General features: G+C 36.3%; 45 protein-coding genes, 1 rRNA gene and 2 pseudogenes. 24 read left to right on the forward strand and 24 right to left on the reverse strand.

Annotated features, from left to right (window positions below):
* A partial coding sequence (locus tag CCE82_RS10205; RefSeq protein WP_159454535.1) for an IS3 family transposase occupies positions 1 to 340 on the forward strand: 340 nt, incomplete at its 5' end.
* Positions 341 to 462: 122 nt separating this feature from the next.
* Here the strand turns inward: CCE82_RS10205 and pmtD are convergent.
* The 4 genes from pmtD to CCE82_RS13395 form a co-directional block, all read right to left on the reverse strand.
* Positions 463 to 1191: a phenol-soluble modulin export ABC transporter permease subunit PmtD gene (pmtD, locus tag CCE82_RS10210; protein WP_086429285.1), complete on the reverse strand. Its 729-nt coding sequence runs from the start codon at positions 1189 to 1191 to the stop codon at positions 463 to 465.
* Positions 1188 to 2063 (reverse strand): phenol-soluble modulin export ABC transporter ATP-binding protein PmtC, encoded by an 876-nt coding sequence (pmtC, locus tag CCE82_RS10215; protein WP_086429286.1) that lies wholly within the window; start codon positions 2061 to 2063, stop codon positions 1188 to 1190. The genes pmtD and pmtC overlap by 4 nt, the downstream gene beginning before the upstream one ends.
* Before the next feature lie 443 nt (positions 2064 to 2506).
* The gene (locus tag CCE82_RS13085; RefSeq protein ID WP_086429287.1) at positions 2507 to 2680 is read right to left on the reverse strand and encodes an SE1626 family protein; all 174 of its coding nucleotides are present in this window, start codon (positions 2678 to 2680) and stop codon (positions 2507 to 2509) included.
* Positions 2681 to 3467: 787 nt separating this feature from the next.
* The gene (locus CCE82_RS13395) at positions 3468 to 3599 is read right to left on the reverse strand and encodes a Trp-rich small protein (RefSeq protein WP_420822115.1); all 132 of its coding nucleotides are present in this window, start codon (positions 3597 to 3599) and stop codon (positions 3468 to 3470) included.
* Positions 3600 to 3812: 213 nt separating this feature from the next.
* On the opposite strand from CCE82_RS13395, the gene CCE82_RS10225 reads away from it, so the two are divergent.
* The 4 genes and pseudogenes from CCE82_RS10225 (at position 3813) to CCE82_RS10240 (ending at position 7737) form a co-directional block, all read left to right on the forward strand.
* Positions 3813 to 5102 carry an aminotransferase class I/II-fold pyridoxal phosphate-dependent enzyme gene (locus CCE82_RS10225; RefSeq protein WP_086429288.1) on the forward strand — a complete coding sequence of 430 codons (1290 nt, stop codon included), beginning with the start codon at positions 3813 to 3815 and terminating at the stop codon, positions 5100 to 5102.
* Between the two features lie 60 nt (positions 5103 to 5162).
* Positions 5163 to 5981 (forward strand): annotated as a pseudogene (locus CCE82_RS10230) (SPL family radical SAM protein).
* Between the two features lie 21 nt (positions 5982 to 6002).
* On the forward strand, positions 6003 to 6524 hold the full coding sequence (locus CCE82_RS10235; protein ID WP_086429289.1) for a methylated-DNA--[protein]-cysteine S-methyltransferase: 522 nt from the start codon (positions 6003 to 6005) through the stop codon (positions 6522 to 6524).
* Positions 6505 to 7737 carry an acetylornithine deacetylase gene (locus CCE82_RS10240; RefSeq protein WP_086429290.1) on the forward strand — a complete coding sequence of 411 codons (1233 nt, stop codon included), beginning with the start codon at positions 6505 to 6507 and terminating at the stop codon, positions 7735 to 7737. Before CCE82_RS10235 ends, CCE82_RS10240 begins: the two co-directional genes overlap by 20 nt.
* A gap of 89 nt (positions 7738 to 7826) precedes the next feature.
* On the opposite strand, the gene CCE82_RS10245 is transcribed toward CCE82_RS10240, so the two are convergent.
* The 3 genes from CCE82_RS10245 to groES all read right to left on the reverse strand — a co-directional run bounded on the left by CCE82_RS10245 (position 7827) and on the right by groES (position 11083).
* Positions 7827 to 8441 (reverse strand): hypothetical protein, encoded by a 615-nt coding sequence (locus tag CCE82_RS10245; RefSeq protein ID WP_086429291.1) that lies wholly within the window; start codon positions 8439 to 8441, stop codon positions 7827 to 7829.
* Between the two features lie 686 nt (positions 8442 to 9127).
* The gene (gene groL / locus CCE82_RS10255) at positions 9128 to 10747 is read right to left on the reverse strand and encodes a chaperonin GroEL (RefSeq protein WP_019167564.1); all 1620 of its coding nucleotides are present in this window, start codon (positions 10745 to 10747) and stop codon (positions 9128 to 9130) included.
* A 48-nt stretch (positions 10748 to 10795) separates the two neighbouring features.
* On the reverse strand, positions 10796 to 11083 hold the full coding sequence (gene groES / locus CCE82_RS10260) for a co-chaperone GroES (RefSeq protein WP_086429292.1): 288 nt from the start codon (positions 11081 to 11083) through the stop codon (positions 10796 to 10798).
* Positions 11084 to 11252: 169 nt separating this feature from the next.
* Here groES and mroQ point away from each other — a divergent pair, with 169 nt between their 5' ends.
* Positions 11253 to 12020 carry an intramembrane glutamic endopeptidase MroQ gene (gene mroQ, locus CCE82_RS10265; protein ID WP_086429293.1) on the forward strand — a complete coding sequence of 256 codons (768 nt, stop codon included), beginning with the start codon at positions 11253 to 11255 and terminating at the stop codon, positions 12018 to 12020.
* A 111-nt stretch (positions 12021 to 12131) separates the two neighbouring features.
* Here the strand turns inward: mroQ and CCE82_RS10270 are convergent, their stop codons facing one another.
* A complete protein-coding gene (locus tag CCE82_RS10270) occupies positions 12132 to 13499 on the reverse strand; it encodes an SdrH family protein (protein ID WP_086429294.1) in 1368 nt (455 codons plus the stop codon).
* Between the two features lie 164 nt (positions 13500 to 13663).
* Here CCE82_RS10270 and CCE82_RS10275 point away from each other — a divergent pair, with 164 nt between their 5' ends.
* Positions 13664 to 14467, forward strand: coding sequence for a carbon-nitrogen family hydrolase (locus CCE82_RS10275; protein WP_086429295.1), 804 nt, complete (start codon positions 13664 to 13666; stop codon positions 14465 to 14467).
* Positions 14468 to 14842: 375 nt separating this feature from the next.
* Here CCE82_RS10275 and CCE82_RS13400 read toward each other — a convergent pair whose 3' ends face one another.
* Positions 14843 to 14920, reverse strand: coding sequence for a delta-lysin family phenol-soluble modulin (locus CCE82_RS13400; protein WP_159454536.1), 78 nt, complete (start codon positions 14918 to 14920; stop codon positions 14843 to 14845).
* 392 nt (positions 14921 to 15312) lie between these two features.
* Between CCE82_RS13400 and CCE82_RS10280 the strand changes: the two genes are divergently transcribed.
* From CCE82_RS10280 to agrA, 4 genes are read left to right on the forward strand one after another with little or no spacing between them, the layout of a single operon-like run.
* Positions 15313 to 15879 carry an accessory gene regulator AgrB gene (locus CCE82_RS10280; protein WP_086429296.1) on the forward strand — a complete coding sequence of 189 codons (567 nt, stop codon included), beginning with the start codon at positions 15313 to 15315 and terminating at the stop codon, positions 15877 to 15879.
* 1 nt (position 15880) lies between these two features.
* Positions 15881 to 16018: a cyclic lactone autoinducer peptide AgrD gene (gene agrD / locus CCE82_RS10285; protein WP_019167558.1), complete on the forward strand. Its 138-nt coding sequence runs from the start codon at positions 15881 to 15883 to the stop codon at positions 16016 to 16018.
* 25 nt (positions 16019 to 16043) lie between these two features.
* Positions 16044 to 17330 (forward strand): quorum-sensing sensor histidine kinase AgrC, encoded by a 1287-nt coding sequence (agrC, locus tag CCE82_RS13405; protein ID WP_086429297.1) that lies wholly within the window; start codon positions 16044 to 16046, stop codon positions 17328 to 17330.
* Positions 17331 to 17349: 19 nt separating this feature from the next.
* Entirely contained in the window at positions 17350 to 18066 is a 717-nt protein-coding gene (gene agrA, locus CCE82_RS10295) for a quorum-sensing response regulator AgrA (protein WP_086429298.1), read from the forward strand.
* A gap of 61 nt (positions 18067 to 18127) precedes the next feature.
* On the opposite strand, the gene CCE82_RS10300 is transcribed toward agrA, so the two are convergent.
* The 3 genes from CCE82_RS10300 to CCE82_RS10310 are packed head-to-tail and all read right to left on the reverse strand — an operon-like array spanning position 18128 to position 21562.
* On the reverse strand, positions 18128 to 19072 hold the full coding sequence (locus CCE82_RS10300; RefSeq protein WP_086429299.1) for a carbohydrate kinase family protein: 945 nt from the start codon (positions 19070 to 19072) through the stop codon (positions 18128 to 18130).
* A gap of 3 nt (positions 19073 to 19075) precedes the next feature.
* Positions 19076 to 20560 carry a sucrose-6-phosphate hydrolase gene (locus tag CCE82_RS10305; RefSeq protein WP_086429300.1) on the reverse strand — a complete coding sequence of 495 codons (1485 nt, stop codon included), beginning with the start codon at positions 20558 to 20560 and terminating at the stop codon, positions 19076 to 19078.
* 48 nt (positions 20561 to 20608) lie between these two features.
* Positions 20609 to 21562: a LacI family DNA-binding transcriptional regulator gene (locus CCE82_RS10310; RefSeq protein ID WP_086429301.1), complete on the reverse strand. Its 954-nt coding sequence runs from the start codon at positions 21560 to 21562 to the stop codon at positions 20609 to 20611.
* A 441-nt stretch (positions 21563 to 22003) separates the two neighbouring features.
* On the opposite strand from CCE82_RS10310, the gene rbsU reads away from it, so the two are divergent.
* Positions 22004 to 22885 (forward strand): ribose/proton symporter RbsU, encoded by an 882-nt coding sequence (gene rbsU / locus CCE82_RS10315; protein WP_086429302.1) that lies wholly within the window; start codon positions 22004 to 22006, stop codon positions 22883 to 22885.
* A 171-nt stretch (positions 22886 to 23056) separates the two neighbouring features.
* Here the strand turns inward: rbsU and CCE82_RS10320 are convergent, their stop codons facing one another.
* From CCE82_RS10320 to CCE82_RS10340, 5 genes are read right to left on the reverse strand one after another with little or no spacing between them, the layout of a single operon-like run.
* Complete coding sequence (locus CCE82_RS10320; protein WP_086429303.1) at positions 23057 to 24790, reverse strand: ABC transporter ATP-binding protein; 1734 nt, start codon at positions 24788 to 24790, stop codon at positions 23057 to 23059.
* A 34-nt stretch (positions 24791 to 24824) separates the two neighbouring features.
* Positions 24825 to 26579 (reverse strand): ABC transporter ATP-binding protein, encoded by a 1755-nt coding sequence (locus CCE82_RS10325; RefSeq protein ID WP_086429304.1) that lies wholly within the window; start codon positions 26577 to 26579, stop codon positions 24825 to 24827.
* Between the two features lie 28 nt (positions 26580 to 26607).
* Complete coding sequence (locus CCE82_RS10330; RefSeq protein WP_086429305.1) at positions 26608 to 28062, reverse strand: ABC transporter ATP-binding protein; 1455 nt, start codon at positions 28060 to 28062, stop codon at positions 26608 to 26610.
* A complete protein-coding gene (locus CCE82_RS10335; RefSeq protein ID WP_086429306.1) occupies positions 28055 to 28786 on the reverse strand; it encodes an energy-coupling factor transporter transmembrane component T in 732 nt (243 codons plus the stop codon). Before CCE82_RS10335 ends, CCE82_RS10330 begins: the two co-directional genes overlap by 8 nt.
* Entirely contained in the window at positions 28783 to 29361 is a 579-nt protein-coding gene (locus tag CCE82_RS10340; protein ID WP_086429307.1) for an MptD family putative ECF transporter S component, read from the reverse strand. Before CCE82_RS10340 ends, CCE82_RS10335 begins: the two co-directional genes overlap by 4 nt.
* Before the next feature lie 693 nt (positions 29362 to 30054).
* On the opposite strand from CCE82_RS10340, the pseudogene CCE82_RS10345 reads away from it, so the two are divergent.
* Positions 30055 to 30521: pseudogene (locus CCE82_RS10345) on the forward strand (MarR family transcriptional regulator).
* Between the two features lie 195 nt (positions 30522 to 30716).
* Here the strand turns inward: CCE82_RS10345 and CCE82_RS10350 are convergent.
* Positions 30717 to 31364 carry a redox-sensing transcriptional repressor Rex gene (locus tag CCE82_RS10350; RefSeq protein WP_086429308.1) on the reverse strand — a complete coding sequence of 216 codons (648 nt, stop codon included), beginning with the start codon at positions 31362 to 31364 and terminating at the stop codon, positions 30717 to 30719.
* Positions 31365 to 31517: 153 nt separating this feature from the next.
* Here CCE82_RS10350 and CCE82_RS10355 point away from each other — a divergent pair, with 153 nt between their 5' ends.
* Positions 31518 to 33470 (forward strand): ABC-F family ATP-binding cassette domain-containing protein, encoded by a 1953-nt coding sequence (locus tag CCE82_RS10355; protein ID WP_086429309.1) that lies wholly within the window; start codon positions 31518 to 31520, stop codon positions 33468 to 33470.
* A gap of 363 nt (positions 33471 to 33833) precedes the next feature.
* Complete coding sequence (locus tag CCE82_RS10360; RefSeq protein WP_086429310.1) at positions 33834 to 35432, forward strand: MutS-related protein; 1599 nt, start codon at positions 33834 to 33836, stop codon at positions 35430 to 35432.
* 675 nt (positions 35433 to 36107) lie between these two features.
* Here CCE82_RS10360 and tsaD read toward each other — a convergent pair.
* From tsaD to tsaE, 4 genes are read right to left on the reverse strand one after another with little or no spacing between them, the layout of a single operon-like run.
* Positions 36108 to 37130, reverse strand: coding sequence for a tRNA (adenosine(37)-N6)-threonylcarbamoyltransferase complex transferase subunit TsaD (gene tsaD, locus CCE82_RS10365; protein WP_086429311.1), 1023 nt, complete (start codon positions 37128 to 37130; stop codon positions 36108 to 36110).
* On the reverse strand, positions 37123 to 37593 hold the full coding sequence (rimI, locus tag CCE82_RS10370; protein ID WP_086429312.1) for a ribosomal protein S18-alanine N-acetyltransferase: 471 nt from the start codon (positions 37591 to 37593) through the stop codon (positions 37123 to 37125). The genes tsaD and rimI overlap by 8 nt, the downstream gene beginning before the upstream one ends.
* Positions 37572 to 38228 (reverse strand): tRNA (adenosine(37)-N6)-threonylcarbamoyltransferase complex dimerization subunit type 1 TsaB, encoded by a 657-nt coding sequence (gene tsaB / locus CCE82_RS10375; RefSeq protein WP_086429313.1) that lies wholly within the window; start codon positions 38226 to 38228, stop codon positions 37572 to 37574. The genes rimI and tsaB overlap by 22 nt, the downstream gene beginning before the upstream one ends.
* Positions 38209 to 38667, reverse strand: coding sequence for a tRNA (adenosine(37)-N6)-threonylcarbamoyltransferase complex ATPase subunit type 1 TsaE (gene tsaE / locus CCE82_RS10380; RefSeq protein WP_086429314.1), 459 nt, complete (start codon positions 38665 to 38667; stop codon positions 38209 to 38211). Before tsaE ends, tsaB begins: the two co-directional genes overlap by 20 nt.
* A 542-nt stretch (positions 38668 to 39209) precedes the next feature.
* Here tsaE and ilvD point away from each other — a divergent pair.
* The 9 genes from ilvD to ilvA are packed head-to-tail and all read left to right on the forward strand — an operon-like array spanning position 39210 to position 50012.
* Positions 39210 to 40898 carry a dihydroxy-acid dehydratase gene (ilvD, locus tag CCE82_RS10385; RefSeq protein WP_086429315.1) on the forward strand — a complete coding sequence of 563 codons (1689 nt, stop codon included), beginning with the start codon at positions 39210 to 39212 and terminating at the stop codon, positions 40896 to 40898.
* Positions 40899 to 40918: 20 nt separating this feature from the next.
* Positions 40919 to 42673, forward strand: a complete 1755-nt coding sequence (ilvB, locus tag CCE82_RS10390; RefSeq protein WP_086429316.1) for a biosynthetic-type acetolactate synthase large subunit — start codon at positions 40919 to 40921, stop codon at positions 42671 to 42673.
* The gene (gene ilvN, locus CCE82_RS10395; RefSeq protein WP_086429317.1) at positions 42670 to 43143 is read left to right on the forward strand and encodes an acetolactate synthase small subunit; all 474 of its coding nucleotides are present in this window, start codon (positions 42670 to 42672) and stop codon (positions 43141 to 43143) included. The genes ilvB and ilvN overlap by 4 nt, the downstream gene beginning before the upstream one ends.
* A 35-nt stretch (positions 43144 to 43178) precedes the next feature.
* Positions 43179 to 44183 (forward strand): ketol-acid reductoisomerase, encoded by a 1005-nt coding sequence (ilvC, locus tag CCE82_RS10400; RefSeq protein ID WP_086429318.1) that lies wholly within the window; start codon positions 43179 to 43181, stop codon positions 44181 to 44183.
* Positions 44184 to 44203: 20 nt separating this feature from the next.
* The gene (locus tag CCE82_RS10405) at positions 44204 to 45736 is read left to right on the forward strand and encodes a 2-isopropylmalate synthase (RefSeq protein WP_086429319.1); all 1533 of its coding nucleotides are present in this window, start codon (positions 44204 to 44206) and stop codon (positions 45734 to 45736) included.
* On the forward strand, positions 45733 to 46782 hold the full coding sequence (leuB, locus tag CCE82_RS10410) for a 3-isopropylmalate dehydrogenase (RefSeq protein WP_086429320.1): 1050 nt from the start codon (positions 45733 to 45735) through the stop codon (positions 46780 to 46782). The genes CCE82_RS10405 and leuB overlap by 4 nt, the downstream gene beginning before the upstream one ends.
* 3 nt (positions 46783 to 46785) lie before the next feature.
* Positions 46786 to 48159 (forward strand): 3-isopropylmalate dehydratase large subunit, encoded by a 1374-nt coding sequence (leuC, locus tag CCE82_RS10415; protein ID WP_086429321.1) that lies wholly within the window; start codon positions 46786 to 46788, stop codon positions 48157 to 48159.
* Positions 48159 to 48731 (forward strand): 3-isopropylmalate dehydratase small subunit, encoded by a 573-nt coding sequence (gene leuD, locus CCE82_RS10420; protein WP_086429322.1) that lies wholly within the window; start codon positions 48159 to 48161, stop codon positions 48729 to 48731. The genes leuC and leuD overlap by 1 nt, the downstream gene beginning before the upstream one ends.
* A 12-nt stretch (positions 48732 to 48743) precedes the next feature.
* Positions 48744 to 50012, forward strand: coding sequence for a threonine ammonia-lyase IlvA (ilvA, locus tag CCE82_RS10425; RefSeq protein WP_086429323.1), 1269 nt, complete (start codon positions 48744 to 48746; stop codon positions 50010 to 50012).
* A 69-nt stretch (positions 50013 to 50081) separates the two neighbouring features.
* Here ilvA and CCE82_RS10430 read toward each other — a convergent pair whose 3' ends face one another.
* Together CCE82_RS10430 and rrf are read right to left on the reverse strand one after the other, a co-directional pair.
* Positions 50082 to 51266: an MFS transporter gene (locus CCE82_RS10430; protein ID WP_086429324.1), complete on the reverse strand. Its 1185-nt coding sequence runs from the start codon at positions 51264 to 51266 to the stop codon at positions 50082 to 50084.
* 347 nt (positions 51267 to 51613) lie between these two features.
* Positions 51614 to 51728: ribosomal RNA gene (rrf, locus tag CCE82_RS10435) — 5S ribosomal RNA — on the reverse strand.
* Between the last annotated feature and the right edge of the window lie 8 nt (positions 51729 to 51736).

The raw sequence follows: 51736 nt of genomic DNA on the forward strand, positions 1-51736 counted from the left end.
TTTAGTTATTAATACATTTAATAAAGCTGTTAAAGGCATGTCGCCAAAAGAAACAAAAGGACTGCTTTTCCACAGTGACAGAGGGATACAGTACACTTCGCATACATTTAACACATTGATAAACAAACATCATATGATTCATAGTATGTCGCGTGTTAAAATGTGCATTGATAATGGCCCGATGGAAGGTGTATGGGGTCTAATGAAAAGCGAGCTACTTCTAGGTGATAAAAAACGAAGATTACCAAATTACGAAGAAGCTGAAAAAATGATTAGAGATTATATAACATTTTTTAATAACGATCGAGTTTCATTGAAAATGTCTAGCTTAGCAGGATAAGCTAAACTAGACACCGGTTTTTGATATTTAAGTGTAAACTGCAGGGGTTCCTGTTCAGCGCCTAGGAACGCGAGTCCCCCGGGGCAATCGTTAGGTTGCTATATCAAAAATTGGAATGATTTTTAAATATCTTTTTTCGCAATTAAACCTAAATTCGCCAACCACAATATGATGATTGAAGCGACATTAATAAACCACTGCCAATTGGTAAAAGTCACACCATTACCCAACGTCTTATCACTTAAATAACTAAACGGAATATACTCCAATGAATCTTGAATGTTATCCCCAATCTCAGGAATAAGTGGAATAAACGGTTTAACAACAGGTAATAATAGTAACAATAAAATACCCAGTGTATACACTAATGCTGGTTTTTGCACGATTAAGTTGATTAAAAACAATAACAGCCCATACACAAAGAATAAAATTAAATAAAATACGAGCAATTTCCAAGATTGATCATTATCTAAATCTGTGCCATCCGTCGTCCATTGAATCAAATAAGTAACAATAACGACAACTGCAGTCGTGAAAATACTAATAAAAATGATAGATAACGTTTTTGCGATGAAATAACCGATACGACTCTGTGTGTGATTTAAAAAGAGTTGAATTGTCCCTTGAGCCGTATCACGTGTAATGGTTTTAATCACAAAGAGTAAACCAATAAGCGAAAAGAACCATTTCCCCACACTGAACATCGTATTCGCGTTGACTGGATTATCATTAGTCACTTGAATAATCACCGTGATCATCAATGGTGCAATACCGAGAAGAATCGCCAAATATGTAAGTGGACTTTTTAAAATACTTACGATATCGAATTTGAACAGTTGCATGATATTCATGATTGATCACCTCGTTGATTAATATTGAAGTAAGTGTCTCGTAATGAAACTTTACGTGTTTCAATATATTGCGGATAAATCTCTTTTTGGGCTAAACCTTGAAGGAATTTACGATAGTCGCGTTGCCCATTTAAGATAATTTCTCCTGATTCTTTGTGTGATTGCACAACTTTAAAATGATCAGTTAAGAAATACAATGCTTGTTCAAAGTCATCGGGATCAACTTGAATAATGGTTTGGTCTGTAGATTGTCCTTCAGCCATGTTCACGTCTTGTACAAAGTGTCCATCTCTTAAAAATACGGCACGATCACAAATGAGCTCAATATCTTCTAATTTGTGACTAGAAATGAGAATTTTCATATCTAATTGTTGTACAAGTTGCTCAATCGTTTTTAAGACATCGATTGAACCGTCTGGATCCATACCATTTGTCGGCTCATCTAAAATTAAATATTTCGGTTTATTCATAAGTGAAACTGCAATGGCGAGTTTTTGTTTCATCCCCATTGAATATTTTTTCACTTTTTTCTTAATATATGATTCCATACCAAACGCTTTAATAATATTGTTCGTATATGCTTCATCAAAACCTTTACCTAATACTTGCGCAAACAGTTTTAAATTGTATAGTCCAGATTTATTATCGTAAAGTTTTGGATGTTCAATTAAATATCCAATATTATCATCATTTGTTACTTGAACTTCCCCTTGATAGTTGATAATATTGCCATTCATAATTTTCATTAATGTTGTTTTCCCAACACCATTTTTACCAATTAACCCAACAATTTTACTATCATTAAATGAAAAATCAATGCCATTAATGACAGTATTATTGCCATATTGTTTGGTGATTTGTTTCAATTCCATCCACGAATCCTCCTGTTTATTTTTTAGATGATACATTCGAGATTAAAATAACTACAACCTTAACCTGTCATAAAGTATGGCGCACTTATCAAAGAGAAACTCACCGCATTTAAAATAGCGCATCCTGTTCAATCTTAACGGTCAGTCACGACAATGGCGATATGTATCTTTGCGACGACTCAACCTCACTGTAAAAATTGCCCTTATATCATTTGTCATATTGAATTCGTGATTTAAATGAGGACTTTCGTATGTGTATGGTGTCACTTTCCTATGTTCATCACATAGACGTCTCTCCCAAAAACCTCTACCATATCATAGAAAATCTTCAACACTCGTAAACATAACAAAATGAACCGATAGAATACAACTATCAACTTGTTATATTTAAAATTTTAAACTTTTTTACAATTCATTTCATCAAATTCAATGCTTTAAAAAGTTTAACGTTGCTTTTTTCGATCGTTATGACGACTAATAAAAGCACAAATCATAAATAAAATGGTCGCGATAAACAATTTAATAGCAGATGTCTCCTCACCTAAAAACTGTAGTACTATACCAATGACAAAAATGATTAACGCAATAACCACAAAAATTTTCGTTAAATGTTTCATATGTTTCTCCTTTCATAATCATTGCTGATTCAAACATTAGAAAAACATCCCGTATTTGTCAACATGAATCCGTGGTTTGATGATGGGAATGGGACATAAAATTTTTGATGCTATTGATGCAGTACTTTGTTTACTTGCCCTCTCACTATGAATTGTGTTTTTGATTGCCCTCATGGCTTCACGTTTCCAAGGGGCTGGTCCTTCAACTCACTAACGTTTGATTAAACTGTCACATTTGTTGAAGCGTTAGTGGATTTTGGGAACAGTACAGAAATCACATGTGTAACAAAGATTTCGTTGTACTGCCCCCGCAAGGCTGACTAGACTTCTCAAAAGCATGCGTATTGAGAAGTCAGACAGCTACTGCGATAAACAGTAACCACTATTAAATTCAAATGACGGTATTTTGTTTTCAACTTCATCCCTCAGGAGTCTCAGCCTTATCGGCAATCTTACATCAAATGTAGTCACTTAGGGCAAGTTTCTGAAGTGAAGACAATCCGTATCATCATTTTTTTATATCCAGTTCATCCTCATTTTTCGATGATGTTATCACCAATAATGGATATCAATCCGTCAATTGACATAGGCTAGGATAACTCAATGTCCCAACCCCTTTCCTACGATTTGTCACACACCTGAAATCAAAGTCATTATATAACAATCTTAAATAAATCGTTTGCCTCCAAATTATGAAAGTGATAATATTAAAGTGTATCCACACATGATTAAATGACCCCAAACTTGTTGCCGCAAGTTTGGGGCTTTTCTTTTGTTGCATCATTTTTCATGAATGTGTCGAATCGTTTTTTTGTTGTTTTTCTCGATCTCGTTTTTTCCACCTAGATTCGATCCAACACCTAAAAATAACTAAAATGCCACCATTAACTAATAACATCCAAAATTCTGTCCACGACATGATTAAACACCTCCTACTTTTAGAAACCGTTTTCTTAAAAAGCGCCAAAAATGTAGGGAGTGGTGGCTACATTTATTTTAACACAAAACACCGAACATGTGTTCTTATTTTGCACTTTTATCTTGAATTTTCTATCAGTCTATTCTTTAAATTTATTGCTTTTCACTGTATGATAGACGTATATGATGAAAAATTAGAAAGAGGTCGAATCCTATGAACCCTTTAGCTCTACAATTAAATGAACAGTTAAGCGAAGAAAACCCAGTCGTCCTTGATATGCTTTCCGACCTTGGTACGAATATGTATTATCCAAAAGGTATTTTGACTCAGTCTGCTGAAGCAAAAGCAACAAAATATAATGCCACAATCGGTATGGCTACAACTGCTGAAGGTAAAATGTACACTGAAACATTATATGGCATGTTTGACCATTTAACGACAGATGAAGTTTTTGCTTATGCCCCACCACAAGGTTTAGCTGAATTACGTGAACTATGGCAACAAAAAATGTTAAAAGAAAACCCTGACTTAACGAAAGAAGCGATGAGTTTACCTATCGTGACAAATGCTTTAACACACGGTTTGTCATTAATTGGTGATTTATTTGTGAACCCGGGTGATACTGTACTCTTACCTCAACACAATTGGGGGAACTATAATCTCGTGTTTGGTATTCGCCATCAAGCCACAATGCAGACTTATCCAATTTTTGATGAACAAGGTCATTTCACAACCGAACATCTCGTAAAAACGTTGGATCATATTGAAGAGGATAAAGTCATCATGTTATTAAACTATCCAAACAATCCAACTGGCTATACACCAACAACAGAAGAAGTTGAGACGATTGTGCAAGCGATTAATCGACTCGCAAAACGCGGTGTCAATGTTGTTGCAGTTGTCGACGATGCGTATTACGGATTGTTTTACGAAGATGTCTACACACAATCCATTTTTACTGCACTGACACAGTTGAACAATGAACGTGTGTTACCTATTCGTTTAGATGGTGCAACAAAAGAATTTTTCGCATGGGGATTCCGTGTCGGCTTCTTAACTTTTGGTACTTCAAATGACACGACAAAAAATGTATTAGAAGCTAAAATGAAAGGACTCATCCGTAGTAACAACTCAAGTGGTGCCACACCTTCTCAAGCGGCAGTCCAACACGCGTTGAAACAAGGTGCCTCTTTCAATGATGAAGTGCAACACAACATTCAAATTTTACAATCGCGTTATGAAGTGACAAAGGAACTCGTATATAACGAAGATTACCAATCATTATGGCAGCCTTATGACTTTAACTCTGGCTACTTCATGGCATTGAAAGTGAAAGGTGTCAATGCTGAAGAATTGCGTGTACATCTGATTGAAAAACATTCGATCGGTATTGTCGCACTGAATGATACTGACATTCGTATTGCCTTTAGTTGTATCGAAAAAGAAGATTTACCACACGTATTTAAATCAATAGCAACAGCGATTCAAACTTTACAATCATAAATACAGCACAGACAGGTCGTCACAAGTCACCTGTCTGTTTTTTTATTTTAGGGGGATAAAATGGAATTTCATACACGCGAACCGCAACAATTTTTGACGAAAGCGAGTGGCTATTTAAAAGATTATACGCACACGCTCAATCCTTATATGGGCTGTCAATTTGGATGCACATATTGTTATATACGTCGCTCTCCTATTTCACTATTTTCGGGCAAAACTTGGGGAGACTGGCTCACTGCCAAAACAGATGCGTAGTTGAAATTTAGAAAAGAACTTCAAAACAACAAATCTAAAGGACCATTCACGGTATTCATGTCCTCTTCCACCGATCCGTATCAACCGCTCGAGAAAAAATATGAAATCACACGCTATTTGTTAGCTGAATTGCATGATTGCCCACCCGATTTTTTATTCATTCAAACACGGAGCCCACTCATACAACGAGACATCGACATCCTTCAATCTTATCCTGGAGATTTCATTGTAAGTATGACCATTGAAACAGACAGTGAAGATATCATTCGGCATTTCTCGCCTAAAGCTCCTAGCATTCAAGCTCGCCTTAAAACCGTGGACAAACTTCGTGCAGCTCACATTCCAACACAAATTGCCGTCGCACCTGTTCTTCCTTGTACCGATCAGTTTGCCCAAAAATTAGCCGAACATGTCGATCTTATTACGATTGACGATTACTTTATGGGAGATGGTTCAAACGGCCGTCGCACACAGTCGCTTGGTATTCAGTCTTTATATGAAACACTCGATTTACAGTCTTGGTATCATCCTGACGCCTATCTACATGTGGTAAAATTAATGCAAGACGTTTTTCCACATGAAAACATTGCAATCAGTCGTGATGGTTTCGTGCCATTTCAATAAATTCAAAGGAGGTCGATTTTTATGCCCTTTTATTTTCAACATATTGATACCCCACTCGGTTTAATGACCGCTGTTGTCAATGATGATGCGTTATTAGGTTTATCGTTTACAGATTCTAAAGATTATCAAACTGCATTGAATCATTTTCAAAAACAAGCACCGCTCATTCAAATTTCACATCATCCAATCGTGAATCAAATCGCATTTGAATTACAAGGTTATTTTCATGGTCATTGTCAAACGTTTAAAACACCTGTTGCGCATGTCATTGGTACACCTTTTCAACAAGAAGTGTGGCAAGCGCTACTACAACTTCCTTTTGGGGCGGTTGTCAATTATAGTGATATCGCACAAATGATTGGACGTCCAAAAAGTGTGCGTGCTGTCGCTTCTGCTATCGGTCAAAATCCACTTTCTATTATTGTTCCTTGTCATCGTGTATTAAGAAAAGATGGCCAATTAGGTGGTTTTAATAGTGGCCTGCATCGTAAAAAACATTTATTAGCATTGGAAGGTGACATTCATGGAACAACGCCATTATGACTTGCTTGAAACATTAGTCGCACATCCGACAGTCAGTCCCCCTGCCCGCAATACCATCACGCTACAACGACAAATTGCAACTTGGCTTGAAGACATAGGTTTTGAGGTCCAAACAATTCCTTTTTACGATAATGACTGTATCGTGGTCGGTACATTGAAAGGACGTCAACCTAATGCACCTCGTCTCATTTTAAACGGCCATGTCGATGTCGCTGAAGTAGAAGATGAACAATTTTGGTGCTTTAACCCCTTTCAACTGACTGAAGAAGATGGGTTTCTTTATGGCAGAGGCGTCGCAGATATGAAAGGTGGCATGTCCGCCCTCTTTTATAATTTAGAACGCTTGCATCAAGAAGGTAAACAACCTGAAGGCGATATTATTGTACATTCAGTTGTTGGTGAAGAAGTTGGCGAAGCAGGTACGAAAATTGCTTGTGAACATTCACCTCAAGCCGATTTAGCCCTTGTGTTAGATACGAGCGACAATATTGCGATGGGACAAGGCGGCGTCATTACAGGTTGGATCACGATTCAAAGTGAGGAAACTATTCACGACGGTGCAAGAAGCCATATCATTCATGCAGGTGGTGGTCGTCATGGTGCGAGTGCCATTGAAAAAATGGTAAAGATCATCCAAGCCTTACAAGAACTTGAACGTCATTGGGCAGTTACGAAATCTTATCCCGGCATGCCACCAGGCGCGAATACGATTAATCCAGCCGTGATTGAAGGTGGTCGTCATCCTGCTTTTATCGCAGACCAATGTCGATTATGGGTGACAGTGCATTATTTGCCTAACGAAAATTATGACACCATTATTGAAGAAATCGAAACGTACTTAAATAAAGTTGCCGATAGTGATTTATGGCTCAGTCAACATCCGCTTCAATTTGAATGGGGTGGCACTTCCATGATTGAAGATAAAGGTGAAATTTTCCCTAGTTTCACTTTACCGACATCTCATCCCGGATTTCACATGTTAGCAAAAGCACATGAACACGTGCACCAAACACCACTTCAAACGACGATAAGCACAACAGTGACAGATGGCGGTTGGACCGCAGACTTTGGCATTCCAACCATTTTATACGGACCCGGTGAACTCGATGAAGCCCATGGAACAAACGAAAAAATCAATATACAAGATTTAGAAAATTTTACCGAAGTCTTGTATACATTTTTAAAATCATGGTATGAAACACCTCAGCGTTAATAAAATTAATTTTCATAATACGTGAAAAAGACACTTTCCAATATGTTGTCAGGACATTTGGAAAGTGCCTTTTATTTTGTTATGAGTCATCAATCCCAAAAATTATCATGTTCTCTAATTATACCTTTACAAGTAGTTATTAATTCATCTAGATAATATTTTAAGTAGTCAACATCATTATCAAATATTTCTTTATTTTTAAAAGTATTTAAAAAGTTATTCGAAGCATTTTTCATTCTTAAAAGTGCATCGGTATATTTATCATCTGCCAATATACATTTTTCATCATTTATAATATTATTCACAATTTCTTTGAGTTGACAAATAAAATCATATAACTCAATTATTTCCATAGTTTCATTATCATCTGGAAATGTTATTTTTCCACCTTTTGATTTATACAATTCATTTATTTCTTCTTTGTTATCGACTAAATTTTCTAATGAGATGTAAATACCTACTACTTTATTAAACATAATACTGTTAAATCTAATATATTTTATTATGTATATATTTCTTACAAATTTCTTTTCTCGTTCAATCATTTCTCGTTCTTTGCTTTGTACTTTAATTGCATATTCACCTGATATTTTAGCTCCTAAATATGCACCGCCAAATGTAGCAAATATACCAATAAATGATATTGCTACTAGATATCCTTCTAATTTATTGGCAGGATCAATATTACTAAATAGAAAACCCAAAAAAAGAATAAATCCAGTTAAACTTATTATTACAAGTAAAATTAAATCTAATTTACCTCTAATTACCTCACCTATTTTTAACTTAATAATAAAATATTAGATAGAAAATTGTATACACCATTCCTTTCAAATTATCTCTAGGCAATTTAACTTATAAAAACAATCGTCTTTCAATACATCCCATTGCTATTTCATTTGAGGATCTTTTTCAAGTACTTTATTAGCAACCATATTAATATTGTCATTAATAATTTTATCAAAACCTGGTTCGTCCAGTATTCCTAAAAATACATTTAAAGATTTTGATTTTTAAATTGTGAACCTCTAGCAATTTCCAATAATGATAATAAGCTAAATCGTATACGTGCTCTATATAATTAAAGTGAAAATGATAAATAATTGCTGCTATTTTATGGTATTCAACTGTATTAATTTGGTTTGCAAGGTTTGATAAATAAAAGATTATCCTTTCCTCAGAAATATCATTTGAAGTAAAGGATATCAAAACATCATCCAGTTCAATCTAGCAAATTTTGTAATTCAGTTGTTAATCAATTAAATGTCATATTAAAAAGACGCTTCCCAAAAGTTGAGATATCAATTGGAAAGCGTCACAAATTTTTTATTCAAATCATTAATATTCAATCAATCATTAAAACATTGATATAAAGGCGTATGATAGCCTTCTACATCATACCTGGCATGCCGCCCATTTGTGGCATATCATTGCCTTTATCTTCTGGAATGTTTGCAACTACCGCTTCAGTTGTTAAGAACATTGCCGCAACACTTGCTGCGTGTTGTAAAGCAGAACGTGTCACTTTCGTTGGATCCACGATACCCGCTTCTAACATGTTCACCCATTCGTCTGTTGCTGCGTTGTAACCAATACCTGGTTCAGCATTTTTCATTCTTTCTACAATAACTGAACCTTCAAGACCTGCATTTTCAGCAATTTGACGCACTGGTGCTTGTAATGCCTTCAATACGATGTTCACACCTGTTGCTTCATCGCCTTCCGCTTCAATCGCTTGAACATCTTTGAAAATGTTCATTAATGCCGTACCACCACCAGCAACAATGCCTTCTTCAACTGCAGCGCGTGTTGAGTTCAATGCATCTTCAATACGTAATTTACGTTCTTTCAATTCAGTTTCAGAAGCTGCACCCACTTTAATCACTGCAACACCGCCAGCTAATTTTGCTAAACGTTCTTGAAGTTTTTCACGGTCAAAGTCAGAATCTGTTTCTTCAATTTGTGCTTTTAATTGACCGACACGGGCATCGATGTTCGCAGGGTCACCGTCACCATCCACGACTGTCGTATTGTCTTTAGTCACTTCAACTTTGTTTGCAGTACCTAACATATCTAAAGTTGCTTCTTTTAATTCAAGACCTAAATCGTCTGTAATCACTTGTGCACCTGTTACAATCGCTAAGTCTTCTAACATTGCTTTACGACGATCACCGAAACCAGGTGCTTTAACTGCAACTGCTGTGAATGTACCACGCATACGGTTTAAGACAAGATTTGTTAATGCATCGCCTTCTACTTCGTCAGCTACAATTAAAATTGGTCGATTTGATTGTACAATTTGCTCTAATAAAGGCAAGATATCTTGGAATGAAGAGATTTTCTTGTCAGTAATTAAAATGTACGGTCTTTCTAATTCTGCAATCATTTTGTCAGAATCTGTCACCATGTAAGGCGATTGGTAACCACGGTCAAATTGCATCCCTTCAACGACTTCTAATTCTGTGTTAAAACCGTTTGACTCCTCAATTGAAATAACACCGTCATTACCGACTTTTTCCATCGCTTCAGAAATGTAACGACCTACTTCTTCATCAGCAGCAGAAATCGCGCCGACTTGTGCAATTTCTTCTTTATTTTCAACTTTTTGAGAAATGTTGTGTAACGATTCAATCGCTACTGCCACAGCTTTATCAATACCTTGGCGGATACCGACAGGGTTGGCACCACTTGTCACGTTTTTAAGACCTTCTTGAATCATTGCTTGTGCAAGTACAGTTGCTGTCGTCGTCCCATCACCAGCAATTTCATTTGTTTTATTCGCCACTTCTTGAACAAGTTTTGCGCCCATATTTTCATAAGGATCTTCTAATTCAATTTCTTTTGCGATTGTTACACCGTCATTTGTAATGAGTGGTGCTGTAAATTCTTTATCGAGTACAACATTGCGCCCTTTTGGACCAATTGTCACTTTAACAGCATTTGCTAATTTATCGACACCACGTAACATTGCTTGACGTGCGTCTTCAGAAAATTTTAATTCCTTTGCCATTCTAAAACCTCCGTTGTTGGATTCATTTCTTCTATATTTAATGTCTGATTAATCTTCAATAATCGCTAAAATTTCATCTTCAGTTAACACTAAGTATTCCGTATCGTTTCGTTTAACTTCAGTTCCTGCATATTGTTGAAACACAACACGATCGCCTACGTTTAATTCTGGTTTCAGACGTTCACCATTGTCTAAAATGCGTCCCGGACCTACCGCAACGATAACACCTTCATTTGATTTTTCCTTAGCTGAATCAGTTAAAACAATACCGCTTTTAGTTGTTTGTTCGTGTTCTTTCTTTTCGATGACTACACGGTTTCCTAATGGTCTAAGCATGTGTGAGTGCCTCCTTATGTTCAACAAAAATTTAGCACTTTAATATATCGAGTGCTAATTTAGTTCTATAATAATCAAAATTGGTCAAAATTTCAAGCATTTACCATTAAAGCCGTTGTCCGCACCTTTATTTTCCGTTAAAATAAAAGTTATTGAACGGAGGCTAACTATGAAGAGATTTTGGGTTTCACTGCTCACTGTGCTTTTGTATGTTTTGGCACAAGTATCACCTTACATTGCACGAGCAGCGGGTTGGATTCAAACTGAAAACCAAGCTGAATTGTTACATCAAACAATTGTAGTGCAGTTTTCTGCTTTTATCATTGTAGCGATTTTAATTATCATGCTACAGTTTTTTGTAAAAAATAAACTCAATTTTGAACAAGGTCCGAAAGAGAAGAAGCGCTATGTGGTACCTTATATTTTAGTCGGTTTAGTCATTGTGTTCATCGCACAAATGATTGTTAACCTCATATCGGTATACCTTCTAGGTGCTAATCCAGCAAGTGAAAATACATTAAGAATCATGAAAATTGCGCGTCAAATGCCATTATTCATTATTTTAATTGCTATCGTTGGACCATTATTAGAAGAGTTTGTGTTTAGAAAAGTACTGTTTGGCGAATTGTATCACGCGATTAAAGCAAGTAAAGGGGTAAAATTCATTATCGCAACGACAATCAGTTCTGCAGTTTTTGCATTTGTACATATGGATTTTTCGCATTTCTTAGCTTACTTCGTGATGGGGATTATTTTTTCAGCATTTTATATTTATACTAAACGTTTAAGCGTATCGATTGGTATTCATATGGCTCAAAATGGTTTAGTCGCACTCATCCAGTTAATGGTACCTGAAAAAATGCTGGAGAATGCGGTCAAGCAAACACAATTTATCCACTTGTTGACGACGCATTTTATTTCTCTTTTCCCTTCATAATCTATACACGATTCACTTCACAAAATTACTTCAAAAATTTTCGTTTTATTTTTTACAATGTATAAGGGGTTAGGACGCCTTGAAGTGAGCGTCTTAACCCCTTTAAATGTTTTATTTCCAAAAATGATGTAGTCGTTTCCATAAAACCAAACTAATGATGCCGACGAAACCGACCATCACAAGCCCAATGTAAATCATTGGCTTATAGCTGAGTGATTTTTCTGTGTCATCTTTTATATCTTTCATATGATGATTATTAAAGTTTTCACCGTGTTGCTCTATTTTCTTCACTTTATCTTGCTGATGTTTATTCACTAGTGACTTATCTCCACTTTTCTTGAAATCAGGCATTGACCCGAATTGACCGGTCACTAATGCTAAAACTTGTTTATCCAAACGATGATAGTATTGTTCTGTTGATAGTGGATTAAAATATTGATATCTAAAATAATCTGTACTCTGTTGCAAATCATCTAAAAATTCATTTTGCGTAAATTGTTCTTTACGGCTCAAATTTGTGATTTCACTTTGTATATGATTTCCAGCGCCATTTAAACGCGAAATTTCTTCTTGGAATAATGGATTATATTTATAATTGTTATTCAACATCTTGGCATAACGTTGATACACGGATGCATCCTGATGATTCATATTACCTGCACTTGCCACTTGACCTTGACCGTTATGTTGCGTTTCACTTTCATTTGTAGAAGGTGGCTGATTATTTGTTTGAGGCGGTTCGGCATGACCACCGCCACCCCCACCATTCGGGCTGTTAGTTGAACCGTCATTACCATTTCCACCGTTTTCTGAAGCAGGTGGTGGCGTATGATTTGATTGATCATCTTTTTGATCTGGACGATTTGGTTGCTTAGGTGGTTTGTTAGATGCATCGCCTTTGTCAGGTTTTTTATTCTGATCTTTCGATGGTTTATCTTTATCCGGTTTGTTAGGTTCTTCTTTATTTGGTTTTTCTCCATGCCCTTGGTCCGTCTCTGATTCTGGTCGGTCAGGTTTGGATGGTTTATCTTCGTTGTCCGGTTGTTCTTTATGATCGTTTTCTTCATTAGACGGCACTTCTTCAGTACGAGGCTCCTCTGTAGATCCCTCTTCAGTACTTGATGGCGTTGAATCAGTTTCATCAGTTGGCGTTGTTTCATTACTTGGCTTTACATTTTCATTTGACGATGTAATACTTTCATCTTCTGAACTTCCTATATCTTCATTAGATGGCGTCACTTCAGGATAATTTTCATCCGAAGTAACTGTAGCGCGTACATTATCGTTTTGCGTAATTTGGCCATCAGATTGCGTACGTGACGTTGTGTTAAAAGCTATATTATCTGCGTCATTGATTTCTGCAGCTTTAACCATTTCATGAGTAAATAAAAGAGGTGATACTACACATAAAATGCTAGCTGAACCGACCCCTACTTTGTACAGTCGTTTTACAAAATGTTCTTTTTTATGTTTTACCATCAGATACACCTCTGATTACTTAAAGTTTTTTATCACAGTCAGTATAAACAAAAGTGACCTAGAAAACCACCCTCATGTTAATATAATTGTAATCAATTAAGATTTTTGTTTAACGCTCGAGCATTTAGTACACTATTATTAATTTAGAAATGAGGATGATTACTATGCAAATACAACTCTTTCAATTTAATATCACACTTGCTGATTCAAGTCAAAACGAACAGAAAATCACGACATTATTTGAACAACATTTAGATGAAAAAACCGATGTCATCGTCCTACCTGAAATGTGGAATAACGGCTATGCATTACCTCAATTAGAACAGTTAGCGGACGATCAATTAACACAAAGTTATGCATTGATACAAAAGTTAGCACAAGCGTATCAAGTGGACATCATTGCGGGTTCTGTATCTAATCGTAAAAACGGCTCCGTATATAATACAGCATTTGCAGTAAATCGACACGGCGAAAAAATTTATGAATATGATAAAATTCATCTCGTACCTATGTTAGATGAACCAGACTTTTTGACTGGTGGTGAAACTGTACCTTACCCTTATTCACTTTCTGACGGTACAACTGTGTCCCAAATCATTTGTTACGACCTCCGTTTTCCAGAGTTGAGTCGTTACCCTGCAGCACAAGGCGCAAAAGTGATGTTTTATGTCGCACAATGGCCAGATGTACGCCTTTCACATTGGCGTCAATTATTACAAGCGAGAGCCGTGGAAAATGATATGTATGTTGTCGCTGTAAACGGCAGTGGCAATGATGGCAAAACAACGTACGCAGGTCATTCAATGGTCGTGGATCCAAATGGAGAAATCGTTGCTGAAGCGGATGAAAATGAAGCAGTTATGACAGTGACGCTTGACCTTCAAAAAGTAGATGCACAACGCCGTGCTATCCCAGTTTTTGATAATATGCGTCCTTCAGTTTATCGCTATGCACAAAAAGAAGAATGAAAATAGTGGTTTTATCACAAAAGCCTTAATTGACTTTATCCGTACACGCTCCAAGGAGATGTCCCTACACAACTAACCCATGCTTTCATTTAACAAAAACAGCCTGTGTGAAGTCTCGGGCTGTTTTTTCTTTTGTTAAATCGTCCATACAATAAAAGAAACAGACGAGCTTGGGAGGGACTCGCCTGTTCTTCATATTAAGGGAATGTTTTATTTACAGTTATTCTATTTAATTGGGGATGTTATTAATTATGAAAAAATTTAGTGAATTTACCGATTATTAAATATTGCTACAATGGCTTCAATATCGAAACCTGATTTTACTTTAGTCTAAGTAAGGAAAAAGATTCTAACAAAATAACTTTGTTAAAAAAATTATTTCATGAATTTTGCAATTGTTTCTGCGATAAGTTTAACGAATTCAACGATTGTGCTAATGATATCTGCTGCCATAGTGAGCACCTCCTTAAATTTTAAAATAAAACCAAAGACTTCAATAGATTGTTGCTCTCTTAGTCATGTAAGCTGAGCGAAGAATACATTGACTAAGAACATCTGACTTAACTTAATCAGTAAATTTGCTTAAGTGTACTCGAAAACACTTATTACAAAATCACTTCATCTCCATCACCAATGTGATGATGTCTATATTACAACATGTTTTTTCACCTTTGTGTTAACGAGTGCGTAACTTGTTGTTTTTTATTCTTAACTGTTCGTAAATTTATGGTAAAATATTAAAAAAGTATCAATTCTAACAGTTAGGAATGATAAATGAACACTTAGGCAAAAAATAAAGCGTTTTAATAGTTGTGTATTATAATTTAGTTAAGGAGGAGAGCCGTATGTTACTCATTGACAATGGAATTGAAAAGCTCGCACTGAAGCTCCAACAAAGACAGAATTTAAGTCATATTGAGTTTTTAAAAGTGCGTTTAGGCATGCAAGTTGTCGTTATAAACTTCTTTAAAGCGATTGTGACTTACGGTCTTGCAATCCTATTGGACATATTTTTATACACACTTATTGTTCACATCAGTTTTTTAGTTTTAAGAGGCTATTCTCATGGTGCACACGCAAAGAATTCAATGCTTTGTCACGTGCAAAACATAGCTTTATTTGTTGTTTTACCGTGGTTGATTGTGCAATATGACATTTCTTTTCAATTTTTGTTAAGCTTAACTATATTGAGTGCTTTGATTGTAATCAAATATGCGCCAGCAGCAACTAAGAAAAGACCTATACCACAACGAAAAGTAAAAGGTCTTAAAATCAAATCAATCATTACATTCTTTTTACTCATAATTGTTGCATTAATCATACCAGCGCCTTATAATCGATTTGTCGTTTATGGGGTATTATTACAATCCGCAACATTATTACCTATATTTTCCACAAGGGAGGAAGTTTAAAATGAGAATTTTAGAAGTATTATTCAACTTAATTACAAATTTATTCCAATCAATCGGTACTTTTGCAAGAATCCCTACTAGTACTGGATTTTTTGACGAGCCAGAAATCCCTGCTGAATTGTTAGAAGAAGAAAAATAATAAACGTTAGAAAGTGTGTATAAAATTGGAAATACTTTTTGTTATATTTGTAGTATTATTTCAATCTTTTATTTTCGCATCAGTAACGAGTATTATCCAAAAATATAAATATAGTCAAAGGGATTACATTATTCTCATCCTCGGGATAGTAATCCCTTCTATTATTTTATATTTTATTTTTGGTAGAAATAGTTTGCTTTATTTAATTCTTTGCTTTTTCATCTTTTATTTTAGACGAGCAAAAATTATTGGAATTATTACTGTGTTACTCTCTATTCTTATTTTACTAATTAATGATTTTATAGCAACAGGGGTTTTCGCTTACCTTAATACATATCAAGTTAATTATTATTTGATAACTTTAATATATATGGTTGTCTTTGCACTTGGTTGTTACATTTTTTCTTTCATCGTCATTACGTTGTTTAATAAACTTAAAACTTCTTGGTTATATATCAATAAATTATATTTAATTGCGCTCGTTTTATTTTTAGCTAGTGGATTTATTATATTTTTCTCTTTACTACCAAGAACTGTTGTTGATATATATGAGTTTAAATATTTAGGTATCGTTTATTTTATTTCTTTTTCAGTTTTCGCTATATTAATTATAGCTACCACTTTAACCATTGAACGAGAAATAAATTATAAGAGAAAAAAACAAGAACTAGATGATTATTATAAATACACGGTGCAAATTGAAAAGATTAACAACAAAATGCGTAAATTCAGACATGACTATACGAATATTTTATTAACGATGTCCGAATATTTACGTGAAGATGATTTAGAAGGTTTAAAAAAATATTATCATGAGCATATTAGTCCTTTGAAAAGTGAATTTGAATCCAATACGATGCGACTCAATGGAATTGAAAATTTAAAAGTCCGTGAAATTAAAGGGTTAATAACGACTAAAATTTTACAAGCGCAAGAAAACGATATTGAAATTACTGTTGAAGTGGCAGATGAAATTGCGCACATTGCTATGGATTCTATTCAACTTAGCCGTGTATTAGGGATTATTATGGACAATGCGATTGAAGCTTCTAACACTATTAACGATCCAATTATCCAAATTGCATTCATTAAAACAGACGAATCTGTGATGATTATCATTATGAACAAAGCACCAAAAGATATGCCTAAGCTACATACCTTGTTCCAAGATGGCTTTTCAACTAAAGGAAAAAATCGAGGTATTGGTTTAACTACATTGAAAGAGATTATTGATCAAACGGACAATGTATTCCTTGATACGACGATCGAAAATCATTATTTTATACAGAAATTAGAAATTATGAACGATTAAGAATAAGGATGTGTGTATCATGAAAATTTTGATTTGTGAGGATGATCCCAAACAACGCGAACGCATGGTGTCCATTATTGAGAATTATATTATGATTGAAGAAAAACCTATGGAGATTGTACTTGCAACAAATGATCCTTATGCTATTTTAGAAACATCTAAAAATATGAGTGATATCGGCTGTTATTTTTTAGATATCCAATTAGAATCAGATATTAATGGGATTAAACTAGGCAGTGAGATTCGTAAGCATGATCCTGTAGGGAATATTATTTTTGTAACCAGTCATAGTGAACTGACCTACCTCACTTTTGTCTACAAAGTGGCTGCAATGGATTTTATTTTTAAAGATGATCCTGAAGAATTGAGAACACGTATTATTGATTGTCTAGAAACTGCTTTAAAACGACTCGATTTATTAACTAAAGATCATACTGTAGAAACTTTGGAACTTAAACGTGGTACAAGTTCTGTCTATGTGAACTATGATGATGTGATGTTTTTCGAGTCCTCACCTAAGTCACACCGTTTAATCGCTCATTTAGATAATCGCCAAATCGAATTTTACGGCAACCTGAAAGAATTAGCACAATTAGATGATCGTTTCTTCAGATGTCATAACAGTTTTGTGTTGAATCGAAGAAATATTACGAGTGTCGATACGAAAGAGCGTATTGTTTATTTTAAAAATGATGAGTTTTGTTACGTCTCAGTACGTAATCTGAAAAAAATATAATATAGCTGTTGATCGTGTTAAAAAGCCAATCTCCCATCACTTCGGGAAATTGGCTTTTTAATTATAGTTCATTTAGTGTTGGTAAACTTGAAATCGCACCATATTGTGATACGACACGACCAGAAACTTGATGTGCGAATTTCAAAATGTCATGCCCGTGCTGTTTCAATGTATCAATTGGATGTTGTTCAGTTTGACACAGTTTCGCATTAATTGCGCCGATAAAGGCATCTCCCGCTCCTGTAGTATCAACAACTTTTGCTGGAGGTGTCGGTACGTCAATCGTTGTACCATCTTTGAAAATTAAAGATGCGCCTTGACTGCCTTTCGTATAAATAACTGCCTGAACTTGCCCGACAAACAACGATTTTAATGCCGCTTCTTCATCGTCATGACGCGTTACAAATGATAATTCTTCATCTGAAACTTTTACAACATGCGCACGTGGTAAAAATGCTTGTAATGTCTCGTAATATACATCATGGTTCTCCCATAAAGGTAAACGGACATTCGGATCAAAAACAATTGTCGCCCCCACTTGCTCTGCTTTATCTAATAATTGAACATGGGCTTCTTTCATTGGACTTTCAACTAACGCAACAGAACAAAAATGCACCAAATCTCCTTGTTGCAAATCAATCGCGTCAATATTTTCAGGTTGATAAAGCATATCTGCACTTGGTTTTCGATAAAATGAAAAATCTCGCTCACCTTCATTAGATAAACTGACAAATGCCAATGCTGTATTCGCCTCTTTTGTCGTTAAAACATAAGATGTATCCACTTTTGCGGCTTGTAAGGTCTCTATAATCTTGTCACCAAATGCATCTTCGCCTACTTGTGTGATTAAATAACTCTTTCCACCTAATTTTTGAACAGCTGCCGCCACGTTACACGGTGCGCCGCCGACTTGGGGTTCAAAACCTGTCACATCTTTTAATGCCGTCTCTCTTTCTGTTGGAATAAAATCGATGAGTGCTTCCCCTATCGCATGAAACCGTTTCATTCGTTATTCCCCTTCCACGATATCGTATTTAGTCATTTTTAAATAAATTTGACCTGAATCTGTCACCACTTTGAATTTATTAGATGTCGCTTTTGGAAAAATTCTTGAAGTGAGCACGCGTTCTCCTTCATTACAAAATATTTCGATGCTCGATGTATCCACAAAAATACGTAAATGTTTTAAATCAGTGTCTAATTGTGTCACTCTCATCGTTCCTTCAACAGGATACGGTAACACACCACTGTCAAAACGTTCAAGCGAAATTGTACGTGTTTTTGAGTCATATCGAATCGTTGTAGATTCATCACGTGAAGCACGTAGTTGTAATTCAAATGCTGACGCTTCATTTTCTAAAATATCCACTACGAGTTCATATTGCACGCCTTCATAAGGGTGAAGTTGCTTAATAAACTTGTTCGCATAACCAAGTGCGACTTCTTCATGCCTACGTAGCTTTCTTAAATTCATATGTGGTTTTTGCTTTAACTTACCATCTTCTACCGTCAAAGTTCTAGGCAATGTTAAACAATGCGCCCATCCATCATCATCTGTTGGGTATTCCGTATCTGGAAGCCCCATCCAACCGATTAACACACGTCGTCCCGCTTCATCAGTCATCGTTTGAGGTGCATAAAAATCAAAACCGTGGTCAAGCTCTATAAATGGCCCGTGGTCAAACGCTAACGTGTCAAAGTTTAATGTTCCCATAATATAACCGCTTTGATAAATATTTTGATACGCATCGCCTTCAGATTCTATACCTTGTGGACAGAATAACAAAATATCTTTACCATGAATTTGAAAATAATCAGGACATTCCCACATATAACCAAAATCTTCTAATTGTGTTTGAATTTCACCTTTAAACTGCCATGGTCCTTCTGGGTGCTCAGCTTCGTATAACACTGCACAACCTGTTTCATTCTCACGTTGTGCCCCTAACAATGCATACAGTTTACCATCTTTTTCAAATACTTTAGGATCTCGAAAATGATGTGTATACCCTTTTGGAGGAGCTGGAATCGCAGGAGGTAATAATTTTTGAACCGATCCATCTGGTAAAACTTTGGCTACAATTTGACTACTGTGACGGTTCCACTCGTCGTCACGATGATTAGCAGTATACATATAATATAATGATTGATTATAAGAAAATGCACTACCACTGTAGACACCGTGACTATCATAATCATTATCTGGACGCAAGACGATACCTCGATCTTCAAATTGCACGAGATTTCGACTTGTCAGTAAACGCCAATATTTCAGTCCATGTACCGCACCTAAAGGAAACCATTGATGCGCAACGTAATATTGACCGTTAAAAAAGATCAGCCCGTTTGGATCATTTAAAAGTCCTGTTGGGGGTTGAATATGATAAATTTGTCGAAATGGAGAGGTGTTGACTTTTTCTGTTAATAATTCAAGTTCTTGTTCTGTTGCTTCTTCATATTTACGATAACGTTTTTCTCTACTCCATTGTTCCATGCTGTACCTCCTTTTTGCGAATTGGTAACGGTTCCATCCCTTGCAAGATTAATTTTCAAAATTAGGATGAACGTCAAGTTGGCGACTTTGAATATGATGCGGATGTTCCATTTGAAGTTGTAATTGTTCAAATGCAATACGTCCTGCCACTTCATATTGATATGGAATTGTGAAAATTTTTGGATGAACAATTTGTGTCATAGGATCTCCCCCAAAGCCAGCAATCCACGGCGTTTCAGTAAGATGGTCGTGCATCAGTGCTTGATATAAAGCCATCGCAATCGTATCTGTCGCACCTACATACCCCACTGACGGTTGATGTGTCAGTTGACCTTCAATCGATTGGAGTGCCGTTTCATAATCAAATGAAGCCATCAATGTTTCATAAGTGATGTGATGTGCTGTTAACACCTCGATTAAACCTTGAAACCTTTGCTCCCCGACAGCGACATCATCTTCTTGTATACTTGCATAAATCACATGTTGCTTCCCTTGCGACACGATTTCTTGTCCCATGAGCTGACCCGCTTGATAATCATTATGATAAACTGAGCTTAACGTTTCATGCGATTGACCAATAATAATGACCGGTTTATCCATTTCTTGGATCACAGCCATATGTTCAGCAGTTACAGCAGTCGCCATAAATAAAATACCATCGACCTTACTTCTTTTAAATGATTTCAATGCATCAAGCTCCTGCGCTAAGTGACGTTCAGTCAAATTCAATAACATTTGGTAGCCGAATTCATCACATTTCGCTTTAATCCCTTTAACAGTTTGGGACACTGCATGCGAATACATACGCGGGAAAATAATACCAATCATCATACTCTTTTGTGCTCTTAAACTTTGTGCAAACTGATTCGGCTCATAACCGTATGTATCAATCACATGTTGAATTTTTCGTCTTGTTTTTAAACTAATAGAACCTTGATTTAAATACCTTGAAACTGTACTTTTAGAAACGCCAGCCAAATTTGCAATATCCTGTATATTCAATTGTTCATCACCTCACAGTCTCAATAGCTATTCTATCATAAAATCCCCCGCTATTTCCGCATAAAATATGATATGTGATGAAAATAAAATATCCGATTTTAAAAGGTTGATACTCGTGTCTAACCATGAGAAAATTGTCTCTGTTCTCTATGCTATTGAATATTTTTAATGCATTGCGTGCGCGATAAATTTTTAGGTTGTATACAAAACCATATTGAGAAGTGGGTATATCATGATATAAGATGGTACATCAAAAGAATAGTCATGCATCGAAGTTATCGAAATCTGTGACAAGTTTGTTTCAATTTTTTAAATTTCTAAAAAATTGTTTTCGTTTTCAAGAAAAGAAAGTTTATGTATTTATATAGAAATGTTATATTTTAATGCGTAGACTTGTTAATAAAAAATAGATTTTCTAATAGAGATAGAGGAGTGTAATAAATGAACATGGTCGCACTATTAATTGGTTTAGGCCCACTGCTTGGTTGGGGGCTTTTTCCTACAATTGCATCAAAATTTGGAGGTAAACCGGTCAATCAAATCATCGGCGCTACCGTGGGGACACTGATTTTTGCGAGTGCCTTCTTCCTATTTACTGGACGTAGTTTTCCGACAGGGCTAGACCTCTTTTTAGCATTACTTTCAGGAGCAGGTTGGTGTTTTGGTCAAATTATGACGTTCAAAGCATTTGAATATGTTGGTTCTTCCCGTGCAATGCCTGTCACAACTGCTTTCCAATTGTTAGGTGCATCTCTTTGGGGTGTATTCGCATTAGGTAACTGGCCCGGCCTTACAAACAAACTTATCGGTTTTGCAGCACTACTCGTCATTTTAGTTGGTGCATGGATGACCGTTTGGAGTGAAGATGGTCAAGAAACAAAAAGTAGTAATTTGAGAAAAGCAGTTATCATCCTATTAATTGGTGAAATTGGATATTGGCTCTATTCTGCAGCACCGCAAGCGACAGACATCGGAGGTAAAGCTGCATTTTTACCACAAGCAATCGGTATGGTGCTCGCTGCAGTGATTTACGGTTTAATGACAATGAAAAAAGATAATCCATTTACCAAAAAGGTCACTTGGTTACAAATCATTTCAGGTTTCTTTTTTGCGTTTGCAGCATTGACGTATCTCATCTCTGCACAACCCGATATGAATGGCTTAGCAACAGGTTTCATTTTATCGCAAACTTCAGTTGTTTTAGCAACATTAACAGGTATTTATTTCTTAAATCAACGCAAAACTTCAAAAGAAATGTTCATTACTGTCATTGGTTTAATCTTAATTCTAGCAGCCGCAACGGTAACAGTGTTTATCAAATAATCATCGACAGTACGTATCACATTTTAATGAAAGCGTAAAGATGTCCTTCCAAATCATTCGTTTTGAATGGGTGTTGGAAGGACTTTTTTATTTTCAATATGTATTACACTAAAAAAACTTGTCATTTAATTCAAAGTTACTCTCTAATATTCCAATTTGATTATAGTTCACTTACAATCTCCAACCTTCTGACTGTGACTTGATTTTAATAAAATTCTGATATGTTCCTGCTTGGTTTACAAGTGTTTGGTGATTGCCTTTTTGAATCACTTCACCTTCATTTAATACGATGATTTCATTGGCGTTTTTAATTGTTCCTATTTTATGTGCAATCGTGATAACTGTTTTTCCTTTACTTAACTCATCAATAGCACTTTGTATGAGATGTTCATTTTCTGAATCAATGCTTGCAGTAGCTTCATCTAGAATGATTATTGGCGCATCTTTTAATATTGCTCTTGCTATAGAAATACGCTGTTTTTCTCCACCTGATAAATTATTGCCTTTTTCATTTACTATTGTTTGATAACCGTCTGGTAATGACATGATAAAATCGTGACAACATGCTTGTTTCGCAGCACGTATCACCTCTTCTTTACTTGCTCCTGGCTTGCCATATAAAATATTATTTTCGATTGTATCATTGAATAAGTACACTTTTTGAAACACTGCACTAATATGTGACATCAATGTACTTAATGTCATATCTCTAATATCAACCCCACCGATACGAATAGCGCCTTCATCTAAATCGTAAAATCTTAACAATAAATGACAAAGGGTTGACTTACCGCTTCCTGATGGACCAATAATTGCCGTAGATGTACCCGCTCCTACTTTAAAACTTACATCATTAATGACGCGATGATTACCGTATGCGAAACTAACATGATCAAATTCAATATCATGGTGTTTAATTGAGAGTTCTCTACCTGATTCATCAAGTATAGGGGCTTTTTTAATTGTTTCAATATCATTTAAAGTCAAATCAATTATTTCTAATACATGTGCAGCATTGTTCACATTTTCTACACTTTCAAATATCACAAAAGAAAAGATAGAAATCATAATGAGTGTTGATAAATCGATAGCTTGATTAGAAAATAATAAACATGCGACCAATACAATGACAATAGAAATTACTTTCAAACTTAGCAAATGCAATAAGTTAAAAGGTATATATTGTAATTCAATTTTAGAATTGATACGTTTACTTTCTTCAACTGCTCTGTTAAAACTTTGAAGGCTTGTATTTTCTTTGGAGAATGATTTAATCACTTGAATACCACGAACAACTTCAAGTACTTTTTCAACAAGTTCATTTTGTACATGATGATGTTGTGGCGCATTTTGATGACTCTTTTTTTCTAATAAATGAATACTGAGTAAAGATAACATCACACCAATGAGTGCTAACAATGCTACCTCCCAAGAGACTATCAATAATGACAAAATGAGTACTGTAATTAATATGTAACCATTAACAACAATATCTATCATTTTCATGGCATAATTTTCTAAAAATGTTAAATCCGTTGTAACTATCGTTGTTAATTCATTAGTTTGATGGTCTTCAAAGTATCCTAATCTTACACTTTTCAATTTATCCCCAATGTTCAATCGCTCTCGTGTACTCATTTCATAAGCAATACTTTCTTGCAGTGTATTCTTTAAATAAGCAGTGACAAACCTTGCTAATACTAACAAAATCATGAGACCTAATACGATCATAATTTCGTACATTTCAATTTGTTTATGAGATAACACCCGGTTGAATACTTGGGCAGCTAAGAAAATAGGCAACGCAATAAAAATAGAATTAATCAATGACATCACGAATCCTAAAATCATTCTCGATCTATATGGCGCCGTCCATTTAATAATCTTTAATGTAATTCGGAACATTTTTATCCTCCTTTAAACGTGAAGTGAGCCATAATTATGAAGAGACTCCCCAATCTTTAGCACCGATGTGCATCTCCCACATTTGTTTATAGTGGCCATTTTTATCCAATAATTGTGTATGATCACCACTTTCAAGAATTTGCTTGTGACCTAATACTATGATTTGATCTGCTTGTTTAATTGTTGACAATCGGTGAGCAATAACAATTAGTGTCTTGTTTTGAGTTAAAGCATTTAATGCGGATTGAATTTTTTCTTCATTATCAGGATCGACATAAGCTGTCGCCTCATCTAACACAATGATCGGGGCATTTTTCAAGATCATTCTCGCTATTGTGACACGTTGTTTTTCACCACCTGATAATTTGTCACCGACTGTCCCTACATTCGTTTCATAACCATCCGGCAATTTCATAATAAAGTCGTGACATTGGGCTAACTTCGCTGCTGCTTCAACCGCTTCATCTGTTGCCTCTGGATCTCCCAGTTTAATATTTTCTTTAAATGTAAGATTCAATAAAAAGTTATCTTGTCCCACAAAACCAACTAATTCGTTCAGTTTTTTAGGTTCAATCTCTTTAATATTTACATCACCAATTTTTATCTCGCCAGATGTCACATCCCAAAATCTTAACAATAATTTCGCAATTGTAGACTTACCACTGCCAGACGCACCAACAATTGCTGTAAAAGTCTTTTCAGGAATATCAAATGACAAATGATTAAATATTAAATTATTTGAGTCATTCGAATAAGAGAATCCCACATCATTAAAAGTGATTTTATTATTCTTAGGTTCTAAAAACTTTTGGGAAATTTCAAGTTCTTCTAAATTAAGTACTTGACGCACTTCTGTAATAGCATATTGGATGGATTTTAATTGATTAACATAGTTGGTAAAGTTCTTGATCGGTACGACAACACCTAAAGATAACACTAAGCAAATAAAAAATTCGGCATAACTCAACTGATTTATTGAGATCAAATACATACCCATTGGTAAAACTCCTAGAAAAGTTGACGGAAGTATACTTGCACCTAAGTTCATATATCCCCAAGTACTTTTAAACCAATTTAAAGTATGTGTTTTATAAGCGTTTACAGCATCTTTATATTTTTTGTAAGAATTTTGAGATTGATTAAAGGTTTTAATAACTTCTATACCTTCAATATATTCAACAATTGAGCTATTCATGTAATTATTTGAAGCCATCTGTTTTTCGTATGTATCATTAAAGCCAGACATTAATTTTTTGAAAGCAAAAAAGGAGAGAGGCACCGTAATCAGCATCGCACAGGCCATACGCCAATCGATAATAACAATGTAAACAAATATTGAAATCGAGAGTAACAAATTCCCTATAACCTCTGGAATGATGTGCGCTAATGGTAATTCTATCGTTTCAACTTTGTCTACAAGTATATTTTTAAGTTCTCCTATTTTTTTTGATTCAACAACACCCAAAGGCAAACGCATCAGCTTTTGCGCCAACTGTTTTCTAATATTGGATAAAATATCGTAAGCTGTCACATGCGATAACACCGTTGAACAACCGAAACATATGACCTGTATAAGATATCCGCCTATCGCAATACTTATATAAAAAACAACTTGACTCACATCTGAATCGCCATCGATCATTAATAGCATAATTCTGTAAACTGCCCAGTAAGGTATTAATCCAGAAAACACGCTCATAATAGACAATAAAATAGATAAAATCATTTTCAATTTGGCATCTTGTCCAAATATTAATAATGATTTTATCCAATGTTCTTCAATCTTCATACTTACCTGCCTCCTCTTATTGTTGTATTTAAATATCGAAGTAATGATTTAATTGAGCGATGCCCTGACGATTTAAAGCGAATTGATTTATCATTCGACCATTTTCAAAATGTAAAACATATGTACAAACTTCTAAGATCAATGATTTATCATGTGTAATGATAAAGATTTGCTTTCCTTTTTTATGAATATTACTTATCATTTTCGCTATTTTTCTCATATGATATAAGTCTAACCCAGAAGTAGGTTCATCAAAAATGACCATTTCTTTATTACTCAGTATTGCAGCAGCAACGGCCATTCTCTGTTTTTCTCCACCAGAAAGTGACAACGGATGTTCATGTCTTTTATCCAATAAATCCATACTTTTGAGCATTTCTTCAACTTGTTTATTTGTTACTTTTATATTTAATAGTCGTAATTCTTGCTCTAAGCTTTCCGTAAACAATTGTGTATTAACATCTTGGAAGACCATATAGTTCTGTTTTAATAAATGCTTTTGTTTGAACCGTTTATTGTCGTATTCAACAATCCCTTTAAACCCCTTCATCAAGCCACACAAACATTTTGCAAAGGTTGATTTCCCACTTCCGTTATCTCCAATAATTGCGACAACCTCACCTTTTGGGATTGTGATTTCTTTTATATCCAATTGCTTCCTTTTATTAAATCTTTCATACATATAAGTGAAATCATGTAGCACCATGATACGAGAATCAGATTGCCACTCATGTCGTAATCTTCCTTTTTGTCCATATCTAATGCCCATATTTTCAAATGCATCAGATCCAAGTAATTTAAACGTGTCTATTTGGTAGTAAGCATTCAATGTGCCACCTTCCATATAGAAGATATAATCAATATAATCCATAATATAATCAAAGCGATGTTCAAACAGCACAACAGTTTTACCTTGGTCTTTTAAATAACAAATCATTTCTTTCAATTTCTTAATACTATACATATCCAAATTTGATGATGGTTCATCTAATACAACAATGTCAGGATTAGTAATAAGAACGGCCGCACACGCAATAATTTGCTTTTCGCCACCCGATAACTCAAATATATTTCGATCTAGTAAGTGCTCAATATCAAATCTTTTCATAACATTTTTTATTTTTTCGATGATGATTGCTTGATCAATACCTTGATTTTCCAAATTAAACGCAAGTTCACTTGTCGTATCGACATTATAAAATTGTGTCTTCGGATTTTGAAATACACTACCAACTATTTGCGACAATTGATACATATCTATTTCTGAAATATTTTGATTATCTAAGTAGACATTTCCATGGATTTCACCTTGTTGTACTTTAGGAATTAAGCCATTTATTAATTTAGCAATGGTAGATTTTCCACTCCCCGACTTACCACAAAATAATACTAATTCACCTTGCTTAATGTGGAATGAGATGTTTTTAATAACTGAATTTTCTGAAGTTGCATAGTTGAAAGTTACATTATCAAATTTAATCAAGACAAAATTTCTCCTTAAAATATATAACCCATAATATAGTCATAAGAATTATGAATAATATATCTATTACTTTAATTTTCACAACACAAATATTTGTTCGTTTAAATGGTGAATCAATTCCTCTCGTCATTGCAGTAAACGAAAGGTCGTTCCCTATTTGTACAACCGAAGCAATGAGAGGAATCATTCTATATTCAATCGCTTTAAAAAAATGGTTTGAAAAAGTAATTCCTCGCATTTTCATTGCATGATTAATATTTCGATATTCTTCAACAATCGTTGGAAAAAATCTGAAAATCACAGAAATCGGAATAATAATATTTCTAGGTAATTTCATTTTTTCCATTGCTGCAATAAATTCACTTACTTTTGTAGAGGATAATGTGTAATAGCCGACTATAAATCCTGGTAGCATATTCATAAATATTCCTAAAAAAGCTAAAAGGATAAATTTAACCATGCCTTCAGAATACGGAACGACCCAATGTTGTATCCATATCAACATCAAGAAAGTTATAGCAGATTTTATAAAAAGGCCTATCTTATGAATTGATAATAATAATGCGAGTGAAAATAATGTTAAACACACTCTTAGTATGCTTTGTGAACTACCACTAGATATTAAGATTGTACTTATCGTGATGGTTAAAGCTATCTTAGTTCTGGGATCTAATTTTGCAACAATATTCCTACGATCCTTTAATGAACTAATTACTGCCTTCATACAATTCCCGCCTTTTTAAAATGCTTGCTAAATATTCTTTTGCCTAACCATGCACCAACAAGTCCACCAATCACTGTTAAAATAAACATCACAGGTAGCGTCCATAAAGGTGTAATAGATTCCAAGACTTTCACATAATCTTCTCCATATGACTTTACAAGTTCCTTAAAGTATTGATCTCTCGCAATAAACATTCTTAAAACAAAGCCCATCATCCAAAGTGAAAAAATAGCATAGCCCCAGGCAATTGCTTTCCAATTTTTATACTCTCCAGATTTCATAATCAAATCTCCAATTAAACCAAAGACAAATCCAAATGGAATCATTATTAATCCACTGCCCATTACTGTAAAAGCAATACCTAAAATGCTTCCTGTTAATGTGACCATGCCAAATTTTTCTACCTTCATAACATATAAAATAAATGGAACACCACATACAATTGGGCATATAAACCCTAAAAACGGTATTAAAAATGGTATGTAACCAATCATAAAAGTAACAAAGAATAATACTAAATATATCGCTGTAAAAACACCTGTTGTAATTAAATCTTTAACTGATAATTTGTTCATAGACATAACCTCTTATCCATAAAATTTTCATATTAATAATTTGGCAACATATGCTGCATTGTCTTTGTCTTCAACACAATTATAATGATTGCCAGTTATAGGTATCTCAGTGAAATTGCCAATACAGCAATTTTCCCAAAAATCATTATTATCTACTACCGGTAACAAATCAAATTCACTGTTATCTTGTGCTTTAAATAAGTCACATCCCCAATATAAGTAGTAGGTGTCATATGTGCCCCTTCCCAACTTGCCATTTGTATTTGATATGAAGAAATTAAAACCCTTTACTTAACTTGTTTTCACCTTCTTTTTTCAAATTGATGACTACAGATAAATTAGAAATATTTCATTAAGTGGGTATTTTCTGATTTTTTTCTATAAAATTTCAAATCTCTCTTATTCATGTCAGTAGTCACAATAAAAATGAATTTATTTTTAATAAAACTATTTAATGCATTTACAAAATTAATTATTGTTATAAGTAGAATGCTAACTTAAACATTTGCGCTTTATTTTATTGGCATTAAATTCAGAATATTATAGTATTATACTACTCTAAATGATAATCATTATCAATACGTTTTGTCGTAAAATTTCCACTTTGAAAACTTGATACATATAAGCACAACTCACCAATCAATAGCTGAAAAAAGATAACTATCTGCTATATTCGCAATGTTTATTGACAATATGAAAGTTATATTAACATTAAAACAATTCATTATAGAGCGAGAAAATGCTAATAAAAGAAGACAAAACATAAAAGGAAATGAAGATCTTAATTTATCTCTAACTCAGTTTCATATTATAGAATTAATAGCAAATAATGATAAAGTTAATAATAAATTTCTTGCATATAAATTAAATGCCTCTAATCCAGCAATAACAAAGTCTATTAAAAAGCTTTTACCCAAAGATTTGGTTATCGAATTACATAATGCACAAAACAAAAGAGAGATTTATTATAAATTAACTGAAAAGGAAAAGAGCTTTCTTCTATTCATGACAAACTACACAATCAAGCAGTTGAAAAATATGAAGCGGTTTTAAAAGTCTTTAATGAAAAAGAATTAGAAGTCATTATTGAATTTTTGTCACGTAGTATTAGAGCGTTAAATGAGGAAGAAGTTGATTATATTGGTTCAAACAAAACATGACTTTAAACAAGCAATGACTGACACCTATCACTCATAAACTTTTCGTTAGCTCACTTGTTAGGTCCTCTAGAAATTCAAAAAGGCTAGGAAATCTCCCTAGCCTTTTATAATCACTCATTAACTTGTAAAATCCAATGATGAAGTGTCACGCTTTGATTCATCACAAATCACGTCAATATTCATGTATTATCTATGTTATTCTTCAGTCGTCCCATAATTTTTCATAAAAAAGAGTAGCGATTGGAGTTCAATCCCTAAGTCAATTTGATGTACTTGTACGGATTGCGGTGCATGGACACGTTTAGGCGTAAAGTTCAAAATACCTTTGACGCCTGCTTCTACTAACTGATCGGTCACGGTTTGTGCTGCTGATTCTGGTGTCGCAATAATGACGACTTCTAATTCACCTGAAGCAATCGTTTCTTTAATGTCGTCCATCGATTTAATTGTAATATCGCCCACTGTTGTGCCAATAATGTCTTCACTAATGTCAAAAGCTTCTGTGATTGTCATGTCATCGTGGATTGAAAAGTTATACGAAATTAAAGCGGTACCTAAATGACCTACTCCGACAATACCAATTTTGATAACGTCTGAATCACTAAGTTCAGATTTAAAAAATTCTAACAAACTATCAATGTTATAGCCGTAGCCTTTTTTACCTAATTCACCAAAATAAGAAAAATCTCTACGTATCGTTGCTGAATCTATATTTAAACCTTCACTAATGGCTTTTGAATTAACACGATCTTCGCCTTTCGCTTTTAAAGTATTCACAAATCTATAATACAAAGGGAGACGTTTGAGTGTCGCTCTAGGAATTTTGTTCATTGATTTTCCCATTTTGAAGTCCTCCGATATGATTTCTAATGTATGTGATAGCGTTCACAGTCTGTGTTTTTAATTATAACTTAATTTATTTGATATGGAAACATTTAGTGTTTGATACATATGGTGTTTATTGTACAATAAATAAGAACGAAAGGAGTATGCCCTATGATTTTAATGCAGTTAAGTCAAATCACTAAGTCGTTTGATGGTGAAGAAATTTTTGAAGGCGTTAATTTTGAAGTTAAAACGGGTGAACGGATTGGTATCGTAGGCCGTAACGGTGCTGGTAAATCCACATTGATGAAAATTATCGCAGGTGTAGAATCATACGACTCGGGCCATATTTCAAAAATCAAAGGTCTTAAACTTGGTTATTTAACCCAACAAATGACTTTAAATACAGAAAATACGGTTTTTGAAGAAATGGCAAAACCTTTTGAAAAAGTAAAAGAAATCGGGATGCGCATGCAAGAAGAAACAGACTGGCTTGCTGCTCATGCAGAAGACTACGATACGACTGATTATCACACACATATCGCAAAGTATGAACAATTATCAAATCAATTTGAACAACTTGGTGGTTACCACTACGACAGTAAAATCAAAACTGTATTGAACGGACTTGATTTTAGTGAAGCAGATTACGACCGTCCAATTAATGATTTTAGCGGCGGCCAAAAAACGCGCCTTTCACTTGCACAAATGTTATTAAGTGAACCCGACTTACTTTTGCTCGATGAACCGACAAACCATTTAGACATGGCGACAACGGAATGGCTAGAAGATTATTTGAAATATTTCAAAGGTGCCATCGTCATCATTTCACACGACCGCTTCTTCTTAGATAAAATCGTGACACAAATTTATGACGTATCTCTCGGCGAAGTCAAACATTATGTCGGAAATTATGCAAAATTTATTCGTTTACGTGATCAATACTTTCAAAAGCGACTCGCTGAATACGAGCGCCAACAAAGTGAAATTAAGCGTCTTGAAACGTTTGTCGAAAAGAATATTACACGTGCGTCAACGAGTGGTATGGCGAAAAGTCGTCGTAAAACTTTAGAAAAAATGGCGCGTATTGAAAAGCCGATGCTCGATGCGAGAAGTGCGAACATACAATTCGATTTCGATCGCAACACTGGAAATGACGTCATGCATATCCAAGATTTAGAAATTGGGTACAGTACACCGATTACAGCACCGATTCGTTTTGAAATTAACAAAGGGGATCATATTGGCATCATTGGTCCTAATGGGATAGGAAAATCGACACTCATTAAAACTTTAGCGAAACGACTCCCTCCCCTTTCTGGTCAGATTATTGAAGGGGCAAACTTAAAAATCGGATACTACGACCAAAAACAAGCAGAATTTCGTTCTAGCAAATCAATTTTAGATTACGTATGGGATCAATACCCGCATATGCCTGAAAAAGATGTACGTGCAGTATTAGGTCGCTTTTTATTCACACAAGATGAAGTATTAAAATTGATCAATGATTTATCGGGTGGCGAAAAAGCAAGATTACAACTCGCTTTATTAATGTTGGAGCGTAATAATGTGCTTATTTTGGACGAACCGACGAACCACCTCGACATTGATTCAAAGGAAATGTTAGAACAAGCTTTAAAAAACTTTGAAGGTACTTTAATTTTCGTGTCGCACGATCGTTATTTTATCAATGAACTCGCAAATCGTATTTTTGATTTAAATGAAGCGGGCGGACATTTGTATTTAGGTGACTATCAATATTACTTAGAAAAGTTAGAGCAACAAACCGCACTCGCTGCCTACGAAGAACAGCGTGATAACACGAATACCAATAGTGAAGCAACTCCTTCTCAAAATTCGTATCAAGACCAAAAAGCGTTGCGTCGTGAAAAACGTAAAATCGAACGTCAAATTGAAGCGGAAGAACAAAAAATAACAGAATTAGAAGCACGTATTGAAGCGATTGATGTAGAAATGACAGATGACGCAATCATGGACGATTATGAAAAAACGCAAGCACTGGCTGATGAGCGAACATCTATCGAACAATCTTTAGAACAAGTTATGACAAATTGGGAAGAATTACAACTCACATTAAGTGAATTTGAAGATGAGATGAACTGAGCGTGGTAGAATTTTCTACTGCGTTCATTTTTTTATGCCCTCAATGTAGACATTTCATCCACATAAAGAATCCGATAACTACAACTATCCACAAAGTTATCCTAGTTATCCACAAGGTCGAGCGATATCTTTCCTTGCTTTATGCACACATATGCTCAGTTTATCCACAAAAATCCGTCGAAGTTACGCACAGGTTGTTCACAAATTGTGCATAAGTACGCACGTTCTCTCTTGACAGACAAATGACTTCATGTTCATTGCCCTTATTTACGGTCATTAATGCGCTTTCACCTTTGATTGCTTCTTTTACCCTATTGTGCAAAAATAGTAATGGGTTTGATAAAAATGAAAGGATTTATACATATGACTGCAAACACATTTTTCATTTTACTTATTTTCGTCGCCCTTGTAGGCATGACATTAATAATGGAAACATTGCGTCGTATCCGCAATCATCGTATGTTGGAATATCACATGACACATTTCACACGGTACGATACAACTGAAAGTCCCCATGCTGTTTATGATGCTTATTTCAGAAGGGAAAACGAAACGCGTAAGCTATCGTCAAATGATGCGATAATAGATGATAAAACGTGGTCAGATTTATCAATGGATCTCGTTTTTGAGCAACTTAATTTTACCTATAGTGCCATGGGTGAAAATCAATTATACAGTGCGTTACGTTTACAACATCCTCTTGTGCATTATGAATTTTTAGATCAGCTTGAAGCGCATCCAAATCAGCATAAAACAATTGTGAAAAGACTTATAGACATTGGAAAAAGTATTTATCCGACTTATGATCATTCTATTTTTGAAAATCAATATAGCTGGTTTCACATATTATTGACTGCTTTACCATTCATTGGTGTCATCGCGTGCTTCTTTGATTTAGGAAAAGGACTTTTATGGATTTGTTTTTCATTACTCATCAATATCGTCATAAGTTTTCGCTTTAATTACTACGTGGAGAAAGATTTGAAACAACTTTTCATTATGGGACGTGCTGTTCGAGAAACAGAAATACTTTCAAAGTTATCAATCACGCCCGATTTCAATCATTCTTTAAAACCATTAAGCTTTATTTCACGGTTTCGCTTTTTACTCATTAATGTTGAAACGATACCGGGTTACTTTGTGATGCTTTTTAAATATATGTTTTTAATCGATATCCATTTATATACGACACTTGTTCGCCGTTTCAAAGGCCATTATGATACGGTTTTAGCATGTTTTCGTTATATTGGTGAGTTAGATAGTTTGTTAGCCATTTATCAATATCGTCATCACTACGACACAACTGAACCAGTGATAGCAGACAGTGTGCAGTTTGAAGGTTTGACGCATCCACTTATAGATGACGCAGTGCCAAATGATTTCAATTTTAATCAAAACATCTTATTAACGGGGTCGAATGCTTCTGGTAAGTCTACTTTTATGAAAGCTGTCGCGTTGAATTTAATTTTAGCTCAAGCGATTCGTACAGTCACAGCCGACAAGTTTCAATTTGTTCCTGGCATAGTGAAGACGACGATGGCAAATGCAGACGATGTAACGAGTGGCGACAGTTATTTTATGGCTGAGTTAAAGTCACTCAAACGGCTGTTTCAACAAGATTCAGAGGGTCCTCTTTATTATTTTATCGATGAGATTTTTAAAGGAACGAATACGACTGAACGTGTTGCAGCTTCACATGCAGTACTTGAGTATTTAAACCAATCTCCACAATTACGCGTGATTGCAGCAACACATGACATTGAATTAACGGATGTATTGGCTTCTCAATATGCCAACTATCACTTTAATGAACGCGTGACAGATGGTGAGATTGTATTTGACTATCAAATTAAAGAAGGTCCTGCCAATACTAGAAATGCATTAGAATTGATTCGAATTATGAAATTTCCAAACCGTATTTATACAGACGCTCAAAAATATGTGAAGCAACTTGAATCTTAAATGTATGCCTTATATTATGAATAGAACGCAAAAATGGGATGGGAGATAATCATTTTTGATGCTGAGAATGCACTATTTTGTTTAACTTGCCCTCCCTATGATTTGTGGCTTCTGATTGCCCTTATGGCTTCGCGTTCCCAGAGGACTTGTCTCAACTAGCCAACGCTTGATTGAATGATGACATGCATGTAGCGTTGGCGGATTTTCGACTGCGTCTGATCCCTCGGGAGTCTCAGCCTTCTGGGCAATCTTACATCAAATGCAGTCACTTAGGGCAAGTTGATGAAATGGAGACAACCCATAACATCCAATGATTACATCCCATTCATCCTCATTTTTAGCTGTTTTATCATCATTAATCGATATATGTCTATAAAAAGATAAGGACTGGGAAAACTTAATGTCCCAGTCCCCTGTTTCATTTATAACCACAACCATATCTCTCATTTAAATCTTTTTATATAGGCAAAAAAAGTTCAGTATTTCCTGTACTTTCACTACCTTCTTCAAAAAAGTGAGAAGATATGGTCATTGAATGATGATGGAAGGTGTAATCATGTTTTGACTTCATATTTGTTTAACATTCGAACCGCTCTTTAAAGATTAGGATTAAAATCATAATCACAATTTAAATATCGAAAACTCAAAATGAATGTTTAAAACCTACCAATCACATTAATCTCGGTACATCTCAATATCCATACTGCTCTGACCATTCAATGCCATATCACCACGAATCCCTTTTAAATAAATCTCATGCGCCGCGGCACCTATCATTGCTGCATTATCTGTACATAACTTCGGCTCTGGAATCGCAAGCTCTATCCCTTTTTCTGCTGTAGCCACTTCTAATGCTTGACGTAAACCGCTATTACTTGCGACACCCCCCGCAACAATGAGTTGTTTCACACCATATGCTTCACACGCACGCATCGCTTTACCTACAAGCACTTCAACAACACTGTTTTGGAAGCTTGTCGCGACATTTTCTGGAATGACAGGCTCTCCTTTTTGCTCTAACTGATGTAATTTATTAATAACTGCACTCTTTAAACCACTGAAACTAAAGTCATAGCTATCCGGTTCTAACCAAACGCGAGGAAAATCATATGTGTCTTCTCCTTGAGCGGCAAGTCGATCAATAGCAGGACCACCTGGATACGGCAACCCGATTTTACGCGCAACTTTATCATACGCTTCGCCGACTGCATCATCACGGGTTTCCCCTATGACTTCAAACTGTAAATGGTTTTCCATATACACAAGTTCTGTATGTCCACCTGATACAATGAGCGCAATGAGTGGGAATTTCAAACCACTTTGAAGTTGATTCGCATAAACGTGTCCTGCAATATGATGAACTGGAATGAGTGGCTTGTTATTTGCAAAGGCAAGTGCTTTCGCTGCATTGACACCAACGAGTAAAGCACCAATGAGCCCAGGACCTTGCGTAACGGCAACCGCATCGACGTCCGCCATCGTCGTATGTGCTTCTTGTAACGCTTCTTCAATCATGACCGTAATATTTTCGACGTGATGACGACTCGCGACTTCTGGAACCACGCCTCCAAAACGTTTATGACTCTCAATTTGACTTAATACACTGTTGCTTAAAATTGTTTGACCATTTTCAATCACACTGACACTTGTTTCGTCACAACTTGTTTCAAGTGCAAGAATTTTTGTTGCTTCATTCATATAAATTCACCCACATGACTAATGCATCCTCTCCATCACCATAATAATTTTTTCGTTTTCCTCCAAATTGGAACCCGAGCTTTTCATATACATGTTGTGCAACGACATTATCTACACGTACTTCTAAACTCATCACTGTCGCAATTGAACCCGCAAAGTTCATGCCATACTTTAATAATATTTGTCCTAAGCCGTGACCTTGATAAGCTGAATCTATCGCAATCGTCGTCACTTGTGCTTGATCGACAACGATCCATAAACCTAAATAACCAATAATACGATTGTCATATTCCAACACAAAATAATGTGCAAAATTGTTCTGTTCAAGTTCATAATAAAAGGCATCAATTGTCCATGAACTCTGTTTAAAACTCGCCTGTTCAAGATCAAAAACTTCAGGGACATCTTCATGTGACATGCGTCGAATTTGAAGCTGATCTTCTATTTTTGTTGATTCAGCCAATTTTGTTCCGCCTCCGATAGTTTTAAATATTGCGGTGTAAAGGTATGAATATCACGGGGTGCTCCTTTGTGTGGATACATTTGATCCGCTCGAGGGGGTTGGTTCAAACGTTTAAATGACGCTAATTCTGTTTCAAATTGTGCCACATCTTCACCAACAAAGATGACGTTATCGTGTGTTTGCCACGCCTCAATTAACTTTTCAATTGGCATATATTGGTCTTCCATCACATTCACGAGTTCATCATTTTGCCATTGATACACACCTGTAAAAACATGTTGACGTCTTGCATTAATGATAGGAATAATATAATCATTGGAACACTGGATTTGGGCCGCAATCGCTTTTAACGATGAAACACCATACAGCTGAATATCCAAGGTATACGCGAGTGTTTTCGCCGTCGTGACACCGATACGTAATCCTGTATATGAACCAGGACCTTCTGTGACGATAATTTCATCTAAATCAGTCGGTTTCAATTGCGCCTGCTTTAATAACCATTCAATAAGTGGCATGAGTTGCACGGAATGGTTACGTTTAATCGTTGTCGTGTGTGTCATTAATACGTGACCCTCTTGCATAATCGCTACTGATAATGGCTGATTGGCACTATCAATCAGTAAACTGTACATGTTCGATGGCCTCCTTTATCTCTTCAAAATGTGAGCCACGCGCTTCAAAACTGAGCTCTCGTTCTGTTTCATTGATTGTTTGGATGCTGATTTTTAAATAATGAGGTGGCAAGTAATCTTGAATAAACTGACTCCACTCCACCACTGTCACCGCTTCGTCTTCAAAAAATTCATCAAAACCTAAGTCTTCATCAGAATCTTCTAATCGATAACAATCCATATGATGAAACTTTAAAGTCGTTCCGCGATAAGATTTAATAATATTAAAAGTCGGTGAACTGATATGACGTTTAACGCCCAATGCCTGTCCGATAAATTGGCTTAACGTTGTTTTTCCAGCACCTAAGTCCCCATCTAATAACAATACATCTTGTGCTTTGAGATAAGTTGCAAGTTGATTTGCAAATGCTTGCATCGCTGTTTTATTTTTAATTCTCATTTTGTTCGCACTCCTGACTCGATTTTCTAACCTATTGTAACAAATTTTCAGCGTTTTGACCTTATCAACTTATTGTAAAAAATCAAACTTTGGCACTGACGAATGATTCAACACTGAATACCGCTTCCAAAATATTTTCAGAAAATTTTCGATTTACTGTTGACTTATTTTCTAAGATAGGGTAAATTAATGACATCTAATTTTTAGACAATTCTTTCTATTCGCAACATTTTGGTGTTGTTATTTTAGAATAACGTGATTAAAGGTTTACATCGTACAATTCATTCATGACCGATGTGACACCTGAACCATTCATTTTAGAAAAGGAGCGTATGAACAATGAAAAGACGTGCAATGATGACCCATACCGTACAAAATCATAATATTGTCATTTTATTATTACGCTCAGGACTGGAGCTTTAGTAGTTATTTTACTAAACGCTTAAGTCCTATTTCTAGTTGAATGGGACTTACCAGATACGTCCCAATTTCAATTTTGGGGCGTATCTTTTTTTATTTGAAAAACCGAGGAGGCATTTGAGATGAGAAGTGACATGATTAAAAAAGGAGATCACCAAGCACCAGCGAGAAGTTTATTACATGCAACAGGTCAAATTCAATCCCCTACTGATATGGATAAGCCGTTTATTGCAATTTGTAATTCTTATATCGACATCGTCCCTGGACATGTGCATTTACGTGAATTAGGTGATATTGCAAAAGAAGCGATACGTGAAGCAGGAGGTATTCCATTTGAATTTAATACGATTGGTGTAGACGACGGGATAGCGATGGGACATATTGGTATGCGTTATTCATTACCAAGCCGTGAAATTATCGCGGATGCAGCTGAAACAGTCATCAATGCTCATTGGTTCGACGGTGTTTTTTATATTCCGAACTGCGATAAAATCACACCGGGTATGTTGATGGCTGCGATGAGAACAAATGTCCCTGCGATTTTCTGCTCTGGTGGTCCAATGAAAGCCGGCTTATCAACTCAAGGAAAAGCACTCACACTCTCATCTATGTTTGAAGCAGTTGGTGCCTTTAAAGAAGGTTCGATGACAAAAGAGGAATTTTTAGATATGGAACAAAATGCTTGTCCGACTTGCGGTTCTTGCTCAGGCATGTTCACTGCCAACTCGATGAACTGCTTAATGGAAGTGTTAGGTTTAGCCTTACCATACAACGGAACAGCGTTAGCAGTCAGTGATCAACGTCGTGAAATGATTCGTGCTGCTGCAAAACAACTCGTTGAAAATGTTAAAAATGACTTAAAACCAAGAGATATCGTAACGAAAGAAGCCATTGATGATGCTTTTGCTTTAGATATGGCGATGGGTGGTTCGACAAATACCGTGCTTCATACCCTTGCCATCGCTCAAGAGGCGGGTATCGATTATGACTTAACACGCATCAACGAAATTGCGAAAAAGACACCTTACTTATCTAAAATTGCGCCAAGTTCATCTTATTCTATGGATGATGTACATCAAGCAGGCGGTGTGCCAGCAATTATTAATGAATTGATGAAAAAAGAAGGTGTATTACATCCAGATCGTATCACAGTCACTGGTAAAACTTTAAGAGAAAATAACCAGGACAAAGAAATTACGAATGATGTGGTGATTCGCCGTTTGGACAATCCATACGACCAACAAGGTGGCCTCTCTATTCTTTACGGCAATATTGCTCCGGATGGTGCGGTGATAAAAGTCGGTGGTGTCGATCCATCAATTAAGACATTTAAAGGTAAAGCGATTTGTTTTGATAGTCATGATGAAGCGGTTGAAGCTATCGATAATCATACAGTACGCGCTGGACATGTGGTTGTCATCCGTTACGAAGGGCCTAAAGGTGGTCCTGGAATGCCTGAAATGTTAGCACCGACATCATCAATCGTTGGACGTGGCCTTGGTAAAGACGTCGCACTGATTACAGATGGACGCTTTTCAGGCGCAACAAGAGGCATTGCAGTCGGTCATATTTCACCAGAAGCCGCTGCTGGAGGTCCGATTGGTTTAATTGAAGATGGCGATGATATCACGATTGATCTCGTGAATCGCGACTTAACTTTACACGTGGATGATGACGTACTCGCAGAACGCCAAATACATCGTAAAGCCTTTAAAGCGAAAGTGAAAACCGGTTATTTAGCACGTTATACAGCGTTAGTAACGAGTGCGAATACGGGCGGTGTAATGCAAGTACCTGAAGACTTAATTTAATCACATTGGAGGGATTAAAAATGACGAAAACAAACTCAACTGTTCCACATGAGCAAACTGAATCGCTTGAAGAAGCAGTTCAACCTGAAACGAAAACTTTAAAGTCTGGTGCAGAATTGTTAGTCGATGCTTTTTTAGAAGAAGGTGTTGAGTACATATTTGGTTATCCTGGCGGGGCTGTCCTCCCCCTTTATGACACATTCTATGATGAGCAAATTAAGCACATTCTCTATCGTCACGAACAAGGTGCGACACATGCTGCTGAAGGTTATGCCCGTGTAAGTGGCAAGCCGGGCGTTGTCGTCGTAACGAGTGGTCCTGGTGCAACCAACGCAATTACAGGGATTGCCGATGCGTACAGTGATTCATTACCACTTGTTGTAATTACAGGACAAGTCGCTACACCGGGTATCGGTAAGGACGCGTTCCAAGAGGCTGACATTTTATCACTAACAACACCCATTACAAAGCATAATTATCAAGTTAATGATGTTAGGGAGATTCCAAGGATTATTAAAGAAGCGTTCCACGTTGCAAATTCTGGTCGTAAAGGCCCTGTTGTCATCGATTTTCCAAAAGATATGGGTATTTTATCGACCGATTCACCTGTTGATAATACAGTGAACACGCCAGGTTATTTTGTTAATACAAAGCCTGATATAGATGAAATTCAAAAACTAAATGATTATTTAAAAACATCAGAACGTCCAGTGATTTTAGCTGGTGCGGGCATTCATTTTTCTAAATCGAATGCGTTATTACAACAATTAGTGGAAAAATATCAACTTCCTGTAGTCACGACACTTCATGGTTTAGGTGCAATTCCTTATGATGACCCCCACTTCTTAGGTATGGGCGGTATGCACGGCTCTTATGCAAGTAATATGGCATTAACAGAATGTGATTTGCTCATTAACTTAGGCTCAAGATTTGATGACCGGTTAGCGAGTAATCCTGAGCAGTTTGCACCGAATGCGACCATCGTTCATGTCGACATTGACCCTTCTGAGATCGACAAAATTATTAAAACGGATCTCGGTATTGTTGCCGATGTTAAAAATGTAATTGAAGCATTATTGAAATACGACACAGAAAAGATTAATCATGACGCTTGGCTTGAAACGGTAAAACAATATCAAGCACAACATCCATTCAAATATGTGGATGATCCACTTGAAAAGTTCTGTAAACCTCAGCGTGCCATTGAATATATTGGTGAAATTACGCAAGGTAAAGCATATATCGCAACAGATGTCGGCCAACATCAAATGTGGGTGGCGCAATTTTATCCTTTCCAAACATACGGTCAGTTGATTACAAGTGGTGGTTTAGGAACGATGGGCTTTGGTATCCCCGCAGCAATTGGCGCAAAATTTGCTAAACCGAAAGAAACGGTCGTGGCATTTGTGGGTGATGGTGGCTTCCAGATGACAAACCAAGAAATGGCTTTACTGAAAGAATTCAACTTAAACATTAAAATCGTGTTGATTAATAATGGTACGCTCGGCATGGTGAAACAATGGCAAGATAAGTTTTTCAACCAACGTTTTTCACATTCAGTATTCAATGACCAACCTGATTTTATGAAAATGAGTGAAGCTTATGGTGTCAAAGGCTTTTTAATCGATGACCCTAAATGTTTAGAATCACAAATCGATGCGGCATTTTTACATAATGGTCCTGCATTAATTGAAATTCGCATTTCACCTGTTGAACCTGTATTGCCAATGGTACCGAGTGGCAAAGCGAACCATGAGATGGAGGGACTGCTATGAGACGAACATTTAAATTACGTGTCTTCGATAAAGCCGGTACACTCAACCGTTTAACCAGTTTATTCGTAAGACGTCAAATTAACATTATTAGTATCAATGCCTCACCGACGTTAGATGAAGGCATTTCAGAAATCACTTTTATTGCAGAAGTACCTGACGATGAAAAGCAACGCACGATTATTCAACAATTAATCAAGCAAGTCAACACATTAACCGTTGAAGATATTACGAACATTAATACATTTAACCGTGAATTATTATTAATCAAACTCAAAAAACCAATACCACAAGAGCAATTTCAAAAAGTGTTACAACCGTATGATGCGCTAGTTTCAACATTGAAAGAGAATGGTCAATATTTGTATTTACAAGCGACAGGTCCAACCTACACATTGAACCACCTCTTAGACGATCTATCATCATTTCATATTGACCAAGTTGCACGCACTGGTACAGCTGGAATTATTTGAAAAATCAAAAAATATTTATTTGGAGGCATTTTAATATGACAAAAGTTTATTACGATCAATCAGTAGAAAAAGATGTATTACAAGGTAAAAAAGTTGCTGTAATTGGCTATGGTTCACAAGGCCATGCCCATGCCCAAAACTTAAAGGATAATGGCTACGATGTCGTTATCGGTATTCGCCCGGGACGTTCTTTCGACCAAGCACAAGAAGACGGCTTTGATGTTTTTACAGTTGCAGAAGCTGTTAAACAAGCAGATGTCGTGATGGTATTACTCCCTGATGAAATTCAAGGAGACGTTTACAAAAATGAAATCGAGCCCAACTTAGAAGCAGGTAACGCGTTAGCATTCGCTCATGGCTTCAATATTCACTTTAACGTGATTCAACCTCCAAGCGATGTCGATGTTTTCCTTGTTGCGCCAAAAGGTCCAGGGCATTTAGTCAGACGTACATTTGTTGAAGGTTCTGCTGTCCCAGCATTATTCGCTGTACAACAAGATGCAACTGGTGAAGCACGTGATCTAGCTTTAAGTTATGCAAAAGGAATCGGCGCTACACGAGCAGGTGTATTAGAAACATCTTATAAAGAAGAAACTGAAACAGACTTATTCGGTGAGCAAGCCGTACTTTGCGGTGGTGTCACACGTTTAATTCAAAGTGGTTTCGAAGTCTTAGTTGAAGCAGGTTATCAACCAGAAATCGCCTACTTTGAAGTGTTACATGAAATGAAATTAATCGTTGACTTAATGTACGAAGGTGGACTTGAAAACATGCGCTATTCGATTTCAAACACTGCAGAATTTGGCGACTACGTATCTGGTCCACGTGTCATTACTGATGAAACGAAAGAAAATATGAAAGCTGTATTAAAAGATATTCAAGATGGTACATTTAGTGATTCATTCATTAAAGACAATCAAGACGGCTTTAAGAAGTTTAAACAAATGCGTGAAGCACAACGCGGCCATCAAATTACCGAAGTCGGTCAAGCACTACGCGAAATGATGCCATTCATTAAATCAAAAAGCATTCAAAAATAATTTTTAAGGAGTGAATGAAAATGTCTAGTCATATTCAGATTTTTGATACTACACTACGCGACGGAGAACAAACACCAGGGGTCAGCTTTTCTTTTGAAGAACGATTAAAACTCGCACAACAACTTGAAAAATGGGGTGTCGATGTCATTGAAGCCGGATTCCCCGCTTCAAGTCAAGGGAGCTTTGAATCAGTACAGGCGATTGCGCGAACATTAAAACGAACAACGGTAACAGGTTTAGCTCGTTGTTTAAAGTCTGATATCGATGCTGTATACGAAGCCACTAAAGATGCCGCATCACCTTCTATTCATGTGTTTATTGCAACAAGCCCGATTCATTTAGAGTCCAAATTGTACATGACAGAATCAGAAGTACTCGATTCGATTAAAACACATGTCAGTTATGCGAGAGAACGTTTTGATATCGTTCAGTTTTCTCCCGAAGATGCAACAAGGACACCCCTGCCCTTCTTAATCGAAAGTGTACAAACTGCTGTAGATGCAGGTGCAACAGTGATCAATATTCCAGATACAGTCGGTTATACGTATCCTTCTGAATATGGCAACATTTTCAAGACACTTACAGAACAAATTAAGTCAGATGTCCCGATTACGTATAGTGCGCATTGTCATGATGACCTCGGTTTAGCTGTCGCAAATAGTATGGCTGCTATCGAAAATGGTGCCACACGTATTGAAGGTACAGTCAATGGTATCGGTGAACGTGCAGGTAATACAGCACTTGAAGAAGTCGCATTAGGCTTATACGTTCGCCAAGATCATTATCAAATTCAAACACAAATTCAACTCGAGCTAACGAAACAAACGTCAGATATGGTCGCACGCTATGCTGGATTGAGAGTCCCTCGCAACAAAGCGATTGTTGGTAAAAATGCATTTAGTCATGAATCCGGCATACACCAAGATGGCTTCTTGAAAAATCCGGAAACGTATGAAATTATGACGCCACAACTCGTCGGTGTGAAAAAGACAGAACTCCCATTGGGCAAATTATCTGGTAAACATGCATTCCAAGATAAATTAAAACAACTCGGCTATGACATTGACTTAGAAGAACAAAAAGTATTATTTAAAGCCTTTAAATCGATTGCCGATAAGAAGAAACACGTGACTGATCAAGACATCCACGCCTTGATTCAAGATAGTGAGCATGATAAACATATTGCTTATCACCTTGAAGCACTACAACTTCAATTTGTATCTAATGGACTTCAAAGTGCTGTCGTCGTTGTCCGTGATAATGAGGGCCAACATTATCAAGATTCAAGTATTGGTACAGGCTCTATCGTTGCGATTTATAATGCAGTCGATCGTATCTTTAATGTAGAAACTGTGCTCTTAGATTATCGCATTGATGCTGTCTCTGAAGGCCGAGATGCGCAAGCTGAAGTGCACGTACAAGTTGAAGTTGCGGGTCAAGAACATACAGGAGTCGGTTTTGATCACGACATTTTATATGCGTCGTGTAAAGCGTATGTCGAAGCGGTGGGTAAAGCTGTGCAATCCATTGAAAAAGAAGGTGTCGCACAATGACCTTTCACATTGTAGCACTGCCAGGTGACGGTATCGGACCAGAAATCATGTCAGGAACACTTAAATGTCTAGAAGTCATCGCACAGCAATTTAACTTTGATTATACTGTGGAAACTTATGCGATGGGAGGATGTGCCATTGATGAATATGGCACACCCCTACCTGACGACACATTAAAGGCATGTCAACGTGCAGATGCGATTTTACTGGGTGCAATTGGTGGACCACAATGGACGAATCCACAATGTCGTCCTGAACAAGGTTTATTGAAGTTAAGAAAAGCATTGAACTTATATGCCAATATTCGTCCAACTCGTGTTACCGCTGATATGGCACACCTGTCACCACTGAAGCAAGACATTGTCGAGCATACTGATTTCATCATCGTGAGGGAACTAACGAGCGGTATCTATTTTGGCGAACCGCGTTACCTTAAAGAAGACGAGGCACGTGATTCATTGACTTATACGAAAGAAGAAATTACGCGTATTGCACATGTCGGCTTTCAACTGGCACGATCGCGTCGTCATAAGCTCACGTCTGTCGACAAGGAAAATGTACTTGCCAGTAGTCAGTTGTGGCGACGAACGGTTAATGAAGTAGCTGAACAATATCCTGACGTGACAGTCGATCATTTACTTGTCGATGCATGTAGTATGCATTTAATCAAACGTCCTGCAGATTTTGACGTCATCATTACTGAAAACTTATTTGGCGATATTTTAAGTGATGAAGCGTCGATGTTACCCGGTTCATTAGGCTTATCCCCTTCTGCCAGTTTTAGTGAAGGTGGACCGAAATTATATGAACCGATTCATGGCTCAGCGCCCGATATTGCCGGTCAAAATAAGGCAAATCCTTTCGGTATGATACTGTCACTGGCGATGTGTTTGCGTGAATCAGCAGAGCGCGATGATTTAGCGACTGCCATCGAAACAACAGTGAATACATTGATTGCTAAAGGGATGACGACAGCTGATTTAGGGGGGCATTATGGCACAACGGACATTTTCAATCATTTTAAAGCTTTAATTAAGGGGGCGTAACGAATGGGGCAAACACTTTTCGATAAAATATGGGACCAACATACAATTACAGGACAGCAAGGTGAACCACAATTATTATATATTGATTTGCATTTGATTCATGAAGTGACGTCACCACAAGCTTTTGAAGGCTTAAGAATGCAAAAACGTCCATTAAGAAGACCTGATTTAACGTTTGGTACTTTGGATCATAATGTCCCAACGATTGATATTTTCAACATTTCCGATGATATCGCAAATAAGCAAATTCAAGCGTTACAACAAAATTGTAAAGACTTTAACGTCACTTTGTTTGATATGGGCTCAGATGAACAAGGGATCGTTCACATGGTTGGACCTGAAATGGGGTTGACACAACCTGGAAAAACGATTGTTTGTGGTGATTCTCATACTGCCACACACGGGGCTTTCGGTGCCATTGCTTTCGGTATCGGGACGAGTGAAGTCGAACACGTTTTTGCGACTCAAACGTTGTGGCAAACAAAGCCGAAAAATTTAAAAATCAACGTATCCGGTCAATTGCCTAAAGGGGTCTATGCGAAAGATATTATTTTGCATTTGATTAATCAACATGGCGTCGATTTTGGTACAGGCTATGCGTTAGAATTCGCTGGGGAAACGATTCGCAACTTATCGATGGAAGGCCGTATGACGATTTGTAATATGGCGATTGAAGCAGGCGCAAAATATGGCCTCATTCAACCAGATGAGACAACTTTTGAGTATCTTAAAGGGCGTCGTTATGCACAAAATATCGAGAACAAAGTTGATGACTGGCGTAAATTGTATAGCGATGATGATGCACCATTCGATAAAGTAATCGAACTCGACGTGACACATTTAGAACCTCAAGTGACTTGGGGGACAAGTCCTGAGATGGGTGTAAGTTTCAATACGCCATTCCCAGAAATTCAAAATGTGAATGATGAACGCGCGTATCAATATATGGATTTAAAACCAGGTCAACTTGCGACAGATATTCCGTTAGGTTATGTATTTCTCGGTTCATGTACGAATGCGCGTATTTCCGATCTGGTTGAAGCGAGCCACATCGTTAAAGGCCATCAAGTACATGAGAACATCACAGCGATTGTCGTACCTGGCTCACGTCAAGTGAAGAAGGAAGCTGAAGCATTAGGTTTGGATACGATATTTAAAGATGCTGGCTTTGAATGGAGAGAACCTGGTTGTAGCATGTGTCTTGGTATGAATCCGGACCAAGTGCCAGCTGGTGTCCACTGTGCATCAACGAGTAACCGTAACTTTGAAGGGCGTCAAGGTAAAGGTGCAAGAACGCATCTTGTATCCCCTGCCATGGCTGCAGCTGCGGCGATTCATGGCCATTTTGTTGATGTGAGAAAGGTGGTTGAAGCGTAATGGAAATTAAACCGATTACACAATATACGGGCAAAACAGTGCCATTGTTTCATGACAATATTGATACAGATCAAATTATTCCGAAAGTCCATTTGAAACGTATTTCTAAAACAGGTTACGGCCCTTTTCTCTTTGATGAATGGCGTTATTTAGAAGATGGATCTGATAATCCGGATTTTGTGTTGAACCAACCTGAATATCAAGGTGCATCTATTTTGATTACTGGTGACAACTTTGGATGTGGTTCAAGTCGTGAACATGCAGCATGGGCATTAAAAGATTATGGGTTTCAAGTCATTATCGCGGAAAGTTTTAGTGACATTTTTTATATGAACTGCACTAAAAATGCACTGCTACCGATTTGCCTAGACCGAACATCACGAGAAGCGATTGCACGTTATCCTGAAATCACAATTGACTTACCACAACAAATCATTCAAACACCCGAGCAAAACTATCACTTTGACATTGATGAAACGTGGAAAGAAAAACTGGTGAATGGCCTCGATGATATTGCCATCACATTAAAATATGAAGCATTAATCAAAGACTATGAACTAAAACATACTTAAGGAGTGGGAACGATGTCTGTGAAAACTACACCTGTTCAAGCACAAGATGTTGAAGATGCATTTTTACGCCTCAACACGATTGTTAAAGCAACCCCATTAGAAAAGGATCATTATTTATCTCTTAAATATCAATGTAACGTTTATTTAAAGCGAGAAGACCTTCAATGGGTGCGTTCATTTAAATTACGTGGCGCTTATAATGCCATTGCTGTATTACCAGAAGAAAAAAGAAACCAAGGTATCACATGCGCAAGCGCCGGAAACCATGCGCAAGGTGTGGCGTTTACGGCTAAATACCTCAACTTACATGCGGTCATCTTCATGCCTGTCACAACACCTAAACAAAAAGTCAATCAAGTTCAATTTTTCGGTGGTGACAACGTTGAAATTAAATTAGAGGGGGATACATTTGATGACTGTTTAAAATCTGCACTCAGTTATACTGAACAACATGAGATGACTTTTATCGATCCATTTAATAATGTGCATACGATTGCGGGTCAAGGCACATTGGCGAAAGAAATCATTGAAAGTGCTAAAGAAGAAAATATCACGATTGATTATGTTTTTGGGGCAATCGGTGGTGGCGGACTCATGTCAGGTGTAGCGACATATTTTACAGCACACTCCCCTGCTACCAAACTGATTGGCGTAGAACCTTTAGGCGCAAGTAGTATGTATCAATCCGTGCAAGCAGGTCACGTGGTTACCTTAGACAATATCGATAAATTTGTCGATGGTGCTTCAGTGGCACGTGTCGGGGAAATTACATTTGATATTTGTCGTCAAACTTTGGATGATTATCTTCAAATTGATGAAGGCGCGGTATGTTCGACGATTTTAGATATGTATTCCAAACAAGCTATCGTCGCTGAACCTGCCGGCGCATTAAGTGTCAGTGCCTTGGATCAGTATCAAGAACACATTAAAGGGAAAAATATCGTCTGCATCGTTTCTGGTGGAAATAATGATATTAACCGTATGAAAGAAATTGAAGAACGTTCATTATTATATGAAGAAATGAAGCATTACTTTATTTTGAATTTTCCACAACGTCCAGGTGCTTTAAGGCAATTCGTGAATGATGTACTTGGACCACATGATGATATTACCAAGTTCGAATATTTGAAGAAGTCTTCTCAAAATACCGGAACTGTCATTATCGGGATTCAGCTTCAAAATAGATCCAATCTGGACATGCTGATTCGTAACGTCAATCAATTTGATCCTAAAAACATTTATATTAATGAAAACAAAATGCTGTATTCGTTATTAATTTAAACTAAATCAAAAGGAGCAAACTTGAGATAACCACCTCTCAGATTTGCTCCTTTTTAAATTTTTAATATATTAGTCAAATTGATACTTTCTCATGGCGATACTAAATCCAATTAATACGACTAGCATCAACACCGCATCAATCATGAAGACTTGTGCTGCATTATCATTGAGAATAAAGCCGAAAAAGCTCAGTGAAACAGGTATAATCGCTTGTGCAATAGATGAATTTAGCGAAAACACACGGCCTTTATATTCGTCCTCTACTGCCTTCTGTAAATAAATGCCATAAGGTGTGTTAATGATAGGTAAACTTACACCAATCAGCGCATATGTCGCAATAAGAAAGCTAAACGATATTATATTCGTATGTGGGAACAATAAAAAGACACCAAGTGAAAATAAAGTGACAATTTCTATAAGAACCCCAATCTTATAATATAACGTGACCCCTCTTTTTACAGGATAAATCGACATCACAAATGACACTAAAAATAGCGCAATCGTATAACCCGATTCAATCATTCCAAACTGTGTCGATTTAAGGTGCAGCTGCTGTATCGCAATGATAGGTACGCCTACCACAATAACATTGATTAAAAAGTTGTTTAACATCGCACAAACGAGAAAAGTCATAATTTCTTTCTTCTTCACTAAATATTGTACCCCCTCTTTAAAGGAGTGCACTAATTGACTTTTCATTTGTTGATGATTAATGATAGGTAAAGATTGGATGAGTAAAATCGAAATCGCCTCAGTCACCATGTTGATCATCCCAATAACTTGTAGCGGGATAAATGCAATCACTATGCCCCCGATGATAGGAGACACGAAACTTGTCAACGTCGACACCGTTTGTCTAATTGAAATCACACGCTCCAAATTATCGGTCACGATACGTTGCAAATTTTTCTGTATAATGACAGAGTTAATCCCATCAGGAACCGTTAATAGGATACCTAAACAAATGATCATATATACATTGTCATCATATAACAATGAAAAAATGAGCAGTGCAGCCACACTTGATAACTGTGAATACAAAATTAAGCGCTTATTGTTAACCGAATCGATAAATACACCACTAATCGGCGTTGACAGAATCGTTGTAATCACGATGAGTGTTAAATAAATACTGTACAAATAACTGTTTTCTGTGTTCTTCAAAATATGGAAGGCGCAAGCGAAACTGAAGACACTTGAACCAATTGTAGAAATAAAACCAAATATAATTAATTTATAAGCATTAGGCGTCAAAGCACAACACCTCCAAGTGATATTCATGATGTATGTTTCAAACAAACTATAGGGAGGTTTTTCATACAGAAAATATCAGTCTTAATCTTCTGAATATTGAGATAAATAATATAAAATAGTATATCTAATTTCAATCTATATGACAAGATAAATTTGTTTTAAAACAAAAGCATTTGGATTGAACAGTTCAGCTATTTGAGAAGATAACTTTAATGATAAAAAAGCGAAGAAAAGGATAAGTAGAGAAGTTTACCAATAGATATAAAGATGACTAAGATAAGGTGTTAGTGCGGAGATAACGAAAAAGCTTCGAAACAATAATGATTGCTTCGAAGCTTTTTGAAATAACCTGGCACCGTCCTACTCTCGCGGAACGTAAGTCCGACTACCATCGGCGCTAAAGAGCTTAACTTCTGTGTTCGGCATGGGAACAGGTGTGACCTCTTTGCCATTGGCACCAGATTAAGTAT

Source organism: Staphylococcus cornubiensis, from assembly GCF_900183575.1.
GTDB lineage: Bacteria > Bacillota > Bacilli > Staphylococcales > Staphylococcaceae > Staphylococcus > Staphylococcus cornubiensis.

Bases quoted from the DNA above. Each gene is read 5' to 3' on its own strand.
- tsaE (WP_086429314.1), bottom strand. From the start codon at position 38,667: ATGAGAATTAAAAATAAAACAGCGATGCAAGCATTTGCAAATCAACTT.
- pmtC (WP_086429286.1), bottom strand. From the start codon at position 2,063: ATGGAATTGAAACAAATCACCAAACAATATGGCAATAATACTGTCATT.
- agrA (WP_086429298.1), top strand. From the start codon at position 17,350: ATGAAAATTTTGATTTGTGAGGATGATCCCAAACAACGCGAACGCATG.
- ilvA (WP_086429323.1), top strand. From the start codon at position 48,744: ATGTCTGTGAAAACTACACCTGTTCAAGCACAAGATGTTGAAGATGCA.
- rbsU (WP_086429302.1), top strand. From the start codon at position 22,004: ATGAACATGGTCGCACTATTAATTGGTTTAGGCCCACTGCTTGGTTGG.
- CCE82_RS10335 (WP_086429306.1), bottom strand. From the start codon at position 28,786: ATGAAGGCAGTAATTAGTTCATTAAAGGATCGTAGGAATATTGTTGCA.
- tsaB (WP_086429313.1), bottom strand. From the start codon at position 38,228: ATGTACAGTTTACTGATTGATAGTGCCAATCAGCCATTATCAGTAGCG.
- mroQ (WP_086429293.1), top strand. From the start codon at position 11,253: ATGAAGAGATTTTGGGTTTCACTGCTCACTGTGCTTTTGTATGTTTTG.
- CCE82_RS13395 (WP_420822115.1), bottom strand. From the start codon at position 3,599: ATGTCGTGGACAGAATTTTGGATGTTATTAGTTAATGGTGGCATTTTA.
- CCE82_RS10360 (WP_086429310.1), top strand. From the start codon at position 33,834: ATGACTGCAAACACATTTTTCATTTTACTTATTTTCGTCGCCCTTGTA.
- CCE82_RS10280 (WP_086429296.1), top strand. From the start codon at position 15,313: ATGTTACTCATTGACAATGGAATTGAAAAGCTCGCACTGAAGCTCCAA.
- leuC (WP_086429321.1), top strand. From the start codon at position 46,786: ATGGGGCAAACACTTTTCGATAAAATATGGGACCAACATACAATTACA.
- CCE82_RS10350 (WP_086429308.1), bottom strand. From the start codon at position 31,364: ATGGGAAAATCAATGAACAAAATTCCTAGAGCGACACTCAAACGTCTC.
- CCE82_RS10300 (WP_086429299.1), bottom strand. From the start codon at position 19,072: ATGAAACGGTTTCATGCGATAGGGGAAGCACTCATCGATTTTATTCCA.
- groL (WP_019167564.1), bottom strand. From the start codon at position 10,747: ATGGCAAAGGAATTAAAATTTTCTGAAGACGCACGTCAAGCAATGTTA.
- CCE82_RS10235 (WP_086429289.1), top strand. From the start codon at position 6,003: ATGCCCTTTTATTTTCAACATATTGATACCCCACTCGGTTTAATGACC.
- groES (WP_086429292.1), bottom strand. From the start codon at position 11,083: ATGCTTAGACCATTAGGAAACCGTGTAGTCATCGAAAAGAAAGAACAC.
- CCE82_RS10405 (WP_086429319.1), top strand. From the start codon at position 44,204: ATGTCTAGTCATATTCAGATTTTTGATACTACACTACGCGACGGAGAA.
- pmtD (WP_086429285.1), bottom strand. From the start codon at position 1,191: ATGAATATCATGCAACTGTTCAAATTCGATATCGTAAGTATTTTAAAA.
- CCE82_RS10305 (WP_086429300.1), bottom strand. From the start codon at position 20,560: ATGGAACAATGGAGTAGAGAAAAACGTTATCGTAAATATGAAGAAGCA.
- CCE82_RS10320 (WP_086429303.1), bottom strand. From the start codon at position 24,790: ATGTTCCGAATTACATTAAAGATTATTAAATGGACGGCGCCATATAGA.
- leuD (WP_086429322.1), top strand. From the start codon at position 48,159: ATGGAAATTAAACCGATTACACAATATACGGGCAAAACAGTGCCATTG.
- CCE82_RS10355 (WP_086429309.1), top strand. From the start codon at position 31,518: ATGATTTTAATGCAGTTAAGTCAAATCACTAAGTCGTTTGATGGTGAA.
- tsaD (WP_086429311.1), bottom strand. From the start codon at position 37,130: ATGAATGAAGCAACAAAAATTCTTGCACTTGAAACAAGTTGTGACGAA.
- CCE82_RS13400 (WP_159454536.1), bottom strand. From the start codon at position 14,920: ATGGCAGCAGATATCATTAGCACAATCGTTGAATTCGTTAAACTTATC.
- leuB (WP_086429320.1), top strand. From the start codon at position 45,733: ATGACCTTTCACATTGTAGCACTGCCAGGTGACGGTATCGGACCAGAA.
- CCE82_RS13085 (WP_086429287.1), bottom strand. From the start codon at position 2,680: ATGAAACATTTAACGAAAATTTTTGTGGTTATTGCGTTAATCATTTTT.
- CCE82_RS10270 (WP_086429294.1), bottom strand. From the start codon at position 13,499: ATGGTAAAACATAAAAAAGAACATTTTGTAAAACGACTGTACAAAGTA.
- CCE82_RS10275 (WP_086429295.1), top strand. From the start codon at position 13,664: ATGCAAATACAACTCTTTCAATTTAATATCACACTTGCTGATTCAAGT.
- CCE82_RS10340 (WP_086429307.1), bottom strand. From the start codon at position 29,361: ATGAACAAATTATCAGTTAAAGATTTAATTACAACAGGTGTTTTTACA.
- CCE82_RS10325 (WP_086429304.1), bottom strand. From the start codon at position 26,579: ATGAAGATTGAAGAACATTGGATAAAATCATTATTAATATTTGGACAA.
- CCE82_RS10240 (WP_086429290.1), top strand. From the start codon at position 6,505: ATGGAACAACGCCATTATGACTTGCTTGAAACATTAGTCGCACATCCG.
- ilvD (WP_086429315.1), top strand. From the start codon at position 39,210: ATGAGAAGTGACATGATTAAAAAAGGAGATCACCAAGCACCAGCGAGA.
- ilvN (WP_086429317.1), top strand. From the start codon at position 42,670: ATGAGACGAACATTTAAATTACGTGTCTTCGATAAAGCCGGTACACTC.
- CCE82_RS10225 (WP_086429288.1), top strand. From the start codon at position 3,813: ATGAACCCTTTAGCTCTACAATTAAATGAACAGTTAAGCGAAGAAAAC.
- agrD (WP_019167558.1), top strand. From the start codon at position 15,881: ATGAGAATTTTAGAAGTATTATTCAACTTAATTACAAATTTATTCCAA.
- ilvC (WP_086429318.1), top strand. From the start codon at position 43,179: ATGACAAAAGTTTATTACGATCAATCAGTAGAAAAAGATGTATTACAA.
- ilvB (WP_086429316.1), top strand. From the start codon at position 40,919: ATGACGAAAACAAACTCAACTGTTCCACATGAGCAAACTGAATCGCTT.